Source organism: Amycolatopsis sp. cmx-4-54 (genome assembly GCF_046548895.1).
GTDB lineage: Bacteria > Actinomycetota > Actinomycetes > Mycobacteriales > Pseudonocardiaceae > Amycolatopsis.
This window is the reverse complement of the sequence record NZ_JAEBEJ010000016.1, coordinates 169,732-219,746: the sequence shown is the minus strand read 5'-3', so window position 1 is coordinate 219,746 and position 50,015 is coordinate 169,732. Positions and strand designations below refer to the sequence as shown.

The following is a 50,015-nucleotide window of genomic DNA, read 5'->3' as shown; positions in this document are numbered from 1 at the left end:
TGATCGGCGACACGGTCACCCACCAGCTCACACTCGACCGCTCAGTACGCTACCAACGTCTCACCAACCAGAAACCGTTCACGAAGTCCTGAAACACATCTGTTCACGAAGTCCTGAAACAGGACAGAGGGTTAGAACGACACTTGCCACTCACGACCCCCTGTACCGACGCCTCACCCGTCCGTCCCCTCACCACTCGACCATCAGGCTCGTGAGCCCATAAGCCGGAGTGGTGAGGCGGAACATGGTGTCCTTCTCGGGATCCGCGAGCCTCAGGTCCGGGAAACGCTGCCACAGCAACGTGAAGACCGTCCGCAGTTCGAGCCGCGCCAGCGAAGCGCCGAGACAGTGGTGGATCCCATGCCCGAAAGCCACGTGCGGCGCGGGCTCGCGCGTGAGGTCGAGCCGGTCCGGATCCGGCACCAGCGCGGGATCGCGGTTCGCCATGGGGAGCGAGCAGAGCACGGTCTCGCCCTCCTTGATCACCTCGTCCCCGATGACGACGTCCTCCATGGCCGTGCGGGGTGTCGGGGCGTACGGGACGGTGAGATAGCGGATCAGCTCGTCGACCGCCCGGTCCACCGCCTGGCCGTCGCCCCGTATCGCGGCGAGTTGTTCTGGGTGCCGCAGCAGAGCCAGCACACCGAGGCCGATCATGCCGGAGATGTTGTCGTCACCGGCCAGCATCACCTGAACGCAGAATCCCCGCAGCTCCTCGTCGGTGGCCTCGTCACCGTGTTCGGCGACGACCGCGCCGATCAGCCCTTCACCGGGTTCCTCGCGGTTCCTGGCGATCATTGCCAGCAGGTAGCGGGAGAACGCCTCGCCGGCGGCCGCCCGTCTCCGTTGGCTCAGCGCAGCGTCGAGATGTCCGTGGCACAGCTTGAGGAACATGGCGCGGTCGTCACGGGGCACCCCGATCAGTTCGCACAGCACGGCTCCCGGCACCTCGTCGGCGACGAGTTCGATCACGTCGGCGGGGGAACCCTCGTCCTCCATGGCATCGAGCCGTTCCGTCACGATCTGCTCGATGTACGGCTCCATGCGCCGCATCTTGCGCAAAGTGAAACCGGGAGTCAGTTTCTGCCGCATCCGGGTGTGCTCGGGCGGGTCGTAATCCATCAGGTTGCCGACGAGCTCCTGCGGCCGGAAGATGCCCTGCCCGCCCACTTCGTCCTGCTCATGCCACCGGCGCCGGGTGCTGAACCGCTTGTGGTCACCCAAAACCTGGCGGGCGACGGAGTGTCCCGCGGCCATCCAGATGGTCTCGGCGTCCGCCCCGGTGCCCACCGTGACCTTCGACAGCGGCCCGGCGGCGCGGAGTTCGTCCGCCGGATCGAGGTCCTGTCTGCGGATGTGCAGCGGACGCGTGTCCTCACCACTCAACGGGAAGCTCCTCGATGTTGAACGGGGCGGGTTTGCCCGCCACGAACCGCAGTTCCTCCTCCGGGACCGCCAGTCGCAGCGCCGGGAACCGCCGCGCCAGAATCGGCAGCGCCACCCGCAGTTCGAGCCTCGCCAGCGGAGCCCCGACACAGTGGTGGATGCCGTGCCCGAAGGCGAGATGCCCCGGGCTGTTCTCGCGGGTGATGTCGAACTTGTCCCCGAGCGCGCGGTTGACCGCCAGCATCGAACAGGTCAGCACGTCACCGGCGTGGATGTCGTGGCCGGCGATCCGCAGGTCGACGAGCGCGGTCCGGGGAGAAGGGGCCTCGACGATCGTCGGGAAGCGAAGGACTTCCTCGGTCGCGCTGTCGACAAGCTTCGGACGCTCGCGCAGCAAGGACAGCTGGGCGGGATTCGTCGCGAACAGCAGGACCGCCATCGCCAGTTGGGCGGCCATCTGCTCGACGGCGACGATCAGGATCGCCTCGGCGAGCCCCGAAAGTTCCTCGTCGCTGACCTTGTCCCCGTGCTCGCGCACGATGAACCCGATCAGCTCGTCACCGGGATCACGGCGTTCGCGGGCCGCGAGCTTTTCGCAGTAGTTGACGACACCGAGGCTCGACTGCGCCCGTTGCTTGGGGATCCGGCTCTCCCGGCTGTCGCGGATCATCCGCGACAGATCGGCCTGATCGTCACGCGGGACGCCGAGGAACTCGCAGGCGATGAGCGCCGGGATCGGCCAGCCCGCGTACCGGACGAAGTCGATCGGCGAACCCATGCTCTCCAGATCGTCGAGGCCCTCCTCGATGACCTCTTCGACGCGCGGCCGCAAACGCTCGATCCGGCGGACGCTGAACGCCCCGGCCACCGTCCCGCGCAGGCGGGTGTGGTCGGGCGGGTCGTAGGCCTGCAGGATCCCCGGCAGATGGGCTCGGTCCGCCTCGTCGTCGACCGGCCGCATCGAGCTGAACCGCGTGGCGTCGGCGAGGATCTCGCGTACCTCGTCGTAGCCGGTGACCAACCATTGCCTGCGGCCGTTCAGCCCCGTCTCCGTGTCGTACCGGTGCAACGGGCCTTCCTCGTGCAACGCCCAGAGCTCCGGCGCCGGATCGAGCCGGATCCGCTGATGCGGCAAGGGAACTACCATGATTCTCCTCAATGTCCGCTGGTGAACCCGCGTCCGCGATCGACATCGGTAGAGGCGGGTTCACGCGTCAGGTCCGTTCCACGAAACCCTCAGCTCCGCCGACAGGCGCTCAAGTTTTCTGGCGTTACCAGTCGAGCGGCAGGGCTTCCACGTCGAACGGTGGTGGTCCGAACTTGAGCTTGCGATCGGGCTCGGCGAGCCTCAGCTTGGGAAAACGCCGTGCCAGCGCGGGAATCGCCTCCCGGAACACCATCTCCGCCAGCGGTCTGCCGAGGCAGTGGTGGATACCGTGCCCGAACGAGACATGTGGCGACTTCTCCCGGGTGATGTCGAATTCGTCTTCTCCCGCGGGGAATTTCGCCCGGTTCGCCCCGAGGAGGGAACACGTGACGGTGTCACCGGCCTTGACCAGCCGGCCGCCGATCGTCACGTCCTCCTTCGCGATACGAGGGTGGAGTTTCTCGTCGGTGGTGAGATACCGGTTCAGCTCCTCCAGCCAGTCCGGGATCGTGTCCGGCTGCTCCCGCAGAATGTCGAACTGCTCCGGGAAATCGACCATCAGCAACGCGCCCGCCGCGAGGAACCGGGCCACCTGGTCGCCGCCCGCGCCCATGATGAACGCGGCCACCCCGGCCAGTTCCGCGTCGGTGATCTCGTCGCCGTGTTCGCGCACCACGACGCCGAACAGGTCGTCACCGGGAGCGCGGCGCACCCGGGCGACGGCCTTGTTCATGTACTGCATGTACTTGTTGCCCGCCGCGTTGCGCCGTTTACCGGTCCGCTCGGTCCGGCTGGCGTGCAGGGTGCGGGACAGATCCGCCTGGTCGTCCCGCGGGATGCCGAGGAAGTCGCAGGTCGCCGTCGTGGCGATCGCCCAGCCGAAATGCGGGACGAAGTCCACCGGGCCGCCCATGTCCTCGATGGTGTCCAAGGCGTCCTCGACGATCTGCGCGACCTCGGGCCGGAAACCCTGCATCCGCCGCATGGTGAACGGCGGGGTGACCAACCGGCGCAAGCGCGTGTGGTCCGGCGGGTCGTAGTGGGTGAGGAAGCCGGGCCAGGCGATACCGGCCGCGGTCCCGCCGTAGATCAGGCGCGCGCTGAACTTGTCCGAGCTGAGAACCTGGCGGACCTCGTCGTATCCGGTGGCGAGCCACGCGGTCCGCCGTTCGCCGTCTTCCTCGGTGCCCAAGGCGGAGATGGGGCCTTCGGCCATCAGGGCGAGGAGTTCCGCTCCCGGATCGAAGCGGTTCCTCCGGTGGATTTCCAGGCCCTTGACGACGTTGAGTTCCTCGAACACGGCAGTTCCTTTCGCCTCAACCGGCCGTCGCGCGCGGACTGATGTTCTCGGCCCGCCGGACGGGCGTCGAGTTCGTCCAACCGTCCGGATCCGGGCGTGCTCCTCGTTCCCGGCACCCGCTAGTCGCGCCGCGGCGTGTTGCGAAAGCCACTTTCACAACACTGAACGTTACGAAAGTGGCTTTCACAACCACGCCCCCATCCGAAGCAGACGCGAGCAGACTGCCAGAAGCGGACGGCGCCAGAGCGTGTTGCGAAAGCCACTTTCACAACACTGAACGTTACGAAAGTGGCTTTCGCAACCTCGGCGGAGGTCACGAGCGGGGGCCGCAGCTCGTCCAACCGCCCGGATTGAGCGGCTGGACACCCTTCGCTCAGCCGTTGACTTCCGCGATCAGGCTCTTCGGGCGCAGGTCGGTCCAGTTCTCCTCGACGTAGGCGAGGCATTCCTGGCGCGAGGCTTCACCGTGGACGCGGGTCCAGCCGGCGGGCACCTCGGCGAACGTCGGCCAGAGCGAGTGCTGGCCCTCGTCGTTCACCAGCACGAAAAAGGAACCGTCTTCGTTGTCAAAGGGGTTGCTCATGCTTGCTTTTCCTTTCACGCGCCCGGCCGCGGCCGGAGCTTCTCGGCGACGATGGATCCAATCTGGACCAACGCCGCGGGTTGCACCATGTCGTAATGGTTGGTCGGGATCTCGTGGTGTTCGATCGTGCCGCTGGTGAAGTCCTTCCAGCCGGCGACGGCCTCCGACACGGGCAGGTGCACCGGCCGGTCCTCCGAGGCGACGAACAGCAGGATGTCGCCGGTGAACGGCGAGGCCGTGTGCTGCGGCCCGACCTTCCAGAGGTTCTTCATGACCGCTTCCAGCCGCTCCCGGGCACCGGGGCCCTGGACCATGCCTCCGGCGAGCTCCAGATCCTGCTGTTTCCGTTGCTGGAGGCCGTCTTCGTCGCGCGCGGCCTCTTCGGTCACCGTGCCGGTCGCGTTCCGTCCCATGTAGACGGGATAGGCGTCGAGGAGCGCGAGCAGGCCGAGTTCTTCCCCGTCGGCTTCGAGCATCGCGGCCATCGCCTGCGCGATCCGGCCGCCGAGCGACCAGCCGAGCAGGTGATACGGCCCGGTCGGCTGCACGGCACGAATGTGCTCGAGGTAGTCGGCCGCCATCTCTTCGACGCTCTCGGGCAGGCGTTCGGTCCGCGCGAGACCACGGGCCTGCACGCCGTAGACCGGCTGGTTCGCGGGAAGATGCCGCAGCAGCGGCCCGTAGTTCCAGCTCAGCCCGCCGCTCGCGTGCACGCAGAACAGCGGCGGCCGGTCGCCGCCCGCCTGTAGCGGCAACAGGATCTCGTAGTCGCCCGTCTTCACCGAGGTGCTCGTGCGCCGCCGCTCCCCCACCACGATCAGGGTCTTGGCCGGGGTCTTGCGGGCGAGCAGCCCGGTGTTCAGCATCCGGTGCCCCGGCTCGCCGAACGGGCAGGGCTCACCCGGCTTGCCGTCGTCGACCGCCGGTCCGGTGACGTAGAGGTCGCCGACGACGCCAGGGGCGACGGGCCGCTTCCGCCCGTCGAGCACCAGCGCGCCGAGCGGCCCCAGCTCCGCGACCGCCGAAGGCACCTCGCCCGCCCACCGCGCCGGCGCGATCGCCGGACGGCCGCGTTCGGCGTCGTCGAGGAAGAGGTCCAGCTCGCTGATCCGCCGCTGGGGATCCGCCGCGACCTGCTCCAGGACGTGGACCAGCCGCCGCGCGACCGATTCCGCCGTCGCCTCGTCGAAAAGGTCGGTGGCGTAACGAAGAGTGCCTTCGAGACCGTCCTCGTTGTCGTCCTCGTCGAGCCGCTCGGTGAGCTTGAACGCGAGATCCAGTTCCGTGGCCTCGGTTCCGCCGGGTTCGACGCTGGTGCGCAGGGCGGGCAGTTCCGCCGCGTCCCACGCGCCGATGTCCTCCTCGTCGACCTCCAGCCCCACCTGGAACACGGGGTGACGGGAGAGCGAGGCGGGCAGGTCCAGCAGGTCGACGATCCGCTCGAACGGGACGTCGAGATGCTGACGTGCGGCCCGCACGGCCTCCTGCACCCGCGTGACGACCTCGAGGAACGTCGGGTCACCGGAGAGGTCCGTGCGCAGGGCGAAGGGACGCGCGAACGGCCCGATCATCGGTTCGAGGTCGATGAGGTCCTCGTCCCGCGCCAGCGTCGTCCCGATCACCAGGTCTTCGCCCGCCCCGAATTCGCTCAGCAGCATGGCGAGCGCGGCGTGCACGACGTGGATCGTGTCGGCGCCGAGCCGTTGCACCGCCTCGGTCAGCCGGTCGTACGGCTCGGCGCCCAGCCGCAGCGCGACCGTGCCCGCCTGCCGCGACGGAACGGCCGGACGCGGCCGGTCGAACGGGAGCACCGTCTCCCCTTCGATCCCGGTCAGGGTGTCCCGCCAGAAGACGACCTGTTCGTTGATCAGGCTGCCCTGTTCGTCCTCGTCCGCGAGCAGCCGCTGCTCCCAGATCGCGTAGTCGGCGAACTGCAGCGCCAGCGGCGCGCGTTCCGGGACGCGGCCCGAACGCCGTGCGCCGTACGCGGCCGCCAGGTCGCGGAAGAACACGTCGAGCGAGTCGTCGTCGGCGAGGATCCGGTGCAGCCGCAGGTGCAGCACGTGTTCCTTCTCCGCGAGCGCGAAAAGGTCGCAGCGCCAGGGCACCTCACGGGTGAGGTCGAAGACCGACGCGCGCAGCCCGGCGAGCAGGCCGGGAAGTTCCTCCTCGGTGGCCGAGACCGGTGACAGCTCGATGGCCGCGGGCTCGTGGACGAACTGCCGGACGTTCTGCGCGTCTCCGGGGAACGTCGTGCGCAGCACCTCGTGCCGGGTCGCGACGTCGCCGAGTGCGGCCGCCAGCGCTGCCACGTCCAGCCTGCCGCGCAGGCGCAGCGCGACCGAGATGTGCAGAGCGGCGGTCTCCTCGCCGGGGCTGGCCAGCAGCCAGGCGCGGAGCTGCCGTGCGGTGAGCGGCACCCGCTCGGGCCGTTCGGCGGGCTCCAGCGCGGGACGGGACTTCGCGGCGAGCGCCCTGGCGACACCGGCGGGCGTCGGCGAGGAGAACAGCTGCCGGATGGGCAGATCCACGCCGATCACCTCGCGGATCCGCGCGATGAGCCGCATCGCCAGCGCCGAACTGCCGCCGAGGTCGTGGAAAGCGTCGTCGACGCCCACGTTGTCGACGCCGAGGATCTCCGAGAACAGCTCGCAGAGCGTCTTCTCGGATTCGCTCTCCGGCGCTTTCTCCGACGCGCGGCCCGCGAGATCCGGGGCGGGCAGCGCCCGGCGGTCGACCTTTCCGTTGGGAGTCACCGGAAGGCCGGGCAGCGCGACGACCGCCATCGGGACCATGTACGCGGGCAGCACGAGACCCATCTGGCGTTTGATTTCCTCCGGCCCGGCGTCGCCGCCGTCGGAGACGAAGTACCCGACGAGCCGCTTCTCCCCCGGCTGGTCCTCGCGCGCCATGACGACGGCCTCGACCACGCCCGGCTGGGCGGCCAGGACGGATTCGACCTCGCCCAGTTCGACCCGGTAGCCGCGGATCTTCACCTGGTCGTCGGCGCGTTCGAGGAACACCACCTCGCCGTCCCGGGTCCAGCGCGCGAGGTCACCGGTGCGGTACATGCGTTCGCCGGGGAGGAACGGGCACGCCACGAAACGCTCGGACGTGAGGCCCGGGCTGTCGAGGTATCCGCGGGCCAGCCCCGTTCCCGCGATGTACAGCTCGCCCGCCACACCCGGCGCGACCGGCCGCAGGAACGCGTCGAGGAGGTAGATCCGGCGGTTCGTCATGGGGTGCCCGATCGGCAGTTCCCGGTCGACGACGTCGACGGGTTCGATCGGGAGCCAGGTCGCGCACAGGGTGGTCTCGGTCGGCCCGTAGGTGTTGCGCACCCGTAGGTTCGGCTGGGCCCGCCGCAGGTTCTCCACGGACTGCGCGGGAACGATGTCCCCGCCGGTGCCGATTTCGACCAAGCCGTCGAAGCATTCCGGCGACGTCTCCGCGAGCGCGCGGAAGGTACCGGCGGTGAGGTGGACGTAGTTCGCGCCGCGGGCGACGGCCTGCCGCACCCCGGCCGCGTCGAGTACGCCCGGTTCGGTGAGCAGGACGCGAGCGCCCGTCGAGAGCGGCACCCACATCGCGTACAGCGAGGGGTCGAAGACGTGCGTCGCGTGCATGAGGACGCCGTCGCCCGGGCCGATCTGCCAGCCCTGATCGCCGGCCAGCCCGGCCACGCCACCGTGCGTGATCCCGACGCCCTTGGGCAGGCCGGTGGATCCGGAGGTGTACATGACGTACGCCAGGTCGTCCGCGCTCGGCCGGAATTCCGGTGCCGTGGCGGCGGAAGCGTCGATGGCGGCCCGCGTTTCCGGTGCGTCGAGGACGATCGTGTCCTTCGCGACGACGCCGCTGGTGGCCTGCGTGCACACCACGACCGAGACCGCGGAGTCGTCGAGGATGAACGCGATCCGCTCGGCCGGGTACTCGACGTCCACCGGGACGTACGCGGCGCCCGCCTTCCAGATCGCCAGGAACGCGATGAGCAGATCGGGCGACCGCTCCATCGCCACGCCGACGCGGTCACCGCGGCCGACACCACGGGCGGCGAGGTACGCGGCCAGCCGGTTCGAGGCCTGATCGAGGGCGGCGTAGGTGAGATCCACGCCCGCGGCGTCGGTGATCGCCACTGCTTCGGGTGCCTCGGCCACCCGTCGCGCGAACAGTTCGACGACGGAGTCGCCCGGCGCGGGTCCCTCGGTCGCGTTGAATTCGTGCACCACCAAGGCGTGTTCGGCCTCGCTCAGCAGTGTCAACCGGCCGACGAGGACATCGGGGTCGGCGACCAGCCGCTCCAGCACCCGAGCCAGCGCGCCGACGACCGATCCGGCGGCCTCTTCGTCGAACAGGCCACGGTCGTAGTCAAGGATGAGCGGCATCTGTTCACCCGGACCGGTGACCAGGGTGAACGGGTAGTGCGAGGAATTGCGTCCCCGCTTGACCGGACGCAGGGTCAGGCCGTCGTGCGCCTGGCCGAGGCCCTTGCGGGGGAAGTTCTCGTAGATGACGAGCGTGTCGAACACCGCGCCGGGCCCGACCACGGCCTGCACGTCCTGGAGGCCGAGGTGCTGGTGGGCCATGAGGGCCGACTGGTCACGCTGCAGTTCGGCGAACAGGTCGACGGCCCGCTTCGCGCCGTCGAGCCGGACCCGCACCGGCAGGGTGTTGAGCAGCTGGCCGACCATCGACTCGACACCCGCCAAATCGGCGGGACGGCCCGAAGCGGTCGCGCCGAACACCACGTCGGTCCGTCCGGCGAGCTGCGACAGCACGACGGCCCACGCGCCCTGCACGACGGTGTTCAGCGTGAGGTCGTGGCCGCGCGCGAGATTCGCCAGCCCGTCGGTGAGTTCCGTGGACAGCTCGACGATCGCGGTGTCGATTTCCGGCACCCTGCCGGGATCGGCGGGCGCGACCGCGGTGGGCGTGTCGACCCCGGCGAACTCCTCGCGCCAGGCAGCGCGGGCGATTTCCTTGTCCTGCTTGCCGAGCCAGGCGAGATAGTCCCGATAGGACACGGTGGGCGGCAGCCCGGACGCGTCCCCGCCCGCGGCGTAGATCGCGGCGAGTTCGCGGTGGATGATCGGCATCGACCAGCCGTCGGTCAGCACGTGGTGGAGCGTGTGCACGAGCCGGTGACGGTCCGGGCCGAGCCGGATCAGGTGCAGCTTCATCAGCGGCGCCACCTCGATGCGGAGCCGCTCGGCCAGCTCGTCGGCGGCCAGCCGGTCGACCTCGCTGTCGAGGATGTCCTCCGGCAATCCGGTGAGATCCGTTTCGCGCCAGGGGATCTGCGCGTCCCGCGTGATGACCTGCACCATCTGCGCGCCGCTGACGTAACGGAAACAGGCCCGCAGCGCGGCGTGCCGGTCGACCAGCGCCTGCCACGTCGCCCTCAGCAGCGCGGCGTCGAGCGGGCCGTCGATGCCGTAGACGGTCTGCACGGTGTAGGTGTCGGGCCCCTCGTCGTCGAGGGCGGTGTGATAGAGCATTCCCTCCTGCAGCGGGGAAAGAGGCCAGACGTCCTCCACGCTGGAACGCGGCTTCGCGCGAGTGTCGTCAACGGTCACGATCTGCTCCTTGGTGGGTGGGTGAACTCGCGTTCGCGTTGGGCTCGTGAGTGGCCAGGACGGTTATCGGGGGCTTCGTGACGTAAGCCGATCACGCTAATCATCCACAAAGGACACAGTGGCTCCTGATTTGAGCACTTTGCGCGGGGTCGTGAGTGGCAATGGTCGTTCTAACGCTCATTGCCTCTCACGAGAATCCGGCCTCGAGTTGGTCCAGCTGGTCCGGGGAAAGCGCGACGAGCGAGCCCCCGTCGGGTTCCGGTTCTGGGCTGGTCTCGCCTTCGGGTGGGATCTCCTTGACGAGTGTCGCCAGCCGTTCCGGTGTCTTCTCCTCGAACACCTGCCACGGGCTCAGTTCCAGCCCTTCGCGGCGGGCGCGGGCCGACAGCTGCATCGAGATGATCGAGTCGCCGCCGAGTTCGAAGAAGCTGTCGTCGGGCCCGACCTGCTCCAGGCCCAGCACCTCCGCGAACAGCTCGCACAGCTTCGCCTCCATGGCCGTGCGCGGGTCGCGCCCGGAGGACAGGCCGGAGAAGTCGGGGGCCTGGAGCGCCCGGTGGTCGAGCTTGCCGTTCGGGGTGAGCGGCATCTTCTCCAGCGCCACGAACGCCGCGGGCATCATGTACTCCGGCAGCCGGGCGGCCGCCAGCTCGCGCAGCACCGACGTGAGCGCAACGTCGGCGTCGTCCGAGGGCACGACGTAGGCCACCAGCCGTTTGTCGCCCGGCCCGTCCCGGTGCACGGCGACCGCGACCTGGGCGACGCCCGGATGTTCGGCCAGCACGTTCTCGATCTCCGCGGGCTCGACCCGGTAGCCGCGCACCTTGACCTGCGCGTCGACCCGGCCGACGAAGATCAGCTCGCCGTCGGGATCCCAGCGGAACCGGTCGCCGGAGCGGTACATGCGCTCGCCCGGCGTGAACGGGTCGGCGACGAACCGTTCCGACGTCAGACCCGGCCGCCCGAGATACCCGCGAGCGAGTCCGGCGCCCGCGATGTACAGCTCGCCCGCCACCCCCGGTGGCACCGGCTGCAGGTACGCGTCGAGGATGTAGTGCTTCACGTTCCGGATCGGGCCGCCGAGCGGGACGACCTCGTGGCCCGGCGACAACGGGGCGCTCATGGTCGAGCAGATCGTCGTCTCGGTGGGGCCGTACGCGTTGATGAACCGGCGCCCCGGCGACCAGCGGTCGACCAGCGCGGGGGTGCACACTTCGCCGCCGGTCAGCACGCCGCGCAGCGTGTCCGGCAGATCCTCCTCGACCGCCAGCACGCTCGGCGACACCGTGAGATGGGTGATCCCCCACTGGCGCAGCGCGTCGCCCAACGTCACCCGCGGCGGCATGCTCTCCGCGTCGGCCAGCACGAGGGTCGCACCGGCCAGTAAGGACATGTACAGCTCGGAGACGATGGCGTCGAAGCCGATCGCGGACAACTGCAGCACCCGCGAAGACGCCGTCACACCAAGGCGTTCGATATGCGCGGTCGCCAGGTTCCCGAGCCCGGAGTGAGTGACCTGGACGCCCTTCGGCACCCCGGTCGACCCGGACGTGTAGATCACGTACGCCGCGTCGCTCACCTTCACCGACGGCAACACGACCGACGGATCCGCGGCGGGAAGTTCGTCCAGCAGCAGGATTTCGCCGTCGAACTTCGCCGGCACGACCGCCCGGGTCGCCGCCGTGCACACCAGCACCTGCGGCGCCGAACTGGTCAGCATCAGCTCGATCCGCTCGGCCGGATAGTCCGGGTCGACCGGGACGAACGCCCCGCCCGCGAACGTCACGCCCATCATGGTCACCACGAGTTCGGCCGACCGCTCGACCAGCACCCCGACCCGGGTCTCCCGCCGGACACCCAGTCCGACGAGCAACCGTGCCAGCGTTTCGACCTCGCCGAGCAATTCGCCGTAGGCCAGGGTCCGCTTCGCGTCCTCGATCGCCACCGCGTCGCGTGATCGCTCCATCTGACGGCGGAACAGCACCGGCAGGGTCTCGGCCTCGAACGGCACCTCCGTCCGGTTCCACTCGTCGATCACCAGACGGCGTTGCTCCGGCCCGATCAGGGCGACCCGGCCGACCGGCACCCGCGGCTCGGTCACCACCTGATCGAGCGCCCGGATGATCGAGGCGACGATCTCCTCGATCCGCGTCCGGTCGAACACGTCCGGCCGGTAGATGACCTCGCCGTGGACGCCACCGCCCTCGGAAGCGCGGATCGACAGCGGATAGTGCCCGGTGTCGTCCGGGATCCCCGCCGGTCGCAGGGCGAGGACGTCGGGATCGTCGGACGGCGGGGGCGGCGGCGGGTAGTTCTCGAACACCACGATCGTGTCGAAGGCCGCGCCGGGACCGGCGAGCTGGTTGATCTCGGTCAGTCCGACGTGCTGGTGCGGCATCAGCGCGACCTGACGTGCCTGCAGATCCGCCAGCATCTCCAGGAACGGCTGAGCGCCGGTGAGCCGGGCCCGGACCGGCAACATGTTCATGAACAGACCGACCGCGGATTCGACGCCGGGGATCTCGACCGGTCGCCCGGCCACCGTGGTTCCGAAGACGACGTCGTCGCGTCCGGTCAGCCTGGCCAGCAAAAGTGCCCACACGCCTTGGAAAAGCGTGTTCGTCGTGACGCCGTGGCGCCGGGTGAACTCCATCAGGCGAGCGCTGAGGTCGTCGTCGAGTTCGAAGCGGACGCGGTCCGGCTCGATGGGCACGGCGATCGTGTCCGGCGAAACGACGTGCGTCGCCTCGTCGAGCCCGGCGAGCTCGCTCCGCCACGCCTCCTTGGCGGCGGCCTTGTCCTGACGGGAAAGCCAGGACAGGTACTCCCGGTACGACGTCGGTGCGGGCAGCGTTTGGCCATCTTCGTACGCCGCCATCACCTCGCCGAGGAAGACCGGAAGCGACCAGCCGTCGGCCGAGATGTGGTGGGACCGGAGCACCAGCCGGTGCCTGCGGTCGGTGAACCGCACCAGATGCAGGTGCAGCAGCGGCGCCTTCGCCAGGTCGAACCGCTCGGCGTGGGATTCCGCCGCGAGCCGCTCGAACTCCGCCAGCGCCTCGTCCTCGGGCAGGTGGGACAGGTCGGTTTCCCGCCACGGCACCGGAACATCGCGGACGACGGCCTGCACGGCGGTTCCGGAGCCGAGGCGGTGGAAACCCGCCCGCAGCGCGGGATGCCGGTCGAGCAGGGTCTGCCACGAAGCGCGGAACCGGGCGACGTCCAGCGGACCGTCGAGGATGATGTCGCGGATCCCCGCGTAGACGTCCGGGCCGCGCTCGTCGACGGCGTGGAACAGCAACCCTTCCTGCAGCGGCGAAAGCGGCCAGATGTCATGCAGGCTCGGGACGAGCGTCTCGACGTCGGCCACTTCCTGCTGGGTCAGCGAAATGAGCGGGAAGTCCGACGGCGTGTGTCCGCCCCCGCCGCTCTCGGCGTGGAGGGCGAGGCCGGTCAACATGTCCAGCCACGCCTGGCCGAGCGATTCCACGTCAGCTTCGCCGAGCAGCCGTTCCGCCCAGGTCAGCGTCAGCGTGAACTCCCCGTCGAGCACGACCGCGTCGATCTCGACGGCGTGCCGCAGCGGCAGGTCGTCCTCCGCCGTGCCGCCGATGGTCCCGGCCAGCTGCCAGGGTTCCGCGTCGCCCTCGGGCCGGGACGAGAACCGCCCGAGGTAGTTGAACCCGATCTCCGGTGACGGCAGCGCCGCGAGCACCTTGCCGCTCTCGTCGTCGAGATACCGCAGCATCCCGTAGCCGAGCCCGCCGTCGGGCACCGCTCGCACGTTTTCCTTGACCTGCTTCAGCAACCGGCCAGCCGTGTCCGCCCCGGCGGTGTCCAACCTGAGCGGATGGACATCGGTGAACCAGCCGAGCGTCCGCGACAGGTCCATCCCGTCGAGGGGCTGGCGGCCATGACCTTCGACGTCCACCACGACGGCGGTGCCGCCGCGCCACCGGGTGACCGCACCGGCGAGGGTGGCCAGCAGCACCTCGTGGACGCCGCAGTGGAAGGCCGTGGTGGCCTTCTCGACGAGCACGCTCGCGCGGTCCCGCGGCAAGGTCCACGACTTGCGCCCTGAAGTCGCGATGGTGTCGCGCTGCGGGTCGAGTTCTCCGACCCGTGCCTGCGCCCCGTCGAGGATTTCCTTCCAGGTATCCAGTTCCCCGGCCCGCAGCGAGGCTTGATCGGCCAGCGTCCGCGCCCAGCGCCGGAACGAAACGGGCGGCGGATCGAGTACCGGCTCCTCGCACGCCGCTTGCAGATCCGCCAGCAGGACACGCCACGACACCACGTCGACCGCGAGGTGATGAGCGGCCAGCACGAGCCGTCCCTCGGATCGCGCGTCCACCCAAACGGCCTGGAGCATTACGCCTGCGACGGGGTCGAGCCGGCCGGCGGCCTCGTGCGCGTGACGCTCCGCGATTTCGTCGAGGTCACCGTCTCCGGCCTCGACCCGCTGGAGCAGCGCCGCCGCGTCGATGGTTCCGCGTTCGGCCACGACCAGGCGGGAATCGATCACCTGGCTTCGCAGCAGGTCGTGGGTGTCGATCACCGCACGCAGACCGGCCGTCAGCGCCTTGAGCGAAAGGTCGCCGGGCACGCCCGCCGTCACCCACTGCGCCAGCGCGCCCCGCGACATCGCACCGGGATCGCGTTCGAGCAGCGCCCGCACGACCGGCGTCCATGGCACCTCACCGACGCCGTCGGCGACCTCGGCCTCGCGCACGCCGCGCTCGGCGACCGCCGCGATCCCCGCGGGGGTCTTCTGCTCGAAGACCTGCTTGGCACCGAAGACGAAGTCCTCACGCCGGGCGCGGGCGGCCAGCCGCATCGAGAGGATCGAGTCGCCGCCCAGTTCGAAGAAGCTGTCGTCCGCGCCGACCCGGTCCAGCCCGAGGATTTCGGCGAAGAGATCGGTCAGGACGCGTTCGGCTTCGGTCCGCGGTTCGCGGCCTGCCGGTTTCCCGGCGAATTCGGGGGCGGGCAGGGCGGCGCGATCGATCTTTCCGTTGAGGGTCAACGGGAAGCTGTCCAGCACCAGCACCACCGCGGGCACCATGAACTCCGGCAGCCGCTCCGCGAGCCGGGTGCGGATCGCGGCGGATTCCAGCCCCGATTCCGCGGTGACGTAGGCGATCAGCCGCTTCTCGCCAGGACGTTCTTCCCGGGCCACCACGACAGCCTGCGCGACGTCGGGCAATGCGGTCAGCGCCGCCTCGATCTCCCCGGGTTCGACGCGGTAGCCGCGGATCTTCACCTGGGAGTCGGCCCGGCCGCCGAACAGCAGCTCGCCGTCGTCGGTCCAGCGCGCGAGGTCGCCGGTGCGATACATGCGCTCCCCGGCCGCGAACGGGTTCGCGACGAACCGCTGGGCCGTCGCGGTCGGCGCGCCAAGATATCCGTGCGCCAGACCGGCCCCGGCGAGGTACAGCTCACCGGTCACACCCGGCGCCACCGGCTGAAGGAACGCGTCGAGCACGTACGCCTGCCGGCCGGCCAGCGGTCCGCCGATCGGCAGGACACTGCCCGTTTCGGCACCCGGTTCGAGGACGAGCCATGTGGCGCACAGGGTGATCTCGGTGGGGCCGTACAGCTGACGGAACCGCACGTCCGGGCAGGCGCGGCGCATCCGTTCGACGGAGGCGAGCGGCACCGCGTCGCCACCGGTCAGGATCTCCCGCAGCCCGGTGAAGGATTCCGGCGCTTCCTCGGCCACGACCCGGAAAGTCCCGGCCGTCAGGTGAAGGGTGGTAACACCGCGTTCGACCGCTTCTCGCACCCGCTGCGCGTCGACCGCGCCCGGTTCCGCGACCACCACCGCGGCCCCGCTCACCAGCGGCACCCAGATCTCGACCAGCGACGCGTCGAACGCGTGGGAAGCGTGCAGCAGCACACGATCGCCAGACCCCTGCGACCAACCCGGATCACCCGCCAGCGCCGCGACACTGCCGTGCGGCACCGAGACACCCTTCGGCACTCCGGTCGATCCCGACGTGTACATCACGTAAGCCGTGTCGTGCGCGCCGACGGTGACCGGCGGTGCCGCGTGCTCCGTCGCGCCCATCACGACCGGCTCGACGCCGTCCGGCACCGCGTCACGGCTCGCCGCCACGCAGATCGCCAGCGCCGCACCGGAATCGGCCAGCATCCGCTCGATCCGTTCCGCGGGGTAGTCCACATTCACCGGAACCTGCGCCGCGCCGGCCTTCCAGACCGCGAGCAGCGCGACGAGCAGATCCGCGCCGCGTTCCATCACGACACCGACGCGGTCACCGCGCCGGACACCCCGCGCGGCCAAGTACCCGGCCAGCCCATCGGACTCGCGGTCGAGTTCGGCGTAGGACAGCGTGCGTTCCCCGTCGACGATCGCGAGCGCGTCCGGGGATTCCGCCGCCCGCCGCCGGAACAGCTCGGGCACCGTGACATCCGTCGCCGCCTCGCCCGTCGCGTTCCACTTTTCCACCACGGACTCGCGCGCCGGCTCGCTCGTCACGCCAAGGCGTCCCACGGGAAGCGACGCCTCCGCCGACACCCGCTCCAGCACCCGAACGACCTGCCGGGCGACCTCGGCCGCCGTTCCCGCCTCGATCCGGTCGGGCCGGTACGCCACGCGGATCAGCAGGCTCTTGCCGGGGGAAACGCTCATGGTCAGCGGATAGCCGGTGCCGGTCCTGGTCTCGACCGCGCTGATCGCGACCCCGCCGTCGTCGCCGAGACCGTCGGCGTCGTGCGGGTAGTTCTCGATCATCACGATGGTGTCGAAGACCGCGCCCGCCCCCGCCGCGCGCTGCACCTGCGACAGTCCCAGGTACTGGTGCTCGGTCAACGCGGACTGCCGGGCCTGCAGATCCTGGAGCATTTCCAGCACCGGAAGGTCGCCGTCGAGGCGCACGCGGACCGGGACGGTGTTGATGAACATCCCCACCATCTGTTCCACGTCCGGCACGTCGGCGGGACGCCCGGAAACGACCGTCCCGAACACGACGTCCGTCCGGCCCGCCAGCCTCGACAGCACCAACGCCCACGCGCCCTGCACGATCGTGCTCAACGTCAGGCCGTGGCCACGGGCGAAGCCGGTGAGCGCCCGCGTCGCCGCCTCGGGCAGCGATTCGGCGTGCTCACCCGGCACGACCATCGCCTTGTCCGCGTCGGCGTCCACCACGGTCGGTTCGTCGGAACCGGCGAGTTCGGCCCGCCACGCCGCCTGCGTCGCCTGGACGTCCTGGCGGCTCAGCCACGTCAGATAGTCCCGATAGGACGGTGTCTTCGACGGCGCTTGCCCACCCGAGTACGCGATCGACACCTCACCCAGGACGAGCGGCGTGGACCAGCCGTCGAGGAGAACGTGGTGCGACGTCAGCACGAACCGATGCCGCACCGGGCTCAGCTTGATCAGCATCAGCCGCAGCAGCGGCGCCTTGGTCACATCGAAGCGCTCCGCCTGGTCTTCGGCGAGCAGGCGTTCGACCTCCGCAGCCGCGTCCGCCTCCCCGACGTGCGACAGATCGACTTCGCGCCAAGGGATTTCGGCTTCGGCGGCGACGACCTGCACCGGTTCGCCGGAGACCAGCTGGTGGAAACCCGTCCGCAGCGTTTCGTGCCGGGCGACCACCTGGTTCCACGCGGCGCGCAGCCGCTCGGCGTCAAGCGGCCCGTCGAGGTCGAGGATCCGCTGGCTCTGGTAGACGTCGACGCCGTCGTCGGCGACGGCCCGTTCGAAGAGCATGCCTTCCTGCAGCGGCGAAAGCGGCCAGATGTCGGTCAGCCCCGGCGTCGCGGTTTCCAGCTCGGTCACGTCCTGCTGCGCCAGCTCGACGAGCGCGAAGTCGGACGGCGTGTGCCCACCGGCGGCGGAATCGGCGGCGAGCGCGTTCAGCGTCGCCAGCCAGGCCTCGCCGAGGCGTTCCACCGTGGCGGGGTCGAGGTCCCGGCCGTCGATGGCGAGCCCCAGCCGGGGTCCGTCCGGCGTGTCCTGGACCTCCGCGCCGACCTCGACGGGATGGGCCAGGATCATGTCCGGTCCGCCGCCGAGCGGTCCTTCGCCCGCCGGCTGCCACGCCCTGTCCTTGGCGGAAAGGCTTGTCCGGCCGAGATAGTTGAAACCGATCTGCGCGGACGGCAGCTCCGCGAACCTGGTGCCGGTGTCGGGGTTGAGGTACCGCAGGAGTCCGTAGCCGAGCCCGTCGCCGGGAACCGCGCGGATCTGTTCCTTGGCGGTCTTCAGCAAATCCCCCGACACAGCGTCGACAACGTCAAAGCGGACCGGGTGCACGCTGGTGAACCAACCCACGGTGCGCAACAGGTCCTCGCCGTCGGCAGCCTCACGGCCATGGCCTTCGACGTCCACCAGCAACGCGCCGCCGGTCCCGCGCAGCCGCGTCACCGCACCCGCGAGACCCGCCAGCAGGACGTCTTGGATCCCGCAATGGAAGGCGTTCGGCAGCCGGGTCAGCAGGGCGTTCGCCACATCGCCGGACAGCGTCGAGGACCACGAGTGCGTCTTCCCCGGGCTCAGCTTCACGGCCGGTTCCGCGCCGTCGAGAAGGGCGATCCAGTGCTCGGTTTCGGCCACGGTGCGCCCGTCGCGCGCCTGCTCGGCCAGCCGCCGCGCCCACTGCCGGTAGGGCGTCGCCACGGGTTCGAGCGCCGCGTCTTCGTAGGCCGAGCGCAGGTCGGGCAGCAGGATTCCCCACGAGACCGCGTCGACGGCGAGGTGATGCGCCACCAGCGCAAGCCGGCCCTGCCCGGTGTCAGGAGAGTCGATCCACACCGCGCGCAGCATGGTCCCGGTCGCCGGGTCCAGCGCGGCCGTCACCCTCCGGACCTCGCGTTCGGCGGCCTCGTCCAGGTCACTGGCTTCGACGCGCGTCACGAGGGCGGCCGCGTCCACCGCACCCGGCTCGGGCACGATCAGTCGTCCCGATTCCACCCGTGCCCGCAGGAGATCGTGCGTGTCCAGCAGCGCTTGCAGGGCTTTGACCAGCGCGTTCTGGTCGAAGTCCTCGGGGGTGACGATCACCCTCGCCTGGGCGAAGCCTGGGCGTACGGCGTTGTCACCGAGGGCGAGCATCACCGGCGTCATCGGGATCTCGCCGACTCCGCTGTCTATTGTGGATGGTTTAGCCGGTGCCTCCTTGGCGAGCGCCGCCAGCCGCTCGGGCGTCCGGTGCTCGAAGACCAGCCGCGGCGTCAGGGAAATCCCCTCCCTCCGGGCGCGGGCGGCCACCTGCATCGACGAGATCGAGTCGCCGCCCAGCTCGAAGAAGCTGTCTTCGACGCCGACCCGCTCCAGCCCGAGGACGTCGGCGAACACTCCACAAAGGACTCGTTCGTCCTCGGTCGAGGGTTCCCGGCCGGCCGCCTTCGAGGAGAAGTCCGGCTCGGGGAGTGTCTGCCGGTCCACCTTGCCGTTGACGGTCAACGGAAGTTCGTCCAGTACCAGGATCGCGGCCGGGATCATGAACTCGGGCAGCGTCTCGGCGAGTCGCCCGCTCAGGCGTGCCGGGTCGAGATCCTGTCCCGCTCCGGGGACGGCGTACCCGATCAGCTGCTCACCACGGGTGATCACCACGGCCTGGGCGACGCCAGGCAGGCGGCCGAGCGCGACCTCGATCTCCCCGGGCTCCACCCGGTAGCCGCGGATCTTCACCTGGTCGTCAGCGCGGCCGGCGAACGCCAGCGCCCCGTTCTCCGTCCAGGACGCGAGGTCCCCGGTCCGGTACATACGCCCGCCGGGCACGAACGGATCCGCGACGAAACGCTCGGCCGTCAGCGTCGAACGGCCCAGATAGCCCTGCGCCACACCGGCTCCGGCGACGTACAGCTCACCCGGCAACCCCTGGGGAACAGGCCGCAGGAACGCGTCGAGGACGTAGACCCGCCGTCCCGCGAGGGGACGGCCGATCGGCAGCACCGACCCCATGTCGTCGCCGGGTTCGAGCAGCCACCACGTCGCGCACAGCGTGGCCTCGGTGGGCCCGTAGAGATGCCGCACCCGTACGTCCGGGCACGCGCTTCGGACTCGCTCGACCGCCGCGGGCGGCACCGCGTCGCCACCGGTCAGCACCTCGCGCAGCCCGGCGACCGATTCGGGCGCTTCCTCGGCCAGCACCCGGAAACTCCCGGCCGTCAGGTGGGCGGCCGTGACGCCGCCCGCCACGTAACCGGCCAGCGCCTCGCCGTCCACCGCACCCGATCCGGCGAGCACCACCCGGGCGCCCGAGAGCAGCGGCACCCACATCTCGAACAGGGAGATGTCGAAAGCGTGCGAGGCGTGCATCAACACCGCGTCGCCGGGACCGACGTCCCAGCCCGGCTCGCCGACCAGCGCGGCGACGTTGCCATGCGACACCGCGACACCCTTGGGCATGCCCGTCGAACCCGACGTGTACATCACGTACGCGACGTCGTCCGCCTTGGCGCCGATCGACAGCCGAGCGGACTCCGCGATCGCTCGGCGCGTCTCCGGATCGTCGAGGACGATCGGTTCGAGACCGCCGTCCAGGACGGCTTCCCGGTGCACTTCCGTGCACACGACCGCCGACGGCTCGGCGTCCGCCAGCATGAACTTCACGCGTTCCGCCGGGTACGCGGGGTCCAGCGGGATGTATGCCGCGCCGGCCTTCCACACCGCGAGCAGCGTCGCGATCAGATCGGGTGACCGGTCCATCACCACGGCGACCCGGTCGCCGCGCCGGACTCCCTTGCCGCTCAAGTACCCCGCGAGCCGCTCGGCGCGCTCGGCCAGCTCGCCATACGACAGCGTCTCGTCACCGGCGACGACCGCCACCGCGCTTTCGACCTGACGCGAGAACAGATCCGGGGCCGGCACGTCCGGGGCCGGCTCGGCCGAGACACCCCACTGCCCGACCGTTTCGCGCTCGGCCGCACTGGCCACGTCGATGTCGGCGACGGTGAGGTCACCCGACAGCTGACGCAGCACTCCGATGAACCGCTCGACGATGGCGCGTGCGGCGGACTCGTCGTAAAGATCCGTCAGATAGTCGAGTTTGACGAGCATCGACTCACCGGGGACGGCGACCAGCGTCAGCGGGTAGTGGGCCGCCTCCTGACCCTGGTTCACACGAATGCCGAAGGACGCGGCGGAATCCGGCCCGCCGAGCTCGCGCGGGAAGTTCTCGAAGACGATCATGGTGTCGAAGCTCGCGCCGGGTCCGGCCGCCTGCTGGATGTCCGCCAGCCCGACGAACTGCTCGGGGATGAGCGCCGACTGCCGCTTCTGCAGCTCCGCCAGCATTTCGACGACCGGCGCCGAACCGCGCAGCCGCGCGCGCACCGGGACGGTGTTGAGGAACAGTCCCACCATTCCTTCCACACCGGGAAGATCCGGCGGGCGCGCCGAAACGACCGCGCCGAACACGACGTCCGTGCGGCCGGTCAGTTGGGCGAGCACCATCGCCCACGCGCCCTGCACGACCGTGTTCAGCGTCAACCCGTTGCCGCGGGCCAGGTCCTCCAGCGACCGGGTGAGCTCCGGCGGCAGCTCGACCGTGACGCTCTCGGGAATGCCGGGCGCGCGTCCCGGATCGGCGGGCGCCACCAGGGTCTGCGCTTCGAGGTCACCCAGTTCCTTTGTCCAGGCCGCGAGCGCCTTCGTCTTGTCCTGACGGCTCAGCCACGCGAGATATTCGCGGTACGGCGTCACTTCCGGCAGCTCCACCGCCGCGTACAGCGCCGACAGCTCGTCGAACACGATGGGCAGCGACCAGGCGTCCATGATCGCGTGATGGCAGGTGACCACCAGACGGTGGCTGTCGTCGCCGAGCCGGATCAGCGTCAGCCGCAGCAACGGCGCCGTCGCGAGGTCGAACCGCTTGGTCCGGTCCTCCTCGGCCAGCTCGTGCACAGCGGCTTCGGGCTCTTCGAGGTGAGACAGGTCGATCTCGCGCCACGGCAGGTCCACCTGCCTGGCGATGATCTGTACGGTCTCACCGGTCTTGCGCTGCCGGAAACAGGCCCGCAGCGACGCGTGCCGAGCCAGCAACCCCTCCCACGCCGCACGCAGCCTCGCCGCGTCCACGGGACCGTCGAGCTCCAGGACCCAGTGTCCAATGTAGACGTCGAGCCCTTCGCCGTCGTAGACCGCGTGGAAGACCAGCCCTGCCTGCAACGGCGACAGCGGCCAGATGTCCTCGATCCGCGACTGAGCCATCAATATCTCCCTCGATCAGCGAAGTTCTTCGGCGAACCAAGCTCGAATTCCCCTGCGCGAAGCCGAGGCGCCAACGTCGAACGCGGCATGTCCCCCCACCGAATCGTCGCCCGAAGGGCCGACCCGGACAACATGTCCAACGGGCCTCGTTTCCCGCTGTACAGGGCCCCCGGGTGTTGCGAAAGCCACTTTCGCAACCTTCAACGTTGCGAAAGCGGCTTTCGCAACCCCTCTAAGCCGCGCCGGAAACTGAAAAAGGGGTCGTGAGTGCCAAGGACGGTCAGAATTCGAATCTCACTCACGACCAGCGGCGCCGGGAGCAGCGCGGACGGGGCTTTCACCGCGTCCGATGCAGCGAAAGGTCCCTTCACAACACCCGACACTGCCCTACCGCCCAAGACAACGACACTGACCACTCACGATCAGCTCCACCCAGGCCCGGGTGTTGCGAAAGCCACTTTCGCAACCTTCAACGTTGCGAAAGTGGCTTTCGCAACCCCTCCCCCAGCCCCCGGAGACCGAAAAGGGGTCGCGACTGGCGTTTCGGGTCAGCACCCGAAACGCCACTCACGACCCCAAAGCGAAGACCGGCCCCTAAACGGTGTCGAACTCCGACTCCAATTCCTCGATCTCGTCCTTCCCCAAGTCGACCAGTTCGAAGTCGGCGGCGGGCTTCCGCGCCGCGGGGACCTCGTCCGGTTCCTCCCCCAGCTCGACGAACGACGCGAGCCCCGCTGGTGTCCGGTACTCGAAAACCTCCCGCGCGCCGAAGGTCATCCCCTCACGCCGCGCCCGCGCCGCCAGTTGCATCGAGACGATCGAATCCCCGCCCAGCTCGAAGAAGCTGTCGTCCGCGCCGACCCGTGCCAGCCCCAGCATCTCGGCGAAGAGTTCGCACAGCAACCGCTCGATCTCCGTGACCGGTTCCCGTCCGGCGATATGCCCGCTGAAATCGGGCTCCGGCAACGCTTTCCGGTCGACCTTCCCGTTCGCGTTCACCGGCAGCGCGGCCAGCGCCATCACCACCGACGGCACCATGTACTCCGGCAGCAGCCCGGCGATCCGGTCGCGCAGCCGCACCGGGTCCGCCCCGGCGCCGGACACGATGTAGCCGATCAGCCGTCCGTCGCGGACCGCCACCACCGCCTGGTCGACGCCCGGCTGGTCCGCCAGCACCGCCTCGACCTCGCCTGGTTCCACGCGATAGCCGCGGATCTTGACCTGCGTGTCCGCGCGTCCGGCGAAGACCAGTTCGCCTTCGTCATTCCAGTACGCCAGGTCGCCTGTCCGGTACATCCGCTCGCCGGAGGCGAAGGGATCGGCGACGAACCGTTCGGCCGTCAACGCGGTCCGGCCGAGATAGCCGTGCGCCACCCCGGCGCCCGCGATGTACAGGTCGCCCGCGACGCCCGGCGGCAGCGGCCGCAGGAAGACGTCCAGCACGTACAGCCGCCGCCCCGGATGCGGTCTGCCGATCGGCAGCGTCGAGCCCAGCTCGTCACCGGGCCGGATCACCTTCCACGACGCGCAGAACGTCGTTTCGGTCGGCCCGTAGGTGTGCAGGACACGCAGGTCCGGGCACGCCTGCCGCACCCGCTCCACCGCGCCGAGCGGCACCACGTCCCCGCCGGTTTGGAAGTAGCGCAGACCCGCGAAACAGTCCGGTTTCTCCTGCACCAGCGCGCGGAACTGGCCGGCGGTGAAGTTCACCGACGTGAGCCCTGCCGCCGCGTGCGCGGCGAGGGTGTCCGCGTCGATCACACCCGGTCCGGCGAGGATCACCCGCGCCCCCGCCACCAGCGGCACCAGGACCTCGTACAACGCCGGGTCGAACGTGTGCGGCGCGTGCATCAGCACCGCGTCACCGGGATGCAGATCCCACACCTGGTAGCCCAGCAGCGCCGCGACACCGCCGTGCGAGACGGCCACGCCCTTCGGCGTTCCTGTCGAGCCGGACGTGTACATCACGTACGCCAGATCGTCTGCCCCAACGGGCACCAGCGAGGCCTCACCCTCGACCGGATCGTCCACGTGGATCCGCCGATACCCGGACGGCGTCGCGGTCCCGGCACGGCACACCACCGCGGCCGCCGACGAATCCTCCAGCATGAACGCGACCCGCTCGGCCGGATAGCCCGGATCGATCGGCACGTACACCGCGCCGGCCTTCCACACCGCGAGCCAGGCCGCCAGCAGCTCCGCCGACCGTTCGACCACGACCCCGACACGGTCGCCACGCCGCACACGCGCGGCGGTCAGCACCGTGGCGAGCTTGCCGGACCAGTCGTCGAGTTCCGCGAACGAATACTCCCGGTCCGCGGCCACGATCGCCGTCGCGTGCGGGGTCCGTGCCACCTGACGGCCGAACAGCTCCACTGCCGACGCCGCGTCCACGATGTCGTCCGTCTCGTTCCAGCGTTCGACCACCAGCTCACGGCCGGCGTCGTCCAGCACGTCCAACCTGCCGACCGGCGTCCCCGGTGCCGCGATGATCCGCTCCAGCACCAGGGTGAGCCCGTCCAGCGCCGCCTTGGCGACAGACGCTTCGACGGCGTGATACTGCAGTTCAATCTCGAGGCTTTCGCCCGGCATGACACCGAGGGTCATCGCGTACGGCGTCGCCTGGTTGAAGTCCCGCAAAGTCAGGCTGAGCTCGGACGGCGATTGGGTCGCCGGGTCGGCGTAGTTCTCGAACACGACGATCGTGTCGAAACCCGCCTCGCCCAGCTTCTGGATCTCCGGCAGTCCGAGATGGTGGTGCGCCATCATCTCCGACTGCCGTCCCTGCAGTTCCGTGAGCATCCGAAGCACCGGCCGGCAGGCGTCCAACCGCACCCGGACCGGCACGGTGTTGATGAACAGCCCCACGGTCTGCTCAGCACCGGGCAGTTCGGCGGGCCGCCCGGAGACCACCGCGCCGAACACGACGTCCTGACGCCGCGCCAGCCTCGCCAGCACCAGCGACCACGCGCCCTGCACGAGCGTGTTGAACGTCAACCCGTTGCGGCGGGCGAATTCGGCCAGTGCGGAGGTGAACTCCGGCGAATGGCGGACGACCTCGCTCGACGGCAGTCCATGGACCTTTCCCGGAGTTTCCGGCAGCCCGAGCGACGTCCCGTCGGCCCCGTCCAATTCCGTGCGCCAAGCCGCCTTGGCCGCCTCCTTGTCCTGCTTTCCCAGCCAGGCAAGGTAATTCCCGTAGGAACCAGGAGCACGCGCGACGCCACCCGTCGCGTAGCTCTCCAGGAGATCCGCCTCGATGAGCGCCCGCGACCAGCCGTCGATGAGCAGGTGATGGCTCGTGGTCACCAGGCAGTGCTTGTCCGGGCCGAGCCGGATCAGCATCAGCCGCAGCAACGGCGGCCGCGTGAGGTCGAACCGCGTGGAGCGTTCCTTCTCCGCGATCGCGCTCACCTCGGCCAGCGCGTCCACTTCGGACAGATCGGACAGATCGCGTTCGGCCCACGGAAGCTTGACGTCGCGCGGGATGAGCTGGATCGTCTCGCCGTTCTTCCGCCGCTGGAAGCTCGCCCGGAGCGCGGCGTGCCTGCTGAGCACGATCTCCCAAGCCTTCCGGAACCGTTCCGTGTCCAGAGGTCCGTCGATGATCTGCGTCTGCTGGATGAGGTGGATGTCGGGCGCCTCGTCGTCCAAGGAGGCGTGGTAGAGCATGCCCGCCTGCATCGGGGAAAGCGGCCAGACTTCGGCCAGTGCCGATCCAGAAGGGGCCGATCCAGAAGTTGTCGTCGAAGTGTTCACGATGCCCGGCCTTCGCTGAGTTCCGCTGCCAATGCTTCAAAGCTCTCGATCTCGTCCTGGTCCAGTTCGAGGAGACCGAAATCGGATGCGGTGTGCCCGCCCGCGGCGGGGTCTTCCGCTTGGGAGGCCAGTCCGGACAACACGGCCAGCATTTCCTGGACCAGTCGTTCGATTCCGGCTTCGTCGAACACGTCGTCCGACCATTCCAGCATGAGGATCAGTTCCGGCCCGGCAGGCAGATCCTGGACGATCGCGTTGACGTCGAGTGCGTGCGGCAGCCGCATGTCCGCGTCGATCGAGCCGCCGATCTCGCCGACCTGTTGCCATGCCCGCACATCGCCACTTTCACCGGCGGCGAACCGGCCGAGGTAGTTGAACCCGATACGCGCCGACGGCAGCGCGGCCAGCACCGGCTCGGTCTCGGCGTTGAGATGGCGCAGCAACCCGTACCCGAGCCCGTCGCCGGGCACCGCGCGCGACTGTTCCTTGACCGCCTTCAGCAACGTCCCGGCCGCCGCGGCACCGGCGAGCACCTCGTCCAGGTCGATCCCGGAGACGTCGAGCCGCACCGGATGCGTGCTGGTGAACCAGCCCACCGTCCTGGACAGGTCCATTCCCTCGCCCGGATGACGACCGTGGCCCTCGACGTCCACCAGTATCGAATCCGACGCGCTCCACCTGGCCACCGCTCCCGCGAGCCCGGCCAGCAGGACCTCGTGCACGCCGCAGTGGAACACCACCGGGGCCCGCCCCACCAGCACCGACGTCTCCGCCGAGGACACCGTCCACGACCGCGAGCGCACCTCGCCCACCGGAGCCTGCTGGTTCCCGGTTCCGACAATCGCCTGCCATGCGGGAAGTTCCTCGACCCGCTCGGCGGAGATCGCCCACTCCTGAAGCAGACCCGCCCACCGGCGGAAGGACACCGCCACCGGCTCCAGTTCCGGTTTCCGCCCGGCGGCGACGGCCTCGCACGCGGTTCGCAGATCCGAGGCCAGGACTCGCCACGAAACCCCGTCGACCACGAGATGGTGCGCCACCACGATCAGACGTCCAACCCGGTCCGGTCCTGCGTCCAACCACACAATTTGGACAACTACGCCCGCGGCAGGATCCAGCCGTCCCACGGCCTCCCGCACCACGCCGGTCTCGTCCAGCGAGCCGTCGTCGGCCTTCACGTGGGTGAAGGTCGCGGGAGCGCCGCGCTCTCCGACCACCAGCCGTCCGTCGACGACCCGCGCGCGCAGCATGTCGTGCGTGTCCAGCACCGCCGCGAGCCCGGCGGCCAGCGTCTCCTCCGTCAGATCGGCCGGAGTGCCCAGGACCATCCACTGCGCGAAACCCGGCGCCGCGGCCCCGTCCCCGAACAACCGCATCACCGGCGTCAACGGGACTTCACCAACTCCGTCGGCGATCGATTCCTGCGGTGGCTCATGCGCTTTCACCACCAGCTGCGCGAGCCGTTCCGGAGTCCGGTGCTCGAACACCTGCTTCGGGGTCAGCGCGATACCGTCGCGACGCGCGCGGGACGCGACCTGCATGGACGAGATCGAATCCCCGCCCAGCTCGAAGAAGCTGTCCTCGACCCCGACGCGCGCCAGCCCGAGCACTTCGGCGAAGACCTCGCACAGGATCCGCTCGGCCTCGGTCGCCGGCTCCCTGCCGGCCGTCTTCGACGAGAAGTCCGGTTCGGGCAACGCCTTCCGGTCGATCTTCCCGTGCGCGGTCAGCGGCAGGGCGTCGAGCGCCATCACCGCCGCGGGCACCATGTACGCCGGCATCCGCTCGGCGAGTTCGTTCCGCAGCGCCTCCGGGTCGACGTCACCTGGCGACACGTAGGCGACCAGACGGCCTTCGCGGACGGTCACCGTAGCCTGCGTGACCCGAGGATGGTCCGACAACGCGAACTCGATCTCGCGTGGCTCGACCCGGAACCCGCGGATCTTGACCTGGTCGTCGGCCCGGCCGGCGGACACCAGCTCGTCCTCGTCCGTCCAATAAGCCAGGTCACCCGTCCGGTACATGCGCTCGCCGGGGACGAACGGATCGGCGACGAACCGCTCCGACGTCAGCGCCGCCCGGCCCAGATACCCCCGCGCCACCCCGATTCCCGCCAGGTACAGCTCACCGACGACGCCGCGCGGCAGCGGACGCAGGAACGCGTCCAGCAGGTAGCCGCGCACCCCGGCGATCGGCCCGCCGAACGGGATCACCTCGCCGCGCGGCGCCAGCGGCATGCTCACCGTCGCGCAGATCGTGGTCTCGGTGGGCCCGTAGGCGTTGAGCATGCGGCGGTCGGCCGAAAGCCGGTCCACCAGTCCCGGCGGGCAAAGCTCCCCCGCCGCGGTCACGGTCTCGACCCCGGCCGGGAACACGTCGACGGTGGCCAGCACCGACGGCGGCGCCTTCACATGCGTGACGTCCCACCGCTCCAGCGTGTCGCTCAGCGACGCCTGTGGCGGCAGATCCTCGTCCGGCGGCATCACCAGTGTCGCCCCGGAAAGCAGCGCCATCATCACCTCGGACACGATGGTGTCGAAGCCGAGCGCCGCGAACTGCAGGACGCGGGACGACGGCGTCACGGCCAGCCGTTCGATATGCGCCATCGCCAGGTTTCCCAGGCCCGAGTAGGTGACGATCACGCCCTTCGGCGTTCCGGTCGAGCCCGACGTGTAGATCACGTACGCCGCGTCGCGCATCCCCACCTTCGGCAAGACCGCCTCCGGGGCCGCCGCCAGGTCGATTTCGTCGAGCACGACGACGCGGTCCGCGAACTCCTCCGGTACCGCGTCGCGCGTCTTCCCCTGACACACCACCAGCATCGGATCCGAACTACCGAAGATCAGCTTCACCCGCTCGGCCGGGTATGCGGGATCCACCGGGACGAACACGCCGCCCGCCAGTGACACCCCGAGCATCCCGATCAGCCACCACGCGGACCGTCCGGCCACCAGGCCGACCCGCCGCTCCCGGTCGACACCTGCCGCCCGCAGCACGGCGGCGAACCTCGTCGCGCGGTCCCACAGTTGTGCGTAGGTCAGGTCGCCTTCGCCGTCCGTGACCGCCACCGCGTCCGGCCGCTCGGCCGCCATCCGCCCGATCAGCTCCGGCAGCGGCTCGCCGTCCAGCAACGCGGGTTCCCAGCGGGGCAACGGAATCTCACCCATCCCGGTCCGTCCGACGAGCGCGGACGGGGCTTCGACGACCGCGCCGAGCGCACCGGAGAACCAGTCCAGCAGGGAGCCGGCGACGGCCTCGTCGATCTGTCCGCGCCAGTAGGCGAGCTGGATCCGGAACTCCTCGCCCGGGATCACCCCGACCGTCACCGGGTAGTGGGTCCCTTCGACCGTGCCGAGATACGAGAACTGGTCGGCGAAATCCCGCGGGTAGTTCTCGAACACCAGTAGCGTGTCGAACATCGCGCCGGGACCGGCCGTCTTCTGGATCTCCGTCAGCCCCAGATGCTGATGCGGCATCAGCTCGACCTGACGCCGCTGCAAGCCGGTGAGCATGTCCACGGCGGGCTGCCCGCCGTCCAGCGAGACCCGCACCGGGATCGTGTTCATCATCAGTCCCGGCATCGACTCGACGCCCGGGAGTTCGGCGGGACGGCAGGCGACCGTGGTGCCGAACACGACGTCGGTCCGCCGTGCGAGCCGCGCCAGCACCAGCGCCCACGCGCCCTGCACCACCGTGTTGAGCGTCAGCCCGTGGTCGCGGGCGAAACCCGTGAGCCGGGTGTACAGCTCCGGCGTGAGATGGGTGACACGGTAGTCGTATTCCGTCGCCGTATCCGACTTGGCGACCAGCGCGGGCACGTCGATGTCCGACAACTCCGCCTGCCAGGCCGCACGTGCCGCTTCCTTGTCCTGCCTGTCCAACCACGCCAGATAGTCGCGGTACGAGGCGGCCGTCCGGTCCGGGAAACCACCTGACGTATAGGCCTCGGCCACCTCGTTGAGGATCACCGCCACCGACCAGCCGTCGGTGAGGATGTGGTGGTTGACGACCAGCAACCGATGCCGATCCTCGGCAACCTTGATCAGCACGAGCCGGAACAGCGGCGCCTTGGCGAGGTCGAACCGGTCCCGCTGTTCCGCCGCGGACAGCGCCTTGACGGCCTCCTCGACGTTCGCACCGGACAGATCGACCTCGCGCCACGGCAGCTCGACGCGGCCGGCGACGGCCTGCACCGCCTTGCCCGACGCGAGCCGGTGGAACGTCAGCCGGAGTTCGGGGTGCCGGGCGAAGACCGCCTCCCACACCGACCGCAGCCTGGCCACGTCCAGCGGTCCGGTCAGCTCCACGATCCACTGCGTCTGGTAGATGTCGGGACCCTGGTCGTCGAGGGTCGTCTGGAAGAGCAAGCCCGCCTGGAGCGGCGCCAGCGGCCAGACGTCGACGGCGTCCGGGACCGCGGCTGCCAGTTCCGTCTCGTCTTCCGCGGTCAGCTCGACCAGGGGGCCGTCCACGGGTCGGTCGGCCATCGCGACGCCCGCGACCGCGGCCAGCCGCGCGGGAGTCCGCTCGCCGAAGATCTGCGACGGCGTCACCAGCAGCCCGGCTTTCGCCGCACGGGCCGCGACGCGCACCGCGAGGATCGAATCCCCGCCGAGTTCGAAGAAGCCGTCGTCGACGCCCGCCCGGTCGATGCCGAGCACTTCGGCGAACAGTCCACAAAGGACACGTTCCGCCTCGGTGACGGGTTCGCGCCCATCGGCTTTCGCCGTGAAATCGGGCGCGGGCAACGCCGTCCGGTCCACCTTGCCGTTGCCGGTCAGCGGCAGCGCGGCCACCGCCAGCACCACGGCCGGGACCAGATAGTCGGGCAGGACCGCTCCGAGCCGCTCGCGGACGAGCGCGGGATCCACGTCCGCCACCACGTAACCGATCAGGCGGCCGTCGATCGGCACCACGACGGCCTCGTGGACGTCCGGCTGCGCGGTCATCGCGGCTTCGACCTCACCCGGTTCGATCCGAAACCCGCGGATCTTCACCTGGTCGTCGACGCGTCCCGCGAAGAGCAGTTCGCCGTCCGGTGTCCACTTCGCGAGGTCACCGGTGCGGTACATCCTCTTGCCCGGCGCGAACGGATCCGCCACGAACCGCCCGGCCGTCAACCCGGCCCGATCGAGGTACCCGTGGGCCAGCCCGGCACCGGACAGGTACAGCTCGCCGACCACGTCCGGGGCGACCGGCCGCAGCGAGTCGTCCAGCACCCACGCCCGCCTGCCGGAAAGCGGACGGCCGATCGGCAGCACCGGCACCGGGTCGTCCTCCGGTTCGAGCACGTGCCACGTGGCGCACAGCGTCGTTTCCGTCGGCCCGTACAGATGCCGGATCCGCGCGCCGGGCGCGGCGTGGCGCACCCGGTCCACCGCGTGCGCGGGCACCAGGTCCCCGCCGGTCAGGATCTCGCGCAGCCCCGCGAACGACTCCGGTGCTTCCTCCGCCACCGCACGGAAACTGCCAGCGGTGAGATGCGCCCGCGTCACCCCGCTCGCGACGGCCTCCCGCAGCCGGCGGGCGTCCACCGGCCCCGGCGCGGCGATCACCACCCTGGCACCCGACACCAGCGGCACCCAGATCTCGCACAGGGACGCGTCGAAGGAATGCGGCGCGTGCATGAGGACCGCGTCGTCGGGTTCCATCGCCCAGCCGGGATCCCCCACCAGTTCCGCGACGCTGGAATGCGGGACGGCGACACCCTTCGGCTTGCCCGTCGAGCCGGACGTGTACATCACGTACGCCAGGTCTTCAGGGCTCGGCGGAACGACCGCCACGTCGCCCGCAGTCTCGGCGACGACGATCGACTCGGTCCCTTCCGGGACGCTGTCGCGCGTCGCGGCCGAGCACAGCATCAGGGACGCGCCCGAATCCGCGACCATGAACGCCACCCGCGGCGCGGGATACGAGGCGTCGACCGGCACGTACGCCGCGCCCGCCTTCCAGACGGCGAGCAGCGCCACCAGCAGATCCGCCGAGCGGTCGAGCATCACCGCGACCCGTCCGCCGACACCGACGCACCGGGCGATCAACCGGCCGGACAGCCTGCCCGCGAGCTCGTCGAGCTCCCGGTAGGTCAGGATCCGGTCCCCGTCGGCCACGGCCACCGCGCCGGGGGCCCGGCCCACCTGCCTGGCGAAGAGATCGAGCACCGTCGGTGCGGGCTGCGCTGCGGAACTCATCGTCATCCTCCGTAGACCACGGTGTCCAGCGGTTCCGGCTCTTCGTCGAACTCGTCTTCCTCGGACTCCGGCTTGGGCGCGTTGTTCTCCGGGCGGGCGAACTGCGTGTGGTAGAGCTCCGAATACAGCCCGCCCCGCGCCAGTAACTCGTCGTGCGTCCCGCGTTCACGGACCGTTCCGCCGTCGATCACGAGGATCTGGTCGGCCTCGCGGATCGTGGACAACCGGTGCGCGATCACCAGCGACGTCCGGTCGCGCAGCGCGGTCTTGAGCGCCCGCTGGACGGCGGCCTCCGACTCGGAGTCCAGATGCGCGGTGGCCTCGTCCAGCACGACGACCGTCGGCGCCTTCAGCAGCAACCGGGCGATGGCCAGCCGCTGCTTCTCCCCACCGGACATGCGATAGCCGCGATCTCCGGTGACGGTGTCGAACCCGCGGGGCAGCGACTGGATCAGCTCCCAGATCTGCGCTCCCTTGCAGGCTTCGACCAGCTCGTCCTCGGTGGCGGTCGGGCGCGCGTAGAGCAGGTTCTCCCGGATCGTGTCGTGGAAGAGGTAGGCGTCCTGGCTGACCACCCCGACCGTGCCGCGGATCGAGTCGAAGGTGAGGTCGCGCAGATCGTGCCCGTCGAAGCGGACCGCGCCGCCGTTCGGGTCGTACAGCCGGGAGACCAGGTGGGTGATGGTGCTCTTCCCCGCGCCGGACGGGCCGACGAGCGCGGTGAGGGTCCCCGAGGGCGCCTCGAAACCGATGCCGCGCAGGACGTCCGCCGTCTTGTCCCCGTTCTCCCGCTTGGTCCGCAGGTGTTCGAGCGACGCCAGCGAGACCTCGTCCGCGGTGGGATAGCGGAACACCACGTCGTCGAACTCGATCCCCGGCGCCTTGCCCTTCTCGAGTTCCTTGGCGTCCGGGCGTTCCTGGATCAGCGGCTTGAGGTCGAGCAGCTCGAAGATCCGCGCGAAGCTCACCACCACGGTCTGCGCGGTCTCCTGCAGCCCGGACAGCTGGGTGATCGGCCCGAACAGCCGCCCCAGCAGGGTGGCGATGGCGATGAGCGTCCCGAGCTGGAACGCCCCCTCGATCACGAGCCCGCCGCCGACCCCGTAGACGACCGCCGTGGCGATCGAGGCCATCAGGGCCATCATGGCGAAGGACATCCGGGCCCAGATGGAGATGCTGACGCCGATGTTGCGGATCTTCCCGGCCCGCTTGCGGTAGTCGGCCATCTCCTCGTCCGGGCGGCCGAAGAGTTTCGAGAGCATCGCGCCCTGGACGTTGAACCGCTCGTGGAGGAGCCCGCCGAGCCCGGCGTTCGTCTCCATCAGCGTTCCGGTGCGGCGCTGGATGATCCGCCCCACCCAGATCCAGGGGGCGACGAACAGCGGCACCAGCACCAGCGTGACCACGGCGACCAGCCAGGACAGGTAGAACAGCTCGGCCAGCACGAGCAGGACGGTGACCACGCTGGTGGCCGCCATGAGCAGATGACCGAACGCCTGCTGCGCCATGATGAGTTCGGTGTGCAGCCTGCCGACCAGCACCCCGGTCTGGGTGCGGGTGAAGAACGCGATCGGCAGCCGTCGGACGTGGTCGAGGGCCTGCACCCGGAGGTCGTAGGTGACCCCCTCGCCGATCTTCGCGGAGACGTAGGCGGACAACAGCGACAGCAGCGCGCCCGCCACGGCGAGGCCCGCGGTCAGGACCGCCATCAGGATGACGACCCCGAAGTCGTTCTTCAGGATGCCGCCGTCGATGAGCTCCTTCATCAGCAACGGAGTCGCGACGACGACGAACGCCTCCATCGCGGCGATGAGGACGAAGATCGCCACCTTGCCGACGTGGGGGCGGAAATACGCGAGGACTCTGCGCACCGTCCCCGGCCGGACCCGGTTCGACCAGGGATCGGGGTCGTCATCGCTCTTGGGCGACGCCCCGAAGCGCAACATTACTTCCATTTGGGCATCCCTCTCACGCACGAAGTCGGCGAGTTCAATCGTGCTGAATCGTGTCGATGTCCACGAGTGGCCGCTGGCGACCATCTCGGGTTTTCTATCCACAAAGGACGCTTGGCGTTCGGCGGCGACGTGGGGCCGAAGGGGCCCATCGCCCCATCAGACGCGGCGAAGGATCCCTTCACCACGCAAAGCACGAAGCCCCCACCACCCACCCGACTCCACCACCAACGTTGCGAAAGCCACTTTCGCAACGCTCAAGGTTGCGAAAGTGGCTTTCGCAACCCACCAGCCAGCCCCCACACCACCAACGCGGCCGAAAGCGCCCATCAGCCGCGGCGAAGGACGCTTTCACCCCCGCCCAGCCAACCGCCCACCGACCGAACCAGCGGCGGCCACGGCCGAACCGGCGACCGAACCGGCCGCGGCCACGGCCGAACCGGCGGGAATCCGGCCGTGGCCCTCCACCCCGCGCCGCAGCAGATCCGTCACCTCGTCCAGGTCGCCCGCCCGCAACGCCGAGGCCGCCGCGGCCAGGTCGGCCGCGATCCGGTCGAGCACAGCCGCCACCGGCAGCGCGTTCCCGGCGAGAATATTCCGCCACAGCAAAGGATTTCCGGCCGCGATCCGGGTGACGTCGCGCAATCCCTGCCCGGCGAGGCGCAAGGTGACGTCCTCGCCGCCCGTCAGGGTCGCCGCCACCGCCGAAGCGGCCACGTGCGGAGCGTGCGACACCAGCGCCACCGCCGAATCGTGCTCGGCCGCGCCGACGGTGACGGCCTCGGCCCCGCACAGCGACACCAGTTCGCGAGTCAGCCGCAGCGCCTCGGCCCCGGTTTCGACGCCGGGGCACAGCGCCCACGGGCGGCCCGCGAACAGACCGGCCCGCGCCGCGGCCGGACCGGATCGCTCTCGTCCCGCGAGCGGATGCCCTGGCACGTAAGAGATCAGGTCGCAGCCGAGCCGCTCGGCGTCGGCGATCGGACCGGCCTTGACGCTCGCGACGTCGGTGTACGCCCGCGCCGCGCCCTGCTTCTGGAGTGCGGCCAGCCGCTCCCCCACCAGATGCGGTGGGACGGCGATCACCGCCAGGTCCACTTCCTCGCCGGTCCATTCGCGGCCGGCGCCGAGCTCCCGCGCCACCCGCACGGCGCGTTCGTCGATGTCGGTGAGCTGGACGGTGACACCCTTTTCCCGCAGGGACAACGCGGCCGACGTGCCGATCAGGCCGGTGCCGACGACGAGCGCCTTCTCGATGGTCACGACTACTTCTTAGGCCGCTCTCCCGGCGATGTCGAGCCATGCGACCTGGGCAGCACGAAGGGGACTTCTCCGCATATGGCACGGAAAAGTCCCTTCGCACCTACTCGATCATCGTGCGGCCAGATCGGTCGCCCTGCTCTCCAGATGGTCCGCGAACCCCGCCCAGACCCGGGCGTGATCCCTGGCGAATCCGGCGACCACGCCGTACAGATGCGGCGGGACACCGTGCAGGATCCGTTCCCATTCCTGCCCGTCCATGGAGTGCATGGCGAGCATGCGCAACAGGATCCGCCCGACCTCGCTCAGCCGCAGCGCCGGGTCGGCCTTGAGCCGCTCCAGCACGGTGAGCCGTTCCCGGTCCAGCGGGTGCCCGAGGTCGGTTTCCGTCAGGCTCAACGGATCCGGCTTCGCGCGCAGTCTCCTGCTCCCGTCCGGGGTCGGGCTTTCGCCACGTTCCAGCCTGCCGCGCACGTCCCGGACCGTCTCCGGGGAGATGCCGACCTGTTTGGCGACCTGGCGCAGCGAAAGGCCGGGATCGTTGCGGATCAGATCGGCGGCGAGCTTCCGCCGCTCCGAGCTGTCGACGGGCCGGATCCGCCCGTCCCGACCGATTCTGGCGCCGTTTCCGCCTTCACCGCCGCGCCGGCGCAGATCCGCCACGGTTCCCGCGGAAATGCCGGTCGCCGAAGCCACCCGCCGGTCGGACCACTGCGGATGCGTCCCGATGATCTGGACGGCCGCCCGTTTCCGGTCCGCCAGTGAAAGCGGCAGACCGTGCCGGATGTTCGCTTCCACCGCGAGAACGAAGGCGTCGGACTCGGCGCCGTCGATGAACTTCGCGGAGATCTTCGTGTCGCCTCGTACTCGTGCCGCCTTCAGCCGGTGCAGGCCATCGACCACCTGCATCGTCGGTCGGTGAACGAGAATGGGCGGTAACTCCCACTCCGCCGACAACAGTGTCTCGACATGTTCTGGATCCTCGCCCGAAGTTCGCGGCGAACAAGCAGTGGACAGTCTCGACAGCTCGATTTCGACGACAGGGAGAGCGGACAGGTCAACTCTCGTCGGATCCACCTAGCCCCCATTGAATCTGTTGATTCAGCAACTTTCAGACATGGCACGGAAAACCTCACCGTCCAACTGCTCGGCTTCGGTGGTTGGACACCATGAACCCGTCCGACGCCGACCTCGGCAGCAGGCGGGATGTCCTCGACGGTGAGGAACCCTCAAGCGCCACAGGCAGAACCGCATGCGGCGGCCCGCCTCGACGGTCTCCCAGCGGACCGTTGGCGCGTATTCCGACGAACTACCGAAGCTGGACGGCATCCTCCCATCGCCCCGACGGCGATCTGCGAGACCAACGCTCGGCGGATCCGGCCCGGCAGGACCGACACTTGGTCAGCCTGACGAAGCCGGCACCCGCTTCAGCGCGAGGTCCCGGACATGTCCGATCTTATGACTCCATGGCTGCTCGGTTCAGAGGATCGGCGAGTGAAGTCTTTGGTTTGCCTCGTGGTCGCGAGTCACCGACGCATCCCCTCTGTCCCCAGCAAAGCGTGCACACCATGTCAGCCCCAGCTGATGCGCACCTGTGCAGCATGGCATGAACAATCCATGTCGGCAATTGACGAACAGTGTGATTTTCGTAGTGAACGGGGCGCTCAAGATCAATATCCGGAACTCCGCCTGCACTATTGACTCGTTTGACGAACATAAGTACAGGGCCCGCCTACGACCCTTGTCCCCGGTCGTCCGATTAGCCTGTTCGCAGGTCTTGTTAGGCCGTTCGTGCGGCCGGTCTTCTACCGGGAAGATCACCGCACCGGCGGTTCATGTTCCGTTCTTCGACACTTATTCACACGAACGGCCGAGCCCGCGTCCCATGGTTCGGACGAAATCTCACCCGGGCGGGATCACCCACGAGCAAAGCGAAGCGTGGCACGCTGGACGCCGGCCCCAGTCCATCCGCCGTCATGGTCGACGGCTCCGTCCACCGACCCCTCGAAAGGAGGTTTCGTGCGCACAGGACAGAAAAAGGACAGCGTCCGGCCTCCCCGAGGAGCACGCGAGACGGGCCGTACACACATTCATGGGATGAAATGGTGTTCGCGGCAATTGTCGCCGCGTGAGCTTTCACAAACCCCGTCGCGCGTGAAGGCCCCCTTCCCTCGGCTGAGCCGAGGGAAGGGGGCCTTCACGCGCGACACCTACGCGATGGGGAAATCGAAATAAGTGTCCGGGTAGGGCTCGTCCTTCAGGTTATAGTGCCACCACTCGCACTCGATCGAGCTGAAGCCCGACCCCTCCATGACCGCGCACAGGTGCGCGCGGTTCTTCGCGGCCGCTTCCGTGACACCCGCCGCCCCGTGATGCGAGACGACGTCCATCAGGTCGTGGTCACCACCCATGTCGGCGAGCTCGCCGGTGTCCAGGTGGTAGAGCGTCAGGTCCACCGTGCTGCCACGGCTGTGCCCCGACTTGGTGGCCACGTAGCCCTTTTCGAACATCTGAGGCCGGTCGATGTTCGGGTAGTGCCTGGCCTTCTTCCGGCCGTCTTCGGGCTCCTCCGCCCAGCGCATGAAGCGGTCGACGGCGCGCTGCGGGCGGTACCCGTCCCACAGGAGCAGCCCGAAGCCGAGCTCCTCGGCCTTGTCCCGCGCCTTCTCCAGCGCCGCGCAGAACGCCCGGGTGCCGACGATCCGGTTCACCAGGTAGCCGTCCACCGGCTTGCCGGTGAAGTTGTCCCACGTGGCGTACTTGGCGTCCCAGCGGATTCCGGAGACGACCTCGTCCACGAAGACGAAATCATCCTTCATTCGTCACGGCCCGCCAGCGTCAGGTTCACCAGCCGGTCGATCACGTCGCCGAGCGAGAGGCCGGCGGCGTTCATCATGCGCGGGTAGCGGCTGTAGGAGGTCAGGCCGGGCAGGGTGTTGACCTCGTTGAGCACCACGCTCCCGTCCTCCTTGAGGAACAGGTCGACCCGCGCGAGCCCGCGGCAGCCCAGCGCGCGGTAGATGACCTTGGCCGTCTGCTGCACGAGATCACGCGAGGAGTCCGGGATGTCGGCCGGGACGATGAAACTCGAGTTCTCGGAGCCGGTCTCGGGGCTCTTCTCCTGGTGGATCTTGAAGAAGCCGTGGGTCAGCGCGACCCGGTCGACCTCGCCCGCGAACAGGTCCTCGTCGTTGCCGAGGATCGAGCAACCGATCTCGCTGCCGATGACGGCCTCTTCGATCAGGACCTTCGCGTCGTACTGGCGTGCCTCCGCCAGCGCGGCGGGCAGCTCTTCCTTCGCGGAGACCTTGCTGACGCCGAACGACGAGCCGGAGCGGGCGGGCTTCACGAAGACCGGGTAGTTCAGCTTGTCCGGGTCGACGTCGTTGTCCGGCGTGACGATGTAGAAGGTCGGCGTCGCGATCCCCGCGCCGCGGACGACGGAATAGGTGAGGGCCTTGTCGATGCACATGACCGAGCTCGGGACGTCGCAGCCGACGTAGGGAATGCCGGAGACCTCCAGCAGGCCCTGCATCGCGCCGTCCTCGCCGAACTTGCCGTGCAGCACCGGCAGCACCACGTCGAGGGCGATCGTCTCGTACTTGCCCTCGTCCAGGACGAGCAGACCGTGCACCCCGCGGTCCGGCGACAGCACGGCCGGGCGGACGTTGCCGTTCTCCCAATCCTCGGCGGGGCCGTCGCAGAGCATCCAGGAACCGCTCTGGGTGATCCCGATGTAGTACGGCTCGTACTTCTCGAGGTCGAGGTGCTTCTGGACCTCGCGCGCAGATTTGATGGAGATAGGATGTTCTTCGGAAAGCCCGCCGAACAGAATTCCGATTTTCAGCCTACCCATACTACTTCCCGCTTTCGAATTGGAGACAATTGATGATGGAGTTTTCAACAGTGTCACTCAGCGCGTGGTCCGTGTAATAGGCGGTATGCGGACTGATGAGCACGTTCGACAGTTTTTCCAACCGAAGCAACGTTTTGCTCTCTATCGCCTTGTTCCTGCAGTCGGCGTAGAAGATACCTTCCTCTCCTTCGAGGACATCCAGCGCCGCCCCGCCCAGCTTTCCGCTTTCCAGCGCCGAAATGAGGGCTTCGGTTTCGATAAGCGGACCACGTCCGGTGTTGATGATGTACGCGCCGTCCTTCATCCGCTCGATGTTCTTCTCGTCGAGAAGATGATAGGTATCGGTGTTGAGCGGCACGTGCAGTGTCACGATGTCGCTCTGCTGCAGCAATTCGTCGAGCGGGACGTACTCGGCCGAGGCGGTCAGCACCGTGTCATAGGCCAGCACCTTGCAGCCGAAACCGCGTAACCGCTCCAGGACGGCGACCCCGATACGCCCTGTTCCGACCACGCCGACGGTCAGATCGCGCAGCTCTTTCCCGCGCACCTCGTTCAGCCGGTAGTCGTGGACCTCGGTGCGGCGGATGATGGACTTGGCGTCGCGCACCGCCATCAGCATGAGCATCAGCGTGAAGTCGGCGACGCTGTCCGGCGAGTAGGCGACATTGCCGACGGTGATCCCGACGCTCGCCGCGTATTCCACGTCGATGTGGTTGAAGCCGATGCTCCGCGTGGAGATGTATTTCACGCCCGCTTCGCCGAGCGCGAGAAGAATGGAGTTCGTGACCTTGGTCTTATGACCGATACTGATACACCTGTTTCCGGAGACCAGCTCGATATTGGCCTCGGATACCGGCTCCCCCACAATGGTCGGGATTATACCGAAACGAGGTGCCATCTCCCGGAACAGGGCGGCCTCGTCCTGCCCGCATCCATAAATCGTGATTCCCGTTGCCAAGACGGCCGAGGAGGAGGCGGACGCCAGCGATCCGGTGCGGGGGGCAGCTGATCGCGCTGGTTCGCTGTAGGTCATGCCCGACATTGTAGGCAGCGCGATGTCGCCGCTTCTTATGGGGTTTTCGAGGCCCCGACAATAAGTTACGAACTGGTAGCGCCGAGTGCACGACGTTGTCTTCACCTGCGCCGCACAGCTCTATCGCAGATCTTGCCCGCCCGCCCCCGGCGTCGAAACCGTCCCGTGACGGATGCCACAAAGCCACGTCGACACGAGGTCCGCGAGGGCTTCCGGAGCATCCCTGGCCACGAGGTGCCCCGCCGCCGGAACACCGGCGACGGCGACCCGGGGATTGACCGAGCGCAAACGATCCACATCGACGTCGCGAAGCGGTGAGCCTTCTCCGCCGCGCACCACCAGGATGGGCAGGTCCAGGGCCCCGGCCGTCGCGAGCAGGGCGGAACCCGAGCCGAGGATGTCCTCCACCAGGCGGGTGTAGCGGCCGCCGAGCCCGTGGAAGCCGAGCCACGAACGCATCCTGGCCGGTTCGAGGTCGGGTACGACATCGACGAGCACGAGCCCCGAGGCCCGGACCGCGACCACCGGGTCCGCCAGCGCGGCGATGGCCGCCAAACCGCCGACCGAGGCCCCCGCGAGGACGATCGGCGCGGGCTGGCTCCCGATCATCCCGGCCACGTCGCCGGCCAGCGCCCGGAGCGTGGTCGCCCGGCCGGAACTGTCCCCGTGACCGCGCAGGTCGAAGGCCACCGACCGGAAGCCGCGCCGGGCCAGAACCGCGGCGACCGGGGCCCAGACGGCACGGCGCTCCCCGCCCGCGTGCAGCAGCAGAACGGTCGGGCCGGCGCCGGTCACCGTGCCCCGCAGGATGACCTCGCCCAGGTCGAGACTGATATCGGTGGTCATGGCCGCCCCCTTACCTTGGCCTGCCAAGGTAGCGCAGATACCTTGGCGTATCAAGGTACGATGCCGGTCGTGACGACCCCCCGAGCCCGGCGGACGCCCGAAGAGGCCCGGCGGCTGATCCTCGACGCCGCGGCCTCCCTGCTCGGCGAGTCCGGTGTCGCCGCCGTCCAGATGCGTGCCGTGGCCGCGCGGGTCGGCATGACCGACGCCGGCGTCGCCCATCACTTCGGCAACCGCGAGAAACTGCTCGCCGAACTCCTCCGGCACGGCGGCCGCCGTCTCCGGGACGCGCTTCGGGAGCTACTCGGGAGCTGGCTGGACCGCGGCGCCGACCTGCTCGAACTCGTCGAGGCGCTGCATGATCTGTACCGGAACGGCTACGGCGAGCTTGCCGTGGCGCTGCACGCGGCGGGCTGGCGCGACCCGGGCAGCGGGATGCTCGACCCGGTCGTCGACGCCCTCCACCGGCTCCGGCCACCCGGCTCCTCCCTCGACGACACACGGCTCGCCGTCGCCGCCCTGCATCAGGCCATGGCCACCGAGCCCCTGTACGGGGGCGATTTCCGGCGAAGCGCCGGGATCTCCGGGGCGGCGGCGGACGACTCGGCCGCGCAAGCGCGCTGGTGGGCGCGGCAGCTCCACCTCGCCCTCGGGCTCAGGTCCGATACGGACCGTTGTCCCCGAGATCCGGGCTGACCTGCGGGGGCCTGCCCTCCTGCCCCGGCACCGGGGTCACCGTCGGCTGCTGCGGGACTTCGGTGCGGTGGTCGTGACCCTGGTCGTCTACCCGCTTCCGCCGCCGGGTTTCGACCACCACGTTGTCGTCGCGCCGAGAGGCGAGCACGGACAACGTGAGCACGTGGGCCACCGCCATGAGCAGCAGGAACACCCCCAGCCTGCCGACGAAGGCGGCTGTCGAACCGGACCAGTCCGGGGCGACGACCGCCAGCAGCGCCAGGACGCCGATCGCCACCAGATGGAAGACCGTCACCACCATCCAGGCCACCGATCCGCTCCCCTCGCGGGCGTCGGGCCCGTTCAGGAAGCGGCGGGCACCTCGGTACAGGATCTGGCCGTCCGCGACGATCAAGATCAGGCCGATGATCAGGAAACCCGGAAGCTCGTTGTCGGGCATCGTTGCCTCCTCCGTTTCCCCGGGGGTACCCCCGGAGTGCGGCGAGACGGGCCTCGTAACTCGATCGTGTGACCGCTCCGGTCCGTGAAGGCCTCCTTGAGGGACCCAGAGTCCCTCAAGGAGGCCTTCACGGACTTGGGCCGTCGCCACCACGAGCTGGAACGTCAGCGAATACCCTGCGAAAGGCGTTCCCCCAGGCCTTCGACGGCGCCGAGCGCTGCTCGCAGCTCGGCGGCGTACTCTTCGGCCCCGGCCCGCAGGCCCCGTTCGACGACCCCCACGGCGTCGAACGTCTCGACGTCCCCGCCGCTCAACGCGGCGACCGACTCCTTGACGACGGCACCGAGCAGCAGTTCTTCCGGCACCCCCGGCGTTCCTTCCAACGGCCAGACGAGGTCGTCGAGCACGCTCTGCCCGCCGACTTCGCGGACCAGGCCCGCCGCGGTGATCCCCGGCACCCGGAAACCCTCCGGCAGCACCGCGCGAAGGCTCAAGTTGTGCGAAAGCCAGTACAGCAGCTGCCCGTTCACCTCCAGCTTGACCGGCTTCGGCGTCAGCCACAGCGTGAGGTTCACGTAGTACTCGGTAAGCCGGTCGAGCACCTCGCCGCCTTTTTCGAAGCCCCACAGGTTGATGTCGAAATAGTGGTGCCACGTGGCGTCGGCGACGATCCGCCCGACCCCGGCAGCCGCACCGTCGTACACACTGGTCACGCCGTAGACCTTGCCGTCGCGTTTGTCGGTGCCCTGCGCGACGATCTCGGGTTTCGGCTGGCCCGCGCGCCCCGACGGCCACACGTCCGCCGGATACCGCTCGGGAATGAGCAGCTGCCCTTCGTGCATGTGGTCCGGGAAGACGGTGATCGGGCCCCGCCTGCCCTGGAACAACGCGTGCGGCCTGCCGAGCCGCTTCCGCAGGATGAGCTCCTGCGGGTACGGGTCGAGGTCGTTCGGGATCGGGTTGTTGATGTCACTGCCCCACGGGTCCGGCTGGTGGGTGTTGTGGCTGAACTCGATACTCGCGTCCGGCCGGTCGTTCCACACTCGCAGCTCGCCCGCGCGCGGGACCCGGTGCCCCAGTGCCCGGCCGAGGTTCAGGTATTCGGGCAGCGACGGATCCGCTCCCGGCGGACGCGGATTCGAGTGGTCACCGGTGATGAGCACGCCACCGCCGTCGTCCATCCAGGACCGCAGCGCGGCGACCTCGGCGTCGACGAGCTCGTTTTCCGGCTCTCCCGGCATGTCGGACTGCAGCAGCCCGAAGAACCACACCTGCTCGTATCCGCCGAGAACGCCGGGAGTGAGTTTATTGGCGGCGTGCCCGCCTTCGTGCCTGTTGAGCAAATGGATCTCGAACTCGGCGAAGAACGGCTGATTCGCGAGAATGAGATCACGGACGATTCCCAAGGAAAAGCCGTTGTTCCCGGTGAAGCCGACAAAGTCGGTGTAGAAAAGAATTCTGATCTTCGGCTTGGCCTGCGGACTGAGCTGATCGGAGACAAGACGTGCGTCGAACATCGGTGATTCCCCCTAGCTTGAAGCGCCATGCCGTCCTCCCCGGCGGCGCCCTCCCTTCCACGTATACCGGAACTTCCGGCGATTCCGCAGGGACGGTGGCGCGTTGAGGATTTCGCCGCGATCAAGAAGGGAATCGCACGAAATCCTTTTCCCGGCCCCACGAAGCCGCCCCGAAGTGCCTGCGCGAGGATGCGGGGATGGGTTACCGGACCTGGATGCGGTACTTCACACCGTCCGCCGTGCACCGACGGCTCGGCCTGGTGTGCCTCGGTGTCGGGCTGCAGCACGGAACCCTGCCCGTCGTGGGGCCGCGCGTGCTCGACCATTACGTCGCCGTCGTGGTGTCCAAGGGGCGCGGGTGGTTCGCCGTGGCGGGCGGGGACCGCCAGGAGGTCGTCGCACCGGCCGTGCTGTGGCTCGTCCCCGGGGTCGGTCATCACTACGCGCCCGATCCCGTGCACGGCTGGGAAGAGTGTTTCGTCGATTTCGACGGCACCGCCGTGGACGCCTACGTGGAACTCGGTTACGTCACGCCCGCGACGCCGGTGGTACCGCTGGGCGAGGTCGAGGTCGTCCGCGACATCGTGAGCCGGATCGTGCGTTGCGCGCGAGGCGGCAGCCCGCTGGCACAGGTCGACGCCTCGGCCGCCGTGCATCACCTGCTGGTGGCCTTGCGGCGGGCCGCCGACCGCACGCCCAGCGACGGTTCCCTGCTGGAGGCGCTGGCGCGGGACGCCCTGTTGCCGATCAGCGTCGCGGAGATCGCGGACCGCCGCGGCATGACACTGCCCGAACTGCGCGCCGCCGTGCGCCGGAGCACCGAGACCGGTTTGAAGGACCACCTGCTGACCCTTCGCCTCAACCGCGCGAAGGAACTCCTTGCCACCACACGAATGCCGGTGCAGGAGGTGGCACAGGCGATCGGTTACGAGGACGCCGCCTACTTCAGCAGGCTCTTCACCCGCCGGGTCGGCGTCTCCCCCGCGCGTTTCCGCGAATCGCGGGTCCAGGCCGTCCCCGGCGGCTGGAGTTCGCGCGTTCCCCCTCCCGACGACCCGCCGCTCGTGCCGACGGATTGAGCTTGGACTTCCGCACCGCATCGCTTGGACTTTCCACGCAATAACTGCATGAGCGACGCTTGAAGTTGAGCGAACACGTTGACTTACGCGCAATAACGTTCATAACATCGGCGACCGCCCCGCCAACTGTGGTGCGGGTCACCCTTGGGAGAGAGCCATGCGGACCCTGCCTCTTCTCGGCGCCGCGGCGTTGGCCGCGGCGGCGACCATGGTGGTACCGGCGTCGTCCGACGCCGCGCCGCCGGACGCGACGTACACCATCACGGTCGACGCCAAGAAGTCGTTCAGCCCGACCACCGACACCCCGGCGAGTACCTATGTCGACAAGGACGGCACGTTCTACTTCCAGCAGGCGGCCGCGCTCTACGGCGCGGACCAGCCGCGCGAGTGGGACTTCTACAGCGGACGCGATTTCGACAGCTTCACCAAGCACCCGATCAGCACCGCGGTGAACCCGGCCAACCCCGCCGACCGCAACGACGACACGACCTGGCGCTGCAACAACAGCCCCACCGGCAAGGAATCCACGTATCCGCCCGCCGGATCGGGCTATTCACAGCGCAACTTCTGCGATCTGGTCGGCACCTGGGTCGATCCGGACACCGGCGACTGGTACGGCCTGATCCACAACGAGTTCACGCCCGAACCGTTCGGCGCGTACTCGTTCTCCCATTACGACGCGATCGACATGGCCGTGTCGAAGGACCAGGGGAAGACGTGGACCATCAAGGATCACGCGATCACTTCGCCCTACAGCACGAAACGCGGTGACACGTCGGCGTTCCCGCATCAGACGTTCGACTACGGCGACGGTGACCCGCGCCTGTTCGTCGACACCGCGTCCGGGTACTTCTACGTCTACTACGGCTCGCGCATCGTCCCGAAGGCCGGTGCCGGCGGACCGATGACCGGGCTGGCGCACGTCGCCCGCTCGCCGATCTCGGCCAAGATGGCGTCCGGCTCGTGGCAGAAGTGGTTCGACGGCGGCTGGACCCAGCCGGGCGTCGGCGGCCGCGAGAGCAACATGGTCCCCGTGTCCGCCCCGGGCGACACCGGCTACACGCCCGTCGCGGACGACTACGACCCCGCCAACACCGGCAACGTCAGCCGGCAGATCGCCGCCGGGCAGCTGCCGCGCAAATCGGATCTGTTCATCATGAACATCGCCTACAACGCGCATCTCGGTCTCTACCTCGGCGCGCCGGAGGCCGTGGACAGCGTGGTCCCGCAGCGCTATTACGTGACCGACGATCTGACGACGCAGAAATGGCGGCTGATCGGCGACACCGGGAGTTACACCAACCAGTCCTGGTACCGCTGGTTCGTCGACGCCGCGAACAGGACGAATTCGACCATCATCGGCAAACAGTTCCGTTCCTACTGCGCGGTGGCCTGCTCGAACAACGCGGGCGGCGAGTACACCACCCAGACCATCACGTCGTCCGCACCCGCACCGTCCCCTGTGGACAGTGCGCGCAAGTACCGGATCGGCCTCGGCGACGGCCGGGTCCTCGCGCAGGGCACCGGGACCGCGACGACGTCGGTCGCGGGCACGACCGGCTCCGACCGCGAGGCGTGGCAGTTCACCCCCGACGGCGACGGCTCGTACCGCATCGCCAACGCCGCCACCGGCCAGCTCCTCGGTGTCGATGCCGTGCAGGCGGGCCGGGCGTGGGGAGCGAAGCCCACCGTGACGTCGTCCTCGACGGTCGGACAGCGGTGGTTCCTCATCGCGTCCACTGTGGACAAGGGGACCTTCCGGCTGGTGAACCGCTACAGCGGTCTCGTGCTCGGCCTTTCCGGTAAGACGGCACGCCTGGCGGAAACCACTCCGTTGCGTTCCTGGACCGACACCACCGGGAACACCGTGGGCGGTGGCCGGACCGCGGCCGAGCAGACGCTGAAGTTCACCGATGCCGGGCCCGGCACGCTCGGCGGGGTCCACACCCTGGCCGCGTCCGGCAAGAACCTCGACGACCCGGACTCGTCGACGACGGCCGGCACCCCACTGGTCACCTGGACGCCGAACCAGGGCGCCAACCAGAAGTGGCTGTTCACCCGGCAGCCCGACGGTTCCTACACCCTGACGAACACGCATTCGAAACTGTGCGCCGACGTCGAAGGCGGCGCCACCACCGCGGGCGCGCGCGTCATCCAATGGACGTGCACCGGCGGGCCCAACCAACGCTGGACGGCGGCGAAACAGCCCGATGGCGGCTACAAGATCGCGAGCGTCCGCTCCGGTCTGCTGCTGACGACAGCGTCCACTTCGGACGGTGCCGCCGTCACGCAGCGGGCCGACACGGGCTCCGCACTCCAGTTGTGGAGGATCGGCTGACTCAGTGGCCCGCTCCCTCGGGGGGCGGGCCACCGGGTTGCGTTCGTGTGGCACATCACACTCTCACTGCACGCGCCCCGGCCGCAACCGTCTCCCCTTATGAGAGCACTTTCGGTGAAAAGTTCACCGAGCGTGGAGGGAGAGCATCATGAACCACACCGGCATCGTCCGTACCGCCACCATCACCGGCGTCGCCGCCGCGCTGAGCCTGGCCGCCATCGTCCCGGCGCTGGCGAACCCGTTGAGCAGCCCGCTGGCCGCGCCTTCCGGCGACCCGGTCACCACCGTGGCCGACCTCGACGGCGACGGCGAGATCGAGACCGTCACCGCCCAGCTCACCGGCGACAACGACCAGGTCGTTTCCGCCACCGTGCATGGCGCCTTCACTTCGATCCACCTCGGCGCCGACAGCTCGGTCCCGCTCGAGGCCCCGCGCGTCGCCGACCTCAACGGCGACGGCCGCGCCGAACTGATCGTCGCCCAGTCCGTCGGTGCCAACACCACGTTCTTCACGGCCCTGCACTACGACGGCCGCAACCTCAGCCAGGTCGTCGACAACGACAGCAAGCCGCTGTCGGTCGCCGAGGGCGGTGGCGTCGCCGCCCATCTGGGTTACCAGTGCACCCCGCTCGACGGCGGTGGCCGCACCTTCGAAACCGTCGCCACCGAAGCCGACGACCTCGGCGCAGACCCGCTCACCTACTCGGGCACCCGCACCGTCTACACGCTTCGCGACGGCGCGCTGACCACGCAGAAGAGCATCGCGATCAAGAACCGTCCGGTGACCGACCCGGTGCTCGGCACCGACGCCGCGAGCTGCGACCAGGCCGGGAGCTGACGCCGCGCCGCGCGACGTTGCGAAAGCCACTTTCGCAACGTTGAAGGTTGCGAAAGTGGCTTTCGCAACCTGAGACCCGACCCGCGCCAGAGCGCGTGAAGGCCCCCCTTCCCTCGGCTGAGCAGAGGGAAGGGGGCCTTCACGCGAGTCACTGCTTCACATGAGTCACTGCGGGGCGTAGGTCAGGCAGTTGGCGGCATGGTCACCCTCGCCCGGTCCCACCCGGACACTCGATGCGGTGCATTCCAGCGCGGAATTGTGACGGCAGTCGGACCGGGAGCAGGCTCCCACCTGTGCGGTCACTCGATCGAGTCCGCCCTTGGTGTTGAGCGGGACGAACGTTCCGCAATCGGCCGACCCGTTGCCGCCACCGACCGTGATGGCGAAAGCGTGACAGCCGTCGTGGTTGTACGAACAGCCGCTGACCGTGCATTCGTGGACAGCGGGCATTTCAGTGGTGGTCATAACGACTCCTGTACTTCGTGGTGGTGGTGTCGTTCGGTATGACCAGGGTTACACCGGCTCGTTCCGGCGGCAATTCGGGGAAACTCCTTCACGTCTGGCGAGCGGGCTCAGAGGTCGAGGTCGAGACGTGAAGACGCGCGGGAAACACAGCAGTACATCCGTCCCGGTGGCGCGCCGATGTCGTCGCGGTGTTCCGGTTCGCCGCCGACGACGCCGATCTCGCAACTGCCGCAAACCCCTTCACGGCAACCGGAGGGGATACGGAACCCCGCGTGGTTCAAGGCGTCCAGCAGCGAATCCTCCGCGGCGACCGGCACCGTCCGTCCCGATCGGACACAGTGCGCCTCGAACGGCTCCGCGGGTGCGAATTCCTTGGCCACGGGCCGGAAACGCTCGATATGCAGTCCCTTCGCGGGAAACGCCGCTTCGGCCGCGGCGAGCATCGGCTCGGGACCACAGCAGTAGACCAGCGCGTCCGGGCCGAGTCCGGCGGCCAGCGCGGTGAAGTCGGGCCTGCCGTACTCGGCGGTGGCGTGAAGGCGCACCCTGTCGCCGTACGTGGCCTTGAGTTCGGCGGCGAACGGCATCGTCGCTTCGGACCTGCCCACGTACACCAACCTGGCCGAGGGACCCGCCGCCGCCAGCATCGGCATGAGGGGCGTGATGCCGATCCCGCCCGCGACGAACAGGTGTTCCGGCGCGGGCAGCAACGGGAAGTTGTTGCGTGGCAACGAAACGTCGAGTGCCCGGCCCGCGCGCAGGAACAGATGGATGTATTCCGAACCGCCTCGGCTCAGCCGGTCGTATCGGACGGCGACCCGGTAGCCGCCGCGATCGACCGGGTCCCCGCACAACGAATACTGCCGGGTCAGCCAGTTCGGCAGCGCCACATCGACGTGCGCGCCCGGTTCCCAGGGCGCCAAGGGGCCTTCGGCTCCGCGCAGGACGAGCGAGACGGCTCCTTCGGCGACCGGTTCCACGCGGTCGAGAACGGTTTTCTGCGGCAACGAGTTCATCTCAGTACAACCGCCGGTAGCCGGTTTCGAGCATGGCCTCCACGACGGCCGGATCGACGTCGAGCCCCATCTGCCCGGCGGCGACCTCGCCGACGGTCGGCAATTCGTCCGCCAGCGCCCGGCTCGCGGGATCCCAGAGCCGGGACCGGATCAGCGCGCGGCCGCAGTGGAAGAACGTCTCCACCACGTCGACGACGATCGCCAGCTCCGCCGGTTTGCCCTCGGTGCGCATCCTGGCGAGCACGTCCGGCTCGTCGGTCGGATAGGCGCGGCCGTTGACCCGGAACACCTCCCGCGACCCGGGGACCACGAACATCAGGCCGATGCCGTCGTTCTCGGCGAGATTGCGGAAGGAGTCGGCGAGTTTGTTGCCCGGCCGGTCGGGGATGGCCAGGGTGCGCTCGTCGAGCACCTTGACGAAGCCCGGGTAGTCGCCACGCGGTGAGCAATCGGGCAGGCCCGTCGCGTCCGCCGTCGCCATCGCCACGAACGGGGCATGGGCGATGAACCGATGGCCGTGCCGGTCGATCCGGTCGTGGACCTTGGCCTTGATCATGGCCTCCGGC

At 69.1% G+C, this 50,015-nt stretch carries 24 protein-coding genes (1 of these 24 running past the window's edge); 4 read left to right on the top strand and 20 right to left on the bottom strand.

Annotated elements, in window-relative coordinates; translation table 11 throughout:
- Positions 1-189: 189 nt before the first annotated feature.
- The 15 genes from ACLJQ7_RS38015 to ACLJQ7_RS37945 form a co-directional block, all read right to left on the bottom strand.
- Positions 190-1,386 carry a cytochrome P450 gene (locus ACLJQ7_RS38015; RefSeq protein ID WP_410653023.1) on the bottom strand — a complete coding sequence of 399 codons (1,197 nt, stop codon included), beginning with the start codon at positions 1,384-1,386 and terminating at the stop codon, positions 190-192.
- Positions 1,376-2,533: a cytochrome P450 gene (locus ACLJQ7_RS38010; RefSeq protein ID WP_410653022.1), complete on the bottom strand. Its 1,158-nt coding sequence runs from the start codon at positions 2,531-2,533 to the stop codon at positions 1,376-1,378. Before ACLJQ7_RS38010 ends, ACLJQ7_RS38015 begins: the two co-directional genes overlap by 11 nt.
- A gap of 124 nt (positions 2,534-2,657) precedes the next feature.
- Positions 2,658-3,833, bottom strand: coding sequence for a cytochrome P450 (locus ACLJQ7_RS38005; protein ID WP_410653021.1), 1,176 nt, complete (start codon positions 3,831-3,833; stop codon positions 2,658-2,660).
- Positions 3,834-4,206: 373 nt separating this feature from the next.
- The gene (locus ACLJQ7_RS38000) at positions 4,207-4,416 is read right to left on the bottom strand and encodes an MbtH family protein (protein ID WP_126733878.1); all 210 of its coding nucleotides are present in this window, start codon (positions 4,414-4,416) and stop codon (positions 4,207-4,209) included.
- 14 nt (positions 4,417-4,430) lie between these two features.
- A complete protein-coding gene (locus ACLJQ7_RS37995) occupies positions 4,431-9,992 on the bottom strand; it encodes an amino acid adenylation domain-containing protein (RefSeq protein WP_410653020.1) in 5,562 nt (1,853 codons plus the stop codon).
- Between the two features lie 187 nt (positions 9,993-10,179).
- Positions 10,180-22,167, bottom strand: coding sequence for an amino acid adenylation domain-containing protein (locus ACLJQ7_RS37990; protein ID WP_410653019.1), 11,988 nt, complete (start codon positions 22,165-22,167; stop codon positions 10,180-10,182).
- 594 nt (positions 22,168-22,761) lie between these two features.
- Positions 22,762-25,839 (bottom strand): amino acid adenylation domain-containing protein, encoded by a 3,078-nt coding sequence (locus tag ACLJQ7_RS37985; protein WP_410653018.1) that lies wholly within the window; start codon positions 25,837-25,839, stop codon positions 22,762-22,764.
- 83 nt (positions 25,840-25,922) lie between these two features.
- Positions 25,923-32,114, bottom strand: a complete 6,192-nt coding sequence (locus tag ACLJQ7_RS37980; protein WP_410653017.1) for an amino acid adenylation domain-containing protein — start codon at positions 32,112-32,114, stop codon at positions 25,923-25,925.
- A 2-nt stretch (positions 32,115-32,116) separates the two neighbouring features.
- Entirely contained in the window at positions 32,117-34,069 is a 1,953-nt protein-coding gene (locus ACLJQ7_RS37975; protein ID WP_410653016.1) for an ABC transporter ATP-binding protein, read from the bottom strand.
- Between the two features lie 348 nt (positions 34,070-34,417).
- Positions 34,418-35,329, bottom strand: a complete 912-nt coding sequence (locus tag ACLJQ7_RS37970; protein WP_410653015.1) for a prephenate dehydrogenase — start codon at positions 35,327-35,329, stop codon at positions 34,418-34,420.
- Between the two features lie 108 nt (positions 35,330-35,437).
- Positions 35,438-36,235 (bottom strand): winged helix-turn-helix transcriptional regulator, encoded by a 798-nt coding sequence (locus tag ACLJQ7_RS37965; RefSeq protein WP_410653014.1) that lies wholly within the window; start codon positions 36,233-36,235, stop codon positions 35,438-35,440.
- Positions 36,236-37,536: 1,301 nt separating this feature from the next.
- Positions 37,537-38,145: a D-Ala-D-Ala dipeptidase VanX gene (gene vanX, locus ACLJQ7_RS37960; protein WP_410653012.1), complete on the bottom strand. Its 609-nt coding sequence runs from the start codon at positions 38,143-38,145 to the stop codon at positions 37,537-37,539.
- A complete protein-coding gene (gene vanA-Ao2 / locus ACLJQ7_RS37955) occupies positions 38,142-39,182 on the bottom strand; it encodes a D-alanine--(R)-lactate ligase VanA-Ao2 (RefSeq protein WP_410653011.1) in 1,041 nt (346 codons plus the stop codon). The genes vanX and vanA-Ao2 overlap by 4 nt, the downstream gene beginning before the upstream one ends.
- A gap of 1 nt (position 39,183) precedes the next feature.
- Positions 39,184-40,215 carry a VanH-AOV family D-lactate dehydrogenase gene (vanH, locus tag ACLJQ7_RS37950; protein ID WP_410653010.1) on the bottom strand — a complete coding sequence of 344 codons (1,032 nt, stop codon included), beginning with the start codon at positions 40,213-40,215 and terminating at the stop codon, positions 39,184-39,186.
- A gap of 120 nt (positions 40,216-40,335) precedes the next feature.
- Complete coding sequence (locus ACLJQ7_RS37945; RefSeq protein ID WP_410653009.1) at positions 40,336-41,061, bottom strand: alpha/beta fold hydrolase; 726 nt, start codon at positions 41,059-41,061, stop codon at positions 40,336-40,338.
- 69 nt (positions 41,062-41,130) lie between these two features.
- Here ACLJQ7_RS37945 and ACLJQ7_RS37940 point away from each other — a divergent pair, with 69 nt between their 5' ends.
- Entirely contained in the window at positions 41,131-41,757 is a 627-nt protein-coding gene (locus ACLJQ7_RS37940) for a TetR/AcrR family transcriptional regulator (protein ID WP_410653008.1), read from the top strand.
- Here the strand turns inward: ACLJQ7_RS37940 and ACLJQ7_RS37935 are convergent.
- Together ACLJQ7_RS37935 and ACLJQ7_RS37930 are read right to left on the bottom strand one after the other, a co-directional pair.
- Positions 41,717-42,196, bottom strand: coding sequence for a hypothetical protein (locus tag ACLJQ7_RS37935; protein WP_410653007.1), 480 nt, complete (start codon positions 42,194-42,196; stop codon positions 41,717-41,719). The genes ACLJQ7_RS37940 and ACLJQ7_RS37935 overlap by 41 nt on opposite strands.
- A gap of 164 nt (positions 42,197-42,360) precedes the next feature.
- The gene (locus ACLJQ7_RS37930; protein ID WP_410653006.1) at positions 42,361-43,713 is read right to left on the bottom strand and encodes a hypothetical protein; all 1,353 of its coding nucleotides are present in this window, start codon (positions 43,711-43,713) and stop codon (positions 42,361-42,363) included.
- Between the two features lie 197 nt (positions 43,714-43,910).
- On the opposite strand from ACLJQ7_RS37930, the gene ACLJQ7_RS37925 reads away from it, so the two are divergent.
- From ACLJQ7_RS37925 to ACLJQ7_RS37915, 3 genes are all read left to right on the top strand, one after another.
- On the top strand, positions 43,911-44,792 hold the full coding sequence (locus ACLJQ7_RS37925) for a helix-turn-helix domain-containing protein (protein WP_410653005.1): 882 nt from the start codon (positions 43,911-43,913) through the stop codon (positions 44,790-44,792).
- Positions 44,793-44,949: 157 nt separating this feature from the next.
- A complete protein-coding gene (locus ACLJQ7_RS37920; RefSeq protein ID WP_410653004.1) occupies positions 44,950-47,130 on the top strand; it encodes an RICIN domain-containing protein in 2,181 nt (726 codons plus the stop codon).
- A gap of 148 nt (positions 47,131-47,278) precedes the next feature.
- Positions 47,279-47,968 (top strand): FG-GAP-like repeat-containing protein, encoded by a 690-nt coding sequence (locus ACLJQ7_RS37915; protein ID WP_410653003.1) that lies wholly within the window; start codon positions 47,279-47,281, stop codon positions 47,966-47,968.
- A 165-nt stretch (positions 47,969-48,133) separates the two neighbouring features.
- Here the strand turns inward: ACLJQ7_RS37915 and ACLJQ7_RS37910 are convergent, their stop codons facing one another.
- From ACLJQ7_RS37910 to ACLJQ7_RS37900, 3 genes are all read right to left on the bottom strand, one after another.
- The gene (locus ACLJQ7_RS37910) at positions 48,134-48,433 is read right to left on the bottom strand and encodes a DUF1540 domain-containing protein (protein WP_257488780.1); all 300 of its coding nucleotides are present in this window, start codon (positions 48,431-48,433) and stop codon (positions 48,134-48,136) included.
- Between the two features lie 107 nt (positions 48,434-48,540).
- A complete protein-coding gene (locus tag ACLJQ7_RS37905) occupies positions 48,541-49,449 on the bottom strand; it encodes a PDR/VanB family oxidoreductase (RefSeq protein WP_410653002.1) in 909 nt (302 codons plus the stop codon).
- Position 49,450: 1 nt separating this feature from the next.
- Positions 49,451-50,015: the 3' portion of an MSMEG_1061 family FMN-dependent PPOX-type flavoprotein gene (locus ACLJQ7_RS37900; protein ID WP_410653001.1), read on the bottom strand. Its footprint extends 77 nt past the window's final position; only the last 565 of its 642 coding nucleotides appear in the window; its start codon lies off the right edge, out of view; the stop codon is at positions 49,451-49,453.

What these genes read in the sequence shown, in the direction of transcription:
- ACLJQ7_RS37935 (WP_410653007.1), bottom strand. Translation starts at nt 42,196, where the DNA reads ATGCCCGACAACGAGCTTCCGGGTTTCCTGATCATCGGCCTGATCTTG.
- ACLJQ7_RS38010 (WP_410653022.1), bottom strand. Translation starts at nt 2,533, where the DNA reads ATGGTAGTTCCCTTGCCGCATCAGCGGATCCGGCTCGATCCGGCGCCG.
- ACLJQ7_RS37965 (WP_410653014.1), bottom strand. Translation starts at nt 36,235, where the DNA reads ATGCAGGTGGTCGATGGCCTGCACCGGCTGAAGGCGGCACGAGTACGA.
- vanH (WP_410653010.1), bottom strand. Translation starts at nt 40,215, where the DNA reads ATGACCTACAGCGAACCAGCGCGATCAGCTGCCCCCCGCACCGGATCG.
- ACLJQ7_RS37985 (WP_410653018.1), bottom strand. Translation starts at nt 25,839, where the DNA reads ATGCTCTACCACGCCTCCTTGGACGACGAGGCGCCCGACATCCACCTC.
- ACLJQ7_RS37905 (WP_410653002.1), bottom strand. Translation starts at nt 49,449, where the DNA reads ATGAACTCGTTGCCGCAGAAAACCGTTCTCGACCGCGTGGAACCGGTC.
- ACLJQ7_RS37990 (WP_410653019.1), bottom strand. Translation starts at nt 22,167, where the DNA reads ATGGCTCAGTCGCGGATCGAGGACATCTGGCCGCTGTCGCCGTTGCAG.
- ACLJQ7_RS37915 (WP_410653003.1), top strand. Translation starts at nt 47,279, where the DNA reads ATGAACCACACCGGCATCGTCCGTACCGCCACCATCACCGGCGTCGCC.
- ACLJQ7_RS37975 (WP_410653016.1), bottom strand. Translation starts at nt 34,069, where the DNA reads ATGGAAGTAATGTTGCGCTTCGGGGCGTCGCCCAAGAGCGATGACGAC.
- vanA-Ao2 (WP_410653011.1), bottom strand. Translation starts at nt 39,182, where the DNA reads ATGGGTAGGCTGAAAATCGGAATTCTGTTCGGCGGGCTTTCCGAAGAA.
- ACLJQ7_RS38000 (WP_126733878.1), bottom strand. Translation starts at nt 4,416, where the DNA reads ATGAGCAACCCCTTTGACAACGAAGACGGTTCCTTTTTCGTGCTGGTG.
- ACLJQ7_RS37910 (WP_257488780.1), bottom strand. Translation starts at nt 48,433, where the DNA reads ATGACCACCACTGAAATGCCCGCTGTCCACGAATGCACGGTCAGCGGC.
- vanX (WP_410653012.1), bottom strand. Translation starts at nt 38,145, where the DNA reads ATGAAGGATGATTTCGTCTTCGTGGACGAGGTCGTCTCCGGAATCCGC.
- ACLJQ7_RS37925 (WP_410653005.1), top strand. Translation starts at nt 43,911, where the DNA reads ATGGGTTACCGGACCTGGATGCGGTACTTCACACCGTCCGCCGTGCAC.
- ACLJQ7_RS37980 (WP_410653017.1), bottom strand. Translation starts at nt 32,114, where the DNA reads ATGAGTTCCGCAGCGCAGCCCGCACCGACGGTGCTCGATCTCTTCGCC.
- ACLJQ7_RS37945 (WP_410653009.1), bottom strand. Translation starts at nt 41,061, where the DNA reads ATGACCACCGATATCAGTCTCGACCTGGGCGAGGTCATCCTGCGGGGC.
- ACLJQ7_RS37920 (WP_410653004.1), top strand. Translation starts at nt 44,950, where the DNA reads ATGCGGACCCTGCCTCTTCTCGGCGCCGCGGCGTTGGCCGCGGCGGCG.
- ACLJQ7_RS37930 (WP_410653006.1), bottom strand. Translation starts at nt 43,713, where the DNA reads ATGTTCGACGCACGTCTTGTCTCCGATCAGCTCAGTCCGCAGGCCAAG.